Consider the following 41,341-nt stretch of genomic DNA (forward strand, 5'->3'; position numbering starts at 1 on the left):
GCGCGCTCGGAACCTTCGGTATCCAGAACCGACTCCAGCGCTTCAGTCCACTCCTGGGTTTCCAGGGGATCGATATCGTCAGGGAAGGTTGCAGCCATATCTCATCCTCACATCGGGGTGACCGGGGCCGGGATCAGGTCCAGACCCACTTTATTGTGTTACCGGATCGAAAACGAAAAAACGAACCGGACTCGTTAGGGACAGATTATAAACGATCACTTTCGCAATAAAAATGTTCATTTATGAAAAGCCCCTCTGGTGTTGCGGAGTGTATAGTTTCAGGAGGCAACAGCGGAATAGGCAATTAGGGTTATCACTGAATATTTGCTCCATTTATCAGGATATTGCGCTGCATCATGTTGTTTTTTTGCGATATCACCTCTTGCAACCTCGACTCCAGTTTATTTCCCCGAATCCTTCTTTTCCTCTTTCAGTAATTTTTCAACTTCGCGCATGCGCGCCTCTATCGAAGAACGCAGGTAGAAGTCGTCTCCCTTGGCCTGGGAGGCAAACTGATACTGCTCCAGCGCCGCCTCATAACGCCGCTCGAAGTAAAAGGCATTCCCCAGTGCCGCGTGGTAGTGCTGCGGGTCTTTGTCCGCATACAGCCGGGCTTCGCTGCGGTACAGGGTCGCATCGCGCGGATAGCGGCCTTGTAGCTGCCGTAGCAACGCGAGTGCCGCCGTTCGGTTTCCGCTGTCTATAAGGACATTCAGCTCGGCCATTTGCAAGGGCTGGCTGTCCTTGAAGGTTTGCTGGCCACGACGCAGGCTAGCCAATGCCGCATTCCAGTCACCAGCCTCGCGGGCAATGGCTGCCTGCTGGCCGAACAGCATGGGATCAGCAGGCAAACGGGCCTCCGCCTTGCCAAGTGCGGCCCGCGCAGCTACCAGTTGATGGTTGGCCAACTGCGCGCGCGACATGCCATACCACATTGCCCCTTCATTCAGATACTGGCCTTTGTCCAGCATGGTCTGGTAATAGCGCACCGCGTCGTCCGGGGCCAGTGTCATGACACGCAATTTTTCCCTCACTAACAGATAGGCGGTGCTGTCTGCCTTCATCTTGACCGGATATTCCAGCGCGCGATTCTGCGCTTCGCTGATGCGTTGTGAGGTGACCGGATGCGTTCGCAAGAAGGCATAGGCATTGTTGTCGCTATAGCGGTTGGCCGACTCCAGACGCTGGAAGAATGCCGGCATGGTGCGCACATCGAAACCGGCCTGCGCCAGATATTGCATGCCGACACGGTCGGCTTCGCGTTCGAAATCACGCGAGAACGACAACTGATTGGAGATTTGCAAGCCCAGCCCGGCCGATAGCGTGCCAATCGACGCCTGGCTACCCCCGGCACGCGATGCCAGAACAGCGGCCAGAACGGTACCCAACAGCAATAGCGGGCTGGTGGCTGAGCTTGCTGCCTGCATGCGCGCAATATGGCGCTGGGTGACATGGGCGGTTTCATGCCCTACTACCGAGGCCAGTTCGCCTTCGCTCTGCGTGGCCACCACCAGGCCACTATTTACCCCCACATAGCCACCCGGCATGGCAAATGCATTGATTTGCTTGTCGTTGACCACAAAATAGGTGAGCTGCAGGCCGGGAATGCGCACACTGGCCGACAAGCGGTGACCCAGCGTATTGATGTAGTCATTGACTTCGGCATCATCCAGCACATCTCCGGCATCGCGCATGGCGCGCATGAAATCCCGGCCCAACCTGGCCTCGTCAGCCATGGAAAGGGTGCTATCGGAAACATCGCCCAGATCGGGCAGTGCAGGCAGGTCGGCATAGGCCAGCAATGGCTGGGCCAGCGCCATGGCCAGCAGGCTGGCAAGCAAGGTTTTTTTCATCTTGGATGTGAACAGGCAACAACGATTTGGTTGCAAGCTGGCCCGGCAAACCGGTCAGCCCCCGGTGTGCCACAGCATAGTCCTGCCGGGGCAGGCGGGCCAGCACCCGACAGCACTTTCATGCCATGAGAATTGTTCAGATTTGATAATCAGCCGGCCCGGCCAAGCTTTGCCATGCCGCCTGGGTGGACAGATGTACTCTGCCAGCAAAGCGCGCCGCCAAGCCGGCCCGCTGCAGGATATCCGTCACGGGTCCTTTGATTTCAGCCAGATGCAACTCAACCCCCGCTTGCTGCAAGGCCAGATCCAGCCCTTCCAGCATGGTCAATGCCGTGGTATCCACCCGGTTGACCGCACTCATCACCAGCACCACCTGTCGCACCCCGCCCTGCTGCCCCACCCTGGATAACAAAGCCTGACGCACCTGCCGGGCATTGCCGAAGTACAGGCTTTCATCCACACGCAGCAACAGCACGCCAGGCAGGCACTCCACCGTGTGGCGCAGACAGTTGCGGAAATGGTGGGTGCCCGGCACTCGTCCCAGCACGGCGATGTGCGGCCGACTGCTGCGCCACAGCAAGGTGGCCAGCGAAACCAGCACACCGGCCATGATGCCACTGTCCACCCCCAGCAGCAGTACCAGGCCAAAGGTCAGCAGCCAGGCCACTGCATCGGCACGTTCAGCCAGCCAGGCCCGACGCAGACTGGCCACCTTCAACATGGACAAGAGAGAGGCAATGATGGTAGCCGCCAACACAGGCAGCGGCAGCCGTGCCAATGCGCCAGTCGCCAGAAACATCAACAGCAGCATGCCTGCGGCTGTCACCAGTGATGCCAGCTGGGAGTTGGCACCGGCATCGGCATTCACCACCGAGCGGCTCAAGCCCCCGGTCACCGGAAAGCCACCGGCCAGGCCGGCGGCAATATTGCACAGACCGAGTGCCACCAGCTCCCGGTCCGGATCAACACTCTCCTGCCGCCGCGCCGCCAGCAGCTGCGCCACGGAGAGGCTCTGCACATAGTTGATGAGGGCAATGAAGAAGGCCGGCATGGCCAGATCTGCCAGCCGGGACAGCGGAATGAGCGGCAATGCCGCCACGGGAAGCCCTGCCGGAACCGGCCCGACCACCGGTACCTGCCAACCTGGTGGCAGCAGCATGCCCGCGAGCATGGCCAATACCGGTGCGATACGCAGCAACACACTGGCCACGGCTGTGGACATGCCAAGTGATTGCAATACAGCCGGCCCCCTGCGCCGCAGCCCCAACAGCAAAGCCAGTGCGCTAGCCCCTACCCATAAAGAAGATGCCTGCCATGCCGCAGCCTGTTGCCACGCGGCCAGCAGCCACTGTGGCAAGGAGTTGCCCGGCAAATGCAGACCCGCCAACGGCCCCAGTTGGGACAATACGATCAGCAGCGCACTGGCGGTGGTAAAAGCTGCCAGAACCGGCTCGGACAGCAGATCGGCAATAAAGCCCAGCCTGGCCATGCCCATGGCCAGCAGCATCAGGCCTGATAAAATGGCCAGCCACAAAGCCAGCGCCAGATAATCACTACTGCCGGACTCGGCAAAACGCGACAGGGTGGCTGCCGTCAACAAGGAAGTCAGCGCCATCGGCCCCACAGACTGGGCATAGCCGCGCCCACTGAAGGCATACACCAGCAAGGGTGCAACGCTGGCATACAAGCCCGCCTGTACCGGGAGGCCGGCCAACAGGGCGTACGCCAGGCTTTGTGGTATCAGCAGCAGAGTGACCACAACACCAGCGGTCAAGTCGCCGGCCAGCCAGTGGCGGCGATATGCGCCAACCCAGCCGGGAAACAGGCTGATCAGGGCAGCCATCGCGACAGCAGACGCGCCAACCACATGCCGGTCAGCATGGCGAGGACAAACCATGCCCCCGCCGGCAGAGCCATGCCAGTCAGCACCAGGGCCGGACCAGGACAAATGCCGGCCAGCCCCCAGCCGATGCCAAACAGCACACTTCCCAGCACCAGCCGCCCGGTCAGCCGGCTTTTGTCCGGCAACTGCATCGGCTCGCCCAGCAGGCTGTGACTTTGCCGCTCAGCACGGCGGAAGGCAAAAAAGGCAATGCAGATGGCACCAGCCATGACCAGTGCGAGGCTTGGATCCCAGCGGCCAGCAACATCCAGAAAACCCAGCACCTTGGCCGGATTGCTCATGCCGGACAGCAGCAGACCCAGTCCGAACAACAGACCAGCAATCAGCGCGGATAGAATCTTGCTCATGGTTCAGGCCCATCCCAGGCAATGACGCACGATATACACCGTAACGCCAGCACTCAGCATGAAGCTGAGGGTGGCCAGCAAGGAACGCGGCGACAGCCGGGACAAACCGCACACCCCATGACCGCTGGTACAGCCAGATGCCAGTCGTGTTCCCACCCCCACCAGCACGCCGGCCAGCAGCAGTCTTGGCAGCGAGGCATCCAGTTGCAAGGCAGGCAGGCCGCCGATGAAAACCAGCCAAACGAGAGGTGCCAGCAGCAGCCCCAGAACAAATGCCAGCCGCAGCGGCCAGTCGCCCGCCCTGTCCAGCAAACCGCCCAGCATGCCGCTGATACCGGCAATGCGGCCATTCATCAGCACCAGCCAGCTTGCCGCCAGGCCAATCAGCATGCCACCAGCCAGCGAAGCCGCCGGGGTAAAGCTTGCCCAGTCAATCTGCATTTCCATTCCTTTATTCTTGCGCCGGCGCTGCACCATCGGCACAAAACACGCCGTGCAGGGCCATCAGCATGGTCATGGCTTCGGCGCTGGCGATGGTGTAGTAAATCCACTTGCCTTCACGCCGGGTACTGACCAGCCCTTCATTACGTAACACACCCAGCTGTTGCGACAGCGTGGGCTGGCGGATACCGGTAAGCCCTTCCAGCTCAGACACGGTTTTCTCACCATCGACCAGCTGACAAAGCAGCAGCAGGCGATCTTCATTGGCCAGGCTTTTCAACAAACTTGCCGCCCGGCTGGCATTGGCACGCAGTAACATCAAATCCATGGTTTCCATCCCAGTGGCCATCAACCGCGGTAACTGCTTACGACAAATACCGGATTCGGCTCAAATTATAATATACATTATAGTATAATGATAACTGACAGGCGATGCCTGCAATACAAAACGTCACGCCCGTCATTACCGTGGAGCCCGTCATGCAACAGCCCAAGCTTGCCACTTTCTTCGATCCGGCCACCGCCACGGTCACACATGTGGTGTACGACCAGCCGGGCGGCCATGCCGCCATCATCGACCCGGTGCTGGATTACGATGCCAAATCAGGCCGCACATCCAGCCGCAGCGCCAGGCAATTGCTGGACTTTCTGCATGGGCAACAATTGACGCTGCAGTGGATTCTGGAAACCCATGCCCATGCCGACCATCTCTCTGCTGCCGCCTGGCTGCAACAGCAGGCCGGCGGACAGATCGGCATTGGCAGCGGCATTGTCCAGGTACAGAAAATTTTCCAGTCCGTCTTCAATCTGGGCGACGATTTTGCCACCGATGGCAGCCAGTTCGACCATCTGTTTGCCGATAACGAGGTTTTTTACATCGGTAAACTGCAGGCAAAAGCGCTGTTTGTGCCGGGCCATACCCCAGCTGACATGGCTTATCAGATCGGTGATGCTGTATTCGTAGGCGACACCCTGTTCATGCCAGATGTCGGCAGCGCCCGTTGCGACTTCCCCGGTGGAGATGCCGCCATGCTCTACCATTCCGTACGCAAGCTGCTGTCGCTGCCAGACAGCACACGCCTGTTCATGTGCCATGATTATCCCGCCAAGGAACGGCCAATTGCCTGGGAAAGCAGCGTGGCGGAACAAAAGCAGCACAATATCCATCTGCATGCGGGCATCCGGGAAGCCGATTTCGTCGCCCTGCGCCAGGCGCGGGATGCCACGCTGGAAATGCCCCTGCTGATTCTGCCGGCCATTCAGGTAAACATCCGCGCCGGTCGCTTCCCCGAGGCAGAAAGCAACGGAGTACGTTACCTGAAAATACCGCTGGATATGTTGTAGACTCAAACGTGTGTTTCAAACCGGGCTTTACAGTCATGCCATCATCCGCCCTCCCCGCCGCTCCTGACTGTCTGCTCGATGCCAACGGCCAGCCCAGGTTCGGGCGCTATCAGGGCCGGATTGCCCAGCTGGGCTGGCATGAGCTGCCGCTTTCGCGCTGGCAGCGTTTGCTGCGCCCCCTGCGCCACAAACGCTGGCAATACCTGGCCCTGACCCACCCTAACTATGTCATCGGCCTGGCCGTGGTAGACGTAGGCTGGACCGGTGCCGCCTTTGCCTATCTGTTTGATCGCCGCGCCGGTCGCCTGCTGGCTGATGTCGGTACCGACAGCTTTCCGCGCCATCGCGCCCACGTGGCCGACCAGGCTTTTGCCGATGCCGACTTTGCCAGCCGCGCCCTGACCATCAGCTTCAGCCGCCGGGATGCTTATCTGGCTGTAGACGTAAAATCTCCCACGCTGCAACTGGCCGCACATATTGCCATCAGCGCCATGCCACCAGTACTGGCCGCCATCGCGCCCGGCGACTGGCTGGCTCATTCCACACACAAGTCCGGCGCGCTGGAGGCCAGCGGCTTTGCCGACTGCCAGGGCCAGCGTTTTTCGCTGGATGGTGCCATTGCCAGCCTGGACTACTCCAATGGACTGCTGGCCCGGGAAACCGGCTGGCGCTGGGCCAGCGCGCACCGTGCCGGGCTGGGCTTCAATCTGCAGCAGGGCTATATGGGCAAGGCCGAGAACGCCATCTGGATAAACGACCAACTACTCCCGCTGGAAGGAGTAGGATTTGACTACGACCCGCAACACCCCTTGCGGCCATGGCAGTTGCGCAGCGATGACGGTCTGCTCGCGTTGCAATTCACCCCGGAAGGCCTGCGGTCGAAAAATCAGAACCTTCTGATCGCCAGTAGCCGTTATATTCAAGTGATCGGCCGCTTCGATGGCCATATCAACCACCCGACCAGCCAGGCCGTACATGTAGTGCAAAACCTGGCAGGCGTAACCGAAGACCATTTCGCACGTTGGTAATGCCATGACCATCATTATCCGCCCCGCCAATTATCAGGATGTGCCGGCCCTGACCGCACTGACCGAGGAAATGGGCTACCCATCGGATATCCAGGCACTGGGTGACCGGCTGACCATGCTACTGGGCAGCCCCGATCTGCATCAGCTATGGGTGGCCGAAATCCAGGGTGAAGTGGCAGGCTGGCTGCATGCCTTCTGGCGACCGCTGCTGGAATCACCGGCAGCGGTTGAAATAGGCGGTCTGGCCGTAGGCCTGCGCTGGCGACGGCGCGGTGCCGGCCGCGCGCTGATACACGTGGCCGAACGCTGGGCCCGTACCAAAGGAGCCACCACCGTTACCCTGCGCGCGGCCATTCACCGCGAGGAAGCACCGGACTTCTACCAGCGTCAGGGCTACAGCCTGAGCCAGAGCCAGAAAACCTTCCGCAAACAACTGGGTGATACGCCCTGATCCAGCCGTCCCGGTACAATGTCCCGCCTTCCTCCCGAACAACAAAGCTGGCCTGCCTGCCAGAAACTGGTCTACCATAGCCGCGCTGCCGAGCCGGCTGCCATGGCGAAATACCCCTGTTCGCGACTGACTACGTGTTAGCATGGCGCCCCGATTAGAGCATTCAATCTAACCTCAGCCAGGAGATTACGCGCATGGGTGTGCTGAATACCATTCTCGAGCACAATCGGAGCTTCGTCGAAAATCACGAATACGAACAATTCAAGACCGACAAGTTTCCCGACAAGGGCCTGGCCGTGCTCGCCTGCATGGATGCCCGTCTGGTTGAGCTGCTGCCCAAGGCCATGGGCCTGAAAAACGGCGACGCCAAGCTGATCAAGAACGCCGGTGCGCTGATTACCCACCCCTGGGGTTCGGTAATGCGTTCCCTCATCGTGGCGGTGTATGAATTGCGTGCCGAGGAAATCTGCGTGGTGGCCCACCGCGACTGCGGCATGCGCGCCATTGATCCCAACAAGATCCTGGCGCATGCCACCGAACGCGGCATCAGCGAAGAAACCATCGATACCCTGCGCAATGCCGGCATTGACCTGGACAACTGGCTGAAGGGTTTTGACAACGTATCGGACAGCGTGCGCCACAGCGTGCAGACCATCCGCAACCATCCGCTGATGCCCAAGGACATTCCGGTGCACGGTATGGTGATTCACCCGTCTACCGGTCGCCTGGAACTGATCATCGACGGCTACACCGGCAAGGCCCCCGTACACGCATGAGCCCCCTGCCAGCGCTGGGCCTGTTTGGCGGTACTTTCGACCCCATCCACACCGCCCACCTGCGCATGGCACAGGCCTTTCGTACCGAATTGCAGCTGGACGAGGTAAGACTGATTCCCGCCGGTCAACCTTATCACCGCGAGCACGGCCCACATGCCAGCCCGGCACAGCGGCTGGACATGGTGCGGCTGGCCATTGCCGGCCTGCCCGGCCTTGCCGTGGACGCGCGCGAAGTACAACGCAACAAACCGGCCTACACCATCGACACCCTGGAAGAAATCCGCGCTGAAGTCGGGCCTGAGACTCCCCTGTGGTGGCTGATCGGTGGCGACTCGCTGGCCAGCCTGCACACCTGGCAGCGCTGGACCGAGCTGTTCGCACTGGCCAATATCGCCGTTGCCCTGCGTCCGGGCTTTGACCAAAGCCGTCTCCCTGCTGCCGTTCGCACCCAGTGGCAGACGCGCCAAGTCACTGATTTTTCAAATGGCTCGCCTTCCGGTACAATGCGCCCCCTGGCCCTGCCTCCACTGGATGTCTCGGCCACCGGGATACGCCAGCGCCTGCACAGCGGCGCTGACGTCGGGCAACTGCTCAGCGCACCGGTACTGGGCTATATCCGCCAGCATCAGCTATATCTCTAAAGCTGCAAGCCAGCCACTACAGTTGATGCCGCCATCGTGGATGACTGTTGTCTGCATGCTGCAAACCGTACTACCGGAAGGGTTTGCCTGCTACGACTAGCAAGCCCTTGCCCGTTTTTGCCGCAGGTTGCAGCAAACGCTCTTTATCGGATACCTCTGGCCGCCCGGATGCCGCCATGTATCACTACTGACATCAAAAGGACATCATGGAAGTTCAAGACATTGCCAAACTGGCCGTCACCGCCCTGGAAGACATCAAGGGCAAAGACATCATCGAAATGGATACCTCCACGCTGACTTCGCTGTTCCAGCGCATGATCGTGGCTACCGGCGACTCCAACCGTCAGGTAAAAGCTCTGGCCAACAATGTGGCCGTCACCCTGAAAGAAGCCGGTGTGGACCTGGTGGGTACCGAAGGCCAGGAAAGCGGCGAATGGGTGCTGGTGGATGCCGGTGACGTGGTGATTCACGTCATGCTGCCGGCCGTGCGCGACTACTACGACCTGGAACAGCTGTGGGGCGGCCAGAAGCCCAGCTTCACTCCGGCCGGTGGTCGTCCGTGGCAAGCCAATTCCTGACCACAGGCCTGCTCCGCTCGTGACGGCACGCTTGCCGTCACGGCGCTTTCCTGCCACTGCAGCCCTTTGCCCCGCCCTGCCAGACCCCTGCCATGAAAATCACCATTCTCGCCGTCGGTACCAAAATGCCGCGCTGGGTTGACGACGCCTATAACGATTACGCCAAGCGTTTTGGCCGCGACATCAGCCTGGAGCTCAAAGAGATCAAGCCGGAAAAACGTGGCGGTGGCGTGACGGCAGAAAAAGGCATTGCCGCCGAGCACGACAGGCTGATGGCCGCCATTCCCGCCCGCTGCAAGCTAGTGGTGATGGATGAACGCGGCAAGAACTGGACTTCAGTGCGTCTGGCCGAGGAGCTGAAAAGCTGGATGGCCGGTGGCGATGACGTGTGCTTCATCATTGGCGGTGCCGATGGTCTGTCCGCCGAACTGAAACAGCGCGCCGACGTGCTGCTGCAATTATCGGCCATGACCCTGCCGCACGGCATGGTGCGGGTGATGCTGGGCGAGCAGATTTACCGCGCCTATTCCATCCTCAATAATCACCCCTACCACCGCGAATAAGTCTGTTATCCGCTGCGCTCAATTAGGCGGCAGCACCACGAACTCACCATCCAGCCGACCGGCGGCCACCCCGCCGCACTCCAGCTCCACCGCCAGTTGCAGCCGCGCCATGCGCCCCTTGGCCAGCGCGGCTGCCATGCGCTGCCAGGCAGCTTCAGGCACCGGCAAAGTACTGGCCGTAAAAGCAGCGTGCATGGCTTTCTGGTAATCCATCTGGCTGCGCCGCACCATTACCTGCCCACGCACCCCCAAGGCCTGTAACTTGCGATACACCAGCAACCAGCCCGCCAGCGTGGCGACCGCTGCGGCACTGCCGCCAAATACGGTGGCGCAATGGTTGATGTTCGGCTCCAGCGGTGCCCACAGCGTGATGGCATCGTCCCCGGCATGGCGCACCTTCACCGCCATCGCCTGTGCCAGCGGGATGGCCTGATACAGATACTGCTCGATTTCCTGATGGTTCTGCACCGCAATTCCTTTCCAGCAAAGAGGCTCCAGCATGCCACAGCCGGCCCGCTCCAGCAGCAATGACTGCGGCAAGATGTCGCAGGGTGGTGACGAATACTTCACTTACAATCCAGCGCTGATAACCGTTCCCATTCAGGAAGACATCATGCCCAAGCTCGCCCTTCTCGCCCTGCTGCTGGCCGCCAGCGCACAGGCCCACGTCACGCTGGAAACCCCGACCGCCGCCAGCGGCAGCTATTACAAGGCCGTGCTCAAGGTAGGCCATGGCTGCGATGGCAGCCCCACCACCGGCATCAGCGTGGAACTGCCGGAAGGCGCACAGCTGGCCCGCCCCATGCCCAAGGCCGGCTGGCAAGTTAAGTTGGAAAAGAGCGCAGTAAAACCGTTCGACTACTACGGTACGCTGATGAAGGAAGACGTTAGCCGCATCAGCTGGAGTGGCGGTAATCTGCCGGCTGATTTTTACGACGAATTCACTTTCCAGGTGCGCATTGCCGCCCAGCCCGGCAAGCTGTTCTTCAAGGTAAAGCAGCAATGCGCCCAGGGCAGCACCAACTGGGTGGAGATTCCGGCCGCAGGTCAGGATGCCCACAGCCTGAAGTCGCCCGCCGCCGTGTTGCAGGTTACCCCGCCGGGTGAAGCCCACCAGCATTGAACCCGGCGCATCCGCGCAGAGCAGATAACAAAACCCCCTTGCACCATGGCTGATGCAAGGGGGTTGTTGCCTGGGCAAGGCAGGGCTTAACTGCGGATCAGGTAGTCAAAGGCGGACAGGCTGGCCTTGGCACCTTCGCCCATGGCGATGATGATCTGCTTGTACGGTGCCGTGGTGGCATCGCCGGCAGCAAACACACCCTCAGCTGAAGTCTGGCCCTTGGCATCCACTTCGATCTCGCCGCGCGGCGACAGGGCAACGCTGCCTTTCAGCCAGTCGGTATTGGGCAGCAGGCCGATCTGCACAAAAATGCCTTCCAGCGCCACATGGTGGGTCTCCCCGGTAATGCGCTCCTGATAGCGCAGGCCGTTTACTTTCTGACCGTCGCCGGTCACTTCGGTGGTCTGGGCATTGGTGATGACGCGCACATTGGGCAGGCTGTGCAGTTTCTTCTGCAACACCGCATCGGCGCGCAGGCTGTCGCCGAACTCCAGCAGGGTGACATGGGTGACGATGCCGGCCAGGTCGATGGCGGCTTCCACGCCGGAATTGCCACCACCAATCACCGCCACGCGCTTGCCCTTGAACAGCGGGCCATCGCAGTGCGGGCAGTAAGCCACGCCCTTGGCACGGTATTCGGCTTCGCCCGGCACATTCATTTCGCGCCAGCGCGCACCGGTGGCCACAATCACCGCCTTGCTCTTGAGCACGGCACCGCTTTCCAGCGTCAGCTCGGCCAGCTGGCCGTTTTGCGCCGGCTTGAGCGCAGTAGCGCGTTGCAGGTTCATCACGTCCACATCGTAGGATTTGACGTGTTGTTCCAGCGCCATCGCCAGCTTCGGCCCTTCGGTTTCCTGCACCGAGATGAAGTTTTCAATCGCCAGCGTATCCAGCACCTGGCCGCCGAAACGCTCGGCCACCACACCGGTACGGATGCCCTTGCGCGCCGCATAGATGGCGGCAGCAGCGCCGGCCGGGCCACCGCCGACGATCAGCACGTCGAATGCTTCCTTGGCGGCAATCTTTTCGGCTTCACGCGCCACGGCACCGGTATCCAGCTTGGCGATGATTTCTTCCAGGCCCATGCGGCCACTGCCAAACTGTTCGCCGTTCAGATAGATGGCCGGTACGCCCATGATCTGACGCTCGGTGACTTCCTGCTGGAACACACCACCGTCAATCATCACGCTACGCACATTGGGGTTGAGCACCGCCATCAGGTTGACGGCTTGTACAACATCCGGGCAGTTGTGGCAGCTGAGCGAGACAAACACTTCAAACTGGTAGCTGCCTTGCAGGCCGCGAATCTGGGCAATCGTGTCCTCGTCCACCTTGGGCGGATGGCCACCGGTTTGCAGCAGGGCCAACACCAGCGAGGTGAATTCGTGGCCCATCGGGATACCGGCAAACTCGATACGGCCAGCTTCACCGGGGCGGGCGATGGCAAAGGACGGGCGACGCGCAGCCTGGCCATTGCTGTTCAGCGTTACCTTGGGCGACAGGCTGGCGATGTCTTGCAGCAGGCCAAACATCTCCTGCGCTTTGGCGCTGTCATCCAGGCTGGCAATCAGTTCGATCGGCTGCTGCAGTTTTTCCAGGTAGGCGGTCAGTTGGGTCTTGATGGTGGTGTCGAGCATGGGAATATCCTCAGGCAATTGCACTGGCAAGCTCATGCGCTGCCAACAGCTTGCCGCTGCAATCGGGTGGTAGGGAGACGGGCCGCTGGCTGCGGCCCGGAGGCCGTACCGCAGTACGCGGCACGGCAGGCTGCATTGGCTTAGATCTTGCCAACCAGATCCAGCGAAGGAGCCAGGGTGGCTTCGCCTTCTTTCCACTTGGCCGGGCATACTTCACCCGGGTGGCTGGCTACGTACTGGGCAGCCTTGACCTTGCGCAGCAGTTCGCTGGCGTCACGGCCAATGCCACCGGCGTTGATTTCGATGATCTGGATCTTGCCTTGCGGGTCGATCACGAAAGTACCGCGTTCGGCCAGGCCTGCTTCTTCAATCATCACGCCGAAGTTGCGGCTGATGATGCCGGTCGGGTCGCCGATCATCGGGTAGTTGATCTTGCCGATGGTTTCCGAGCTGTCGTGCCAGGCTTTGTGGGTGAAGTGGGTGTCGGTGGATACCGAGTAGATTTCCACGCCCAGCTTGGAGAATTCGGCGTAGTTGTCAGCCAGGTCGCCCAGTTCGGTCGGGCAGACGAAGGTGAAGTCAGCCGGGTAGAAGAACACGACGGACCACTTGCCCTTCAGGTCGGCATCGCTGACATCAACGAATTTGCCATTGTGAAAAGCGGTAGCCTTGAACGGTTTTACTTCGGTATTGATCAGCGATACGGACATGTGTTGCTCCTTGCAGGTGAGTGTGGATTTGCTGCGGCTTGCTGCGTTAGCGATCTGATAGGAGCTATCTTATGCGGGGCGAATCAATTGATCTACTTGATTGTTTAAATGCTAAAAATAGAATTTTCCTATCGATATAGCCTAGGCAAAATCTTACTATTAGCAAGAAACAAGTAATTTACATACTGAATCATCTTAATTGTTGTCGTCATACCACGGCCCACACAGCAAAAAGCCGCCTAGACCGGCGGCTTTTGGGGGATGGAGCGGAAATTTATCAGCTTTTGTTGAAGAAGCCCTGCAACATGTCCAGCCCCTGCGACAGCAGCGCATTACCCTGTGGCAACTGGCCATCCGGGGTTAGTTTGTCTACTGCTTGCGGCAGGTAATCTGCCAGACCCTGGCTCAGTTGCTGCGGGTCCAGACCAAACTTCTCTGCCAATGCGCCAAGCTGCTCTCCGCCAAGCAACTGCTGGATCTGCTCGGCAGATACCGGCAGATTGCTACCGGTTCCCACCCAGGACGACACCAGCTCGCTCATGCCGCCACTGTTAAACTTTTCCAGCAGGCCGGACAGCCCGCCATGCTGCTCCAGCAGCGAGCCAACGGCACCGCTCACTCCTGCGCTTTCACCACCCAGCAAACCACCCAACTGATCAAACAGGCTCATGTTTCGTCCTTTCACATCAAATCGGTTTAAAATGTCGTCAAGGAAACTTTCTTGCAAAATAGCATAGAAAAATCAGTACAATAGCGCGTTCTTTACTCATCCTTACCGGTACACCCCCGCCAAATGCGATTATTTCTTGCCACCCTGGCCTTGCTGGCCAGCCTGGTCGCCAATAGCGTACACGCCGATCTTTATGGTTTTGTGGACGAACAAGGCCAGGTCCATCTGGCCAACCGTCAGGTGGATGAACGCTATCAGCTCTATCAAAAGAGCATGTTGTCGAGCGCGGGCAATAATACAGCACTGGACGATGCCATCACCCCCGGACTGGGAGCCACCTTGAGCAGCGACAGCCGCCAGACCGCACCGCGGGTGGACAAGCTAAAGCCAGTGAGTGTTCCCGTGGTCAACAGCCGCCTTGCCGCCCAGTACAAGCCGCTGATCGATCAGACTGCACGCGAATTCAAGCTGGATGCCGATCTGTTGCATTCCATCGTGACGGTAGAATCCGGTTACAATCCGCAGGCCATTTCCCCCAAGGGTGCCATTGGCTTGATGCAGGTGATTCCGGCAACGGGAGAGCGCTTTGGCATTACCGCCCTGGCCGACCCCAGGCAGAACCTGCGCGCGGGAGCCCGCTATCTGCGTTTTCTGCTGAGCCAGTTCAACAACGATCTGCCACTGGTGATTGCGGCCTACAATGCCGGCGAGGGTGCGGTGCAGAAATACCGCAACACCATCCCCCCCTATGACGAAACACGTGACTACGTAGCCAAGGTGTTGGCCTCGTATGAAAAGCGCACCGGGCTTGCCTACTCCGGCGGCCAGCGCAGCACGCGGCGCGTCAGGGCCCTGATCCTGCCAGCGGGCAGCAATGTGTCACAAGCTGCTGCCCTGTAGTATTCCACCAGTCGCAAACTAAAGGCCTTTTCTTGCAGGCCTTTGTTTTATGGCAAGGTGACTTGCTGTGCTTGGGCCGCTGCCGGCAAACCGGCCCGCACCGGCTGGGCGTTTCATTCCGCCACATACTGTTTAACCCCTTGTTCGCCCATGCCCCGTACCAGGCCTTTTCTCAAAGACCTTCTTGTCGCCAGTCACCCCAGGTCTTACAGCTGCAGGCCCAGAATATCTCCCAACGGTTCGGCCAGATCCCGGTAGCGGGCACGGTGATCAAACACGCCCAGGAATCCCGGATAGGCATCAGGTGCATGCAGAATCTGATTGGCCTTGCGGGATGAAAGCTTGTGAACACGCAGGATACGCCCATCCCAGTGCACCAGGCGGGCATCTTCTGCCGTCAGCAGCACATCCAGCGTTTGATGAATGATTTCAACCAGGACAACCTTGCTGCGCGTTCGGTGCTCTACCACCCCCGCTACTGTGCTGATACCCTCGTTTTGCACCATATATTGTTCTTTTCTTTATTGTTTAAAATGTATTAACTTGTTCTTATCATATGGCAGCACCCCATCAATCTCAATACTTTATTAAAAGAAATTTAAACAAAAACAGAATAATCCGACACATGTTTAAAAAAAAACGGCCAGCTCAAGCTGACCGTTTCAAATACCTGTATTTTTTCTACATCACGCGGCTAGCAACAAGGCCAGACCACGCAAGGCATGCCAGGGATCACCCAGGGCCACTCCCTTGATCTGCTGATCAATCCGCGCACACTCGGACAGCGCCGTCATTAGTTTACGCGGCCCGATCCGGCGCAGAGCCGGTTCAGCCAGCCGCTGCTTGTCACCCCATAGCCGTAGTTCACGCGCCAGATCACGCAACTGACGTCCGTCTTTCAGTCCCTGGCGTAAACGCAACAACATGCGGACATCTTCAGTAAACGACCACAGCACCAGTACCGGTGACTCACCTTCTGCCAGCAGTCCATCCAGCATGCGCTGCACCCGTGCGCTATCGCCGGACAGCCAGGATTCGGACAGATGGAATACATCGAAGCGGGCGACATTGGCCACGGCCTCGCGCAGTTGCTCCAGCGTCAACTCTCCTGCCGGATACAACAAGGCCAGCTTGTCCACTTCCTGCCGGGCCGCCAGCAAATTGCCTTCCACCCGGTCGGCAAAAAAGCTCAGTGCCTCCGGCGACAACTGCTGCTGTTGCTGCTTCATGCGCCGGGCAATCCAGCCGGCCAGTTCGTGACGGCCAACCGGCTTTGCCTCCACCACCACGGCTGCCTTTTCCAGTGCAGCAAACCACTTGGATTGTAGCTGGGCTTTCTCCAGCCGCGGCAGGGTGATCAGGGTGATGGTGTCGTCCGGAGGAGAAGCTGCCAGCTGTTGCAGTGCTTCGCCACCCTCGGTACCGGGCTTGCCTCCTGGAATGCGGATTTCCAGCAGCTTGAGGCTGGCAAACAGTGACACGCTGCTCATGGCATCGCGCAGCTGGGACCAGTCAAACCCTGCCTCGACCGTCAGGACTTCCCGCTCCTGATAGCCCTGTGCAGCCGCCTGCTTGCGCAGCTTGTCAGCGGCTTCCAGCGCCAGCAGGGTTTCCTCGCCATGAATCAGGTAAAGCGGTGCCAGGCCCTTGGCCAGCACCGCATCCAGCGCATCAGGGTTTAGGCTGGGCATTGGCAGGCTTCAGGCTTTGCGGGCCGGATTTGCCCGACTGTGCCGGACGCTGCAGGTAGGCCAGGCGGCGCACAACCTGCTCGGCGGCATCCTGGCGGATATCTCTCCACAACAGGGCTTCTTCCTGCTCCTTGCCCAGTACATCGCTATCGGAATAATTCATGTAGCGACGTACCTTGATGTCCATGTCCGGTTCCATCGGCACACCATCCAGCACAGTGCGTACTGTTGCGTCATAGGTCAGCATGTACTCGTTGACCTTGCCACCGCTGTTGATGGTGGAAACTTCCTTGGACTGGTGTTCACCCAGCACACTGACGACTGCCTCCGCCTGTTTCGGCGAGGTCAGCAACACCAGCTTTTCATTGCGCGCCAGTGTTTCATGCAGGATAGGACCCAGTTGGCTGCTGCCGTCTTCCACATACACGCTGCCAAAAGGCAATGGTCGGCTGCTGCCACCCATCCCCTTCAGATGAAAACCGCAAGCGCTGAGTAGGAACACTACGCTGACAAGTGCCAGCCCGTGCAGGATTCGGTTCATGCCTGTTCTCCGTAACAGGAGCCGGTCGGATCTTCCCCACGGCAAGCGTGGCGGCACTTCTGACCGGCAGGATTGCTAGCCCGCCCCATAACAGGGCGGGCAGGGATTTACACGACGATGTTCACCAGACGACCCGGCACCACGATGATCTTCTTGGCCGGCTTGCCTTCCATGAACTTCTGTACGTTCTCATGTGCCAGCGCGGTGGCTTCGATCACATCCTTGGCCGCATCGGCAGCCACGGTGATGCTGCCACGCAGCTTGCCGGCCACCTGCACCATCATTTCGATTTCGCTCTTCACCAGCGCCGCCTCGTCCACCTTGGGCCAGGCTTGAGCCAATACTTCGCTGCCAGGACGCAGCACTGCCCAGATGGCATCGGTGATATGCGGCACGATGGGTGACAGCAGCAGGGTGACGCTTTCCAGCACCTCCTGTGCCACGGCACGGCCGGCGGCATCGCTGCGCTCGGTCTTGTCGTAGGTGTTCAGCAGTTCCATCACCGCGGCGATGGCGGTGTTGAACTGCTGGCGGCGGCCGTAATCGTCGGCCACTTTCTGGATGGTGCTGTGCAGCTTGAAGCGCAGTTCCTTCTGGCTGGCATTCAGCTCGCCACCGGCATAGGCGGCCACCACACCGGCGTCGGCATGTTCCTTGGCCAGTTTCCACAGGCGCTTGAGGAAGCGGAAGGCACCTTCCACACCGGCGTCCGACCATTCCAGGCTTTGTTCCGGCGGGGCGGCGAACATCATGAACAGACGCGCGGTGTCGGCACCGTATTTCTCGATGAATTCTTGCGGGTCCACGCCGTTGTTCTTGGACTTGGACATTTTCTCGATACCGCCCACCACCACCGGCAGGCCATCCACGCGATGGGTGGCACCGGTAATCTTGCCCTTGCCGTCACGCTCCAGCACCACGTCTTGCGGGGCGATCCAGTCCTTGCTGCCGTTAGGCAGCTCGCGGTAGAAGGTTTCGCAGATCACCATGCCCTGAGTCAGCAGGCTCTTGAACGGCTCGTCGCTGGAGACCAGGCCTTCGTCGCGCATCAGCTTGTGGAAGAAGCGTGCGTACAACAGGTGCAGGATGGCGTGTTCGATACCACCGACGTATTGGTCCACTTGCAGCCAGTAGTCGGCTGCCGCCTTGTCCAGCATGGCGGTGTCGCACTTGGGGCTGGCGTAGCGGGCGTAGTACCAGCTGGATTCCACAAAGGTATCCATGGTGTCGGTTTCGCGCTTGGCGGCACCGCCACACTTGGGGCAGCTGGTTTCGTAGAATTCCGGCATTCTGGCCAGCGGCGAACCGGCGCCATCCGGAATCACGTTTTCCGGCAGCACCACCGGCAGGTCTTTTTCCGGCACCGGCACATCGCCGCAAGTCGGACAATGGATGATGGGAATCGGGCAACCCCAGTAGCGCTGGCGGGAGATACCCCAGTCGCGCAGGCGGTACTGGGTTTTCTTCTGGCCGGCAGCCTTGGCTTCCAGATCGCCGACGATGGCATCAAAGGCTTCGCTGAACGACTTGCCGTCGTACTTGCCGCTGTTGACGGTGCGTACGCTGTCGTCCTTGGCGGCATACCAGTCTTGCCAGTTGCTCGCGTCGAAATCATTGTCGCCGGCCACCTTGGCATACACTTGCAGCAGCGGCAGGCGGTATTTGTTGGCAAATTCGAAGTCGCGCTCGTCATGTGCCGGCACGGCCATCACTGCGCCTTCGCCATAACCCCACAGCACATAGTTGGCCACCCATACCGGCAGCTTGGCACCAGTCAGCGGATGGATGACGAACAGGCCGGTGTCCATGCCCTTCTTTTCCATCTTGGCCACGTCGGCCTCGGCCACGGAACCTGCCTTGCATTCGGCAATAAAGGCTTGCAGCGCCGGATTATTGGCCGCGGCCTGGGTGGCCAGCGGGTGTTCCGCCGCCACGGCAACGTAAGTTGCGCCCATCAGGGTGTCCGGACGGGTGGTGTACACCTTCAGCTCGCCGCCATGGCCGATGCTGTCCTGGTCGTAGGCAAACACCACGTCGGAGCCGTGGCTCTTGCCGATCCAGTTTTTCTGCATGGTCTTGACCTGTTCCGGCCAGCCATCCAGGGTATCCAGGCTGGTGAGCAGTTCTTCGGCGTACTTGGTGATGGCGAAGTAGTACATCGGGATTTCGCGCTTTTCCACCACGGCACCGGAGCGCCAGCCACGGCCGTCCACCACTTGCTCGTTGGCCAGTACGGTCTGGTCCACCGGGTCCCAGTTGACCACGCCGTTTTTCTTGTAGATCACGCCTTTTTCAAACAGGCGGGTAAACAGCCACTGCTCCCAGCGGTAGTAGTCGGGCTTGCAGGTGGCCAGCTCGCGCTCCCAGTCCAGAGCAAAGCCCAGGCTGTCCAGCTGCGTCTTCATGTATTCGATGTTGGCGTAGGTCCAGGCCGCCGGAGCGCCGCCGTTTTTCATCGCAGCGTTTTCAGCCGGCAGACCGAAGGCGTCCCAGCCCATCGGTTGCAGCACATTGAAACCCTGCAGGCGCTTGAAGCGGGCCAGCACGTCGGTAATGGTGTAGTTGCGCACATGGCCCATGTGCAGCTTGCCGGACGGATAAGGGAACATCGACAAGGCGTAGTACTTGGGGCGGCTGGCGTCTTCGACGGCCTTGAAGGCAGCGGTGCGCTGCCATTTCTGTTGCGCTGCGGCTTCGACTTCGCGCGGGCTGTAAGTTTCTTGCATGGTGATCTTTGTCTGGAAAGGCTGAAAACAAAAGGGCGGACTGCCCAAGTCCCCGCCTGGCAGGGCAGCTTGGGCAGTCCGTCGCAAATTCAATCGGGCCATTATAGCGGCCTGAGGGGCCCGCCGATAAGAGCCGCGCAAAAACAAACGCTTGCCCTCAGAAGGCAGAAACAGCTTTCCACACAATGAAGAGCGACTACCCTGGCAGGTAGATGGTAGCGGCAGGGCTGGTTTAGAACACAGTCGCAGACAATGTTTTCATCAATTTACCGCGGCAGCACAGGCATGAGCTCACGCCAGGCGGTACTTGAAGGACTCCAGCTGCTGCATCAGCAACTGCAGGATGCCACCTTCCCACAAGGAGTGGCCGGCCATTTCCACCAGCTGGAAATCTGCCTCCGGCCAGTGCCGGGCCAGTTCGCACGCGGAGACCGGTGGGCAGACCAGATCGTACCGTCCTTGCACGATGACGGCAGGCAGGTGGCGAATGCGGTCTATCTGCTGCAATAACTGCCCCTCCGGCAGAAAAATGCGGTGCACGAAATAATGCGCCTCCAGCCGTGCCAGCGACAGGGAAACATACTCGCTGCTGGCCCGGGTGATGGCCTCGGGATTCTGCCTGATAGCCACGCATGCCGCCTCGTAGCGGCCCCAACTGCGACACACCGGCAGATGCACCGCCGGGTCCGGGTCACACAGCCGTCGGTAATACGCCTGCAGCAGGTCCAGCCGCTCGGCCTGTGGAATGGGAGACACAAAGCGCTGCCACTCTTCCGGATAAAACTGCCCCATGCCATGCAGAAACCAGTCGATTTCACTCTGCCGCCCCAGAAATATCCCGCGCAAAATCAGCCCCTGCACGCGGTGCGGATGAGCCTGGGCGTAGGCCAGCGCCAGCGTACTGCCCCAGGAGCCACCAAACACCAGCCAGCGTTCTATGCCCAGATGCAGACGCAGGCGTTCGATATCATCGATCAGATGCAAGGTGGTATTGTCGCGCAGCTCGCCACGCGGCACCGAACGGCCACTACCGCGCTGGTCAAACAGCACCGCCCGGTAGAAGCCGGGATCAAACAGCTGCCGGCTGGCCGGCGCGCAGCCATCGCCGGGACCGCCATGCAGGTAGAGCACGGGCTGGCCTTCGGGCAGGCCACATTGCTCCCAATACATCTGATGCAGGCCATCCAGCGGCAACATGCCACTGGCAAACGGCATTAACGGGGGATAGAGCATCCTGTTCCTTGCGGCGATGACGGGTCGATGCGGCCAAATGAAGCCAGCCGTTCAACACAGCTGGCTGGTGATGTAATCCCATTCAGCCTGAATGACCGGGGTGATGGACAGGCGGTTCCCGCGCCGTAACACCAGCATATGTTCCAGCACCGGATGCTGGCGCAACAGGGCCGGAGTCAGCAAGGGGGTCTTGCGCACGAAACGGACATCCACACACTGCCAGCGCGGTGCATCCCCGGTGGCTTTCGCGTCGAAATAGGGGCTGTGCGGATCAAACTGGCTGGAGTCGGCATGGGCCGTCCCCGCCACCACGGCCAGCCCGGCAATGCCAGGCTGGGCGCAACCGGAGTGCCAGAACAGCACCCCATCACCCGGCTGCATCTCGTCCCGCATGAAGTTGCGCGCCTGGTAATTACGCACCCCGGTCCATTCGAAGGCACGTTCGGGGGCAGCCATCAGGTCGTCAATCGACGTTTCGTCCGGTTCGGACTTCATCAGCCAATAGCGCATAGGAAATGTCTGTTAATGAATGGATGGTTGGCTTAACAATTTACGGCATCTTACAACGGCATGGCTGGATTATCCTGAAGGCAAGATAAACATCCGGGCCAGACAGCCCTTGCAGTCAGGAGAACAAACATGAAAAGCCTGTTGATTGGCGTATTGCTGGCCAGTGCCCTGAGCGCCTGTGTGATTGTGCCACCACGTGGCGGCTACCGTGGGCCAGAGGTTTTCGTACCCATGGTGGTCGTTCCCGGAGAAGGCCACGGCCACCACTGGGATCACTAAACAAGCTTCGGCACCAGACACCGTTCCGCGCAAAGCCTCCGTCAGGAGGCTTTGTCGCCTGGGCTACGGGTAAAGCGGTGCAGGCCGCTTTCGGTCAACAGATAGTCCAGCTGCACATCCCAGGCCTCGCGCGGCACGGTGGCCACCCGCTGGCAATCATAGGCCACCCCTACCAGCAAGGGCTTGCCATAACGGCGCGGGCGCTGGCGAAAACCCAGGCTGCTGTCGTAAAAACCACCGCCCTGCCCCATGCGATAGCCCTGCTCATCCACCGCCAGCAATGGCACTAGCAATACATCCAGCTTTTCCGCCCGCAAGCAGGGTCCATCAAATTCCACGATGCCGTAACGCGCATGCCGGTACCAGCGCCCACTGCCACTCAGGCGGGAAAACCACATGCGCCGGCCACGTGCCGGAATCTGCGGCAGCCACACGCTGGCACCACGCTGCAGGGCAGTGCTGAGCAGGATTTCCACATCCAGCTCCGAACCGGCTGCCAGATAGCCGCCAATACGCCGCCCGCGTTGCAACAAGCGGCTGGCATGGCGGGCAACGGCGCGCATGGCCTGGGCGCGGTAGGTCGGCGTCAGTGCCATGCGCTGACGCCGAATGGCTTTGCGTAGGGCGATCTTGTCGGTGAAGGCAGTGTCTGGAGTTGGCATGGCAGAAGCCTGACAAGATAAACACAAATGAAAACGACCCGGAGCAGAGTGCGCCGGGTCGTGGAAGGGAGACCCCCGCGAGTGTCGTTTGGGCATAATTCGCTTGTACCCTGTTTCCAGGGAGGGCCACCTGCCAGCCACTTCGGGCGCATCCACAAGGAACGCGACACACCCGTGACTCACGCTGGCGACCAAAAGCGAACGCATTGGTACAAAGGAATTGTTTGCCTTCACGAACACCGCAGGGGATAAACTGATCTGGGTGTTGGCCAGTTCCTGTTGGGTGATCAGAAATCAGAACAGGGCTTGCTGGCTTTCGCGTAGTGCCGTATCGGCTGCTTCGCTCATGTTGCGTATTTTACGCTGGAACGAGGCCATTTCCAAGCCCTCTCCCACTTTGGTGCGTAATAAATCATGGGCAATGTTCAGCGCGGCCATGATGGCGATCTTATCGGCATCCATCACCTTGCCATGCTGCTGGATCAGATCGACCTTGCCTTGCAGCAGCCGGACAGCTTCGAGCAATGTTTCACGCTCGTCCGTGGGTGTACCGATAGTGAAATGGCGACCGAGAAGTTCAATGTCGACCTGTACGATATCGCTCATTCTGCCTCTCCTTCGGCCCGCTCCGGCTCGTCTGCCTTGGGCAGACGCTCCACCAGCGCGGCCACTCGGCTGCGTGTTTCGTTCACGCGGAAATTCAGCTCGGCATTTTCCTTGAGCGCTTCGGCGAGCGCCTGGGCAAAACGGCCGTTCTGGGTTTCCAGCTCCTTGATGCGGGCGATCAGGGCCTGCACGCGGGATTCGAGGTATTCCAGTTCCTTGTCCATGGCGGCGAGGATAACGGCCAGCCAGTCCAGCGTCAAACCAGACTATGTCTTGCTGTGTCCGGCATGGCACACCATCCACGCCGACAGCGGGAAAACCGCCGCTATCACGCGCTCTTGAGTACCAGCGGCAAGCCGCAGGCGATCAGCGTCACACGCTGGCAATGGGCGGCAATATCCTGGTTTAACCGGCCCAGCAAGTCACCATACTGGCGCGCTACACGGCTCATCGGCATCACGCCCCAGCCGATTTCATTGCTCACCAGCAACAACTGGCCCTGTACTGCATCAATAGCCTCCAGCAGCCATTGCCGCTCCTGCACGAAATCCATTTCATCGAACTGGTCGTCGCTGCGGAAAAAACGCATCAGCCACATGCCCAGGCAGTCCACCAGCAGCAAGCCGTCTTCCTGATCCTGCCCCAGGATCAGCTCGGCCAGGCTACGCTCGGCCTCCAGCACCTGCCAGTGCGCTGGCCTTTGCAGGCGGTGCTGACGTACACGCTCGGCAAATTCAGCATCCCGGATTTCAGCGGTAGCGACATAGCGGACCGGGCCATCATGCTTGATGGCCAGTTGCTCGGCATAGCGGCTTTTGCCAGAGCGGGCTGCGCCGGTAATCAGGTGGGTCATGAAAGGTGCGCTCCTGAACGCCGGAACGTGGCCGGTCCCGGCAAAACATGATGTAGATGCTGGCTTGTTACTTCAGCGACAAGCCAAGGCGGCGATTATACGGCACATGGCTGCGAAACCCCGGGCATTTGCCGAGAACTGTCTTGATATGCAACAAGCAATGCCGACACCAGCCAGGCATTCAGCTTGCCGCGCCGCGCCCCATGTCTTAGAGTCCCGCTCTAGTCCATGCCAACCAGAGAAATTGCATCATGACCAAGGCCATCGCCCTTCCTGACCACGCTTTCCATGAAGCCGCCCTGCAACGCCAGAATTCGCTGACCAAACCGGCCGGCAGCCTGGGCGTACTGGAAACGGTGGCCTGCCGCTTTGCCGCCTGGCAAGCTCAGACCATTCCCTCCTCCCTGCAACCGGCCATCACCGTATTTGCCGGCGACCACGGCGTAACGGCTGAAGGTGTCTCCGCCTATCCATCCATCGTCACCGGCGAAATGGTAAAGAACTTTGCTGCCGGCGGTGCCGCCATCTGCGTACTGGCGCGCGCCATTTCTGCCCGACTGGAAGTGGTGGATGCAGGCGTGCTCAACCCGCTGCCGGATCTGCCCATCGTGCAGGCCAAGGTTGCTGCCGGCACCGCCAATCTGGCGGTAGAGGCCGCCATGACACGTCAACAGTGCGAAGCGGCCCTGGAAGTGGGCCGCGCCGCTGCCCGCCGTGCCGTGCAACAGGGTGCCAACCTGCTGATTGCCGGCGACATGGGCATTGGCAACACCACCCCGTCTGCGGCACTGATCTGTCGCCTGGCGGGCTACAGCGTGGACAGCATTGTCGGTCGCGGCACCGGCATTGATGATGCCGGCCTTATCAACAAGCGCCGTGCCGTGCAACAGGGGCTGGACCGTCTGCAGGACAAGCAACTGGATGGCACCGCGGTACTGGCCGAACTGGGCGGACTGGAAATTGCTGCCATGGCCGGTTTCTATCTGGAAGGCGCAGCACTGGGTGTACCATCGCTGGTGGATGGCTTCATTGCCAGCGCCGCCGCGCTGTCCGCCCGCGCCATCGACCCGGCGGTTGCGGCCTGGCTGCTGGCCAGCCACTGCTCGGAAGAAACCGGGCACAAACTGGCGCTGGAAGCCCTGCAACTGAGCCCGCTGGTAGCGCTGGGCATGCGCCTGGGCGAAGGCTCCGGTGCCGCCGCCTGCGTACCGCTGCTGCAACTGGCCATCAAGCTGCACGCCGAAATGGCTACCTTTGCCCAGGCTGGCGTCACCGAAAAGGACTGAGGACGCATGAACCCCTATACGCTCACCCTGCTACGCCACGGCGAGATCGACCATGATGGCAGGCTGATCGGCCACACCGACCTGCCACTGAATGATCTGGGCTGCGAACAGATGAGCCGCAGTTGGCACAAGCTGAACCAGTTGGCACCTGTCACCAGCATGGCCACCTCGCCGCTGCAGCGCTGCCGCGAGTTTGCTGTGCATCAGGCCCTGCATGGTTCCTTGCCGCTGAAAGTGGATGAGCGTTTTGCCGAGTTCGATTTTGGCGACTGGGACGGCATGTCGCGCGAGGTGCTATCCGGTCAGCATCCGGACTGGGGCAGCCGCGTAGCCGCTGGCGAACTGATTCCACCAGGCGGTGAAAGCTATGCCGTGTTCCGCACCCGCGTGTTAACGGGGTTCAGCGAGTGGATTCAGATGGCGCGCGGCAGTCACCGGGTACTGGTGTGCCATGGTGGGGTGATTACTGCCTTGCTGGCCGAGCTGCTGGGTACCGAATTTGCCGTGGCCAAGCTGATGACGGTGCAGCGCGGCGGCTTTGCCCAGCTGTCCATCCTGGAGGGTCACCCGGCCTATCTGATGCATCTGGAAAGCCCCGGCGAAGCATGAAACCGACCAGCGCCATCCCCCCGGCCCGCTGGTGGCAGGGTCTGATTCTGGCCATCCAGTTTCTTACCCGCCTGCCTACACCGCAGCTGCGTACCTTCCACCCGGAGTGGCTGGCCGCCAGTGCGCGCTGGTTTGCCCCGGTTGGTTTGTTGCTGGGCAGCCTGCTCTGGCTGGTGGTGTGGCTGGGTAGCCAACACGACCCCTGGCTGGGCGCACTGGGCGGGCTGCTGCTGTGGATTGCCATAACAGGCGGCCTGCATCTGGACGGTCTGGCCGACCTGAGTGATGCCATGGGTGCCGCGCATCGCTCGCGCGATCGCTTTCTTGAGGTACTGAAAGACCCGCATGTAGGCAGCTTTGGTGTGATTGCGCTGGTCTGCGCCATCTGCAGCAAACTGGTATTGCTGATGCTGCTGGCCAGGCAGCCGGCACTGCTGGCCGGCCTGCTGTTGCTACCGGCCTGGGCGCGGCTGTTTGCGCTGTTCTGGTCGGCCACGCTGCCTGCGCTGGCCCCCGGCAGCGGCGAGCGCTTTGCCGGACAAGCACAATGGCTGGTACAGGGCATCAGCCTGCTGGTTTTGCTTGGCCTATCCTGGTGGCTGGCCCCTGCGCTATTGCTGGCCCCGCTGACTGGTCTGCTGTGGCGCACCTGGCTCAAGCACAAGCTGGGCGGCATGACCGGCGACTGCCTGGGTGCGGGTATCGAAATCTGCGAACTCCTGCTGCTGGGCCTGCTCTTGCTCCCCATTCACCGCTGAGCGCGCGGTAAAAGACCTGTCATCCTGCTGTCACGGCCTGGTGATGTCGTTGCCGGATACTGCCGACATCGGTACAGGGAGATTCGCGCATGCAGCTGGATATCTCGCACGACCCGGCACGGCTGGACCGCGCCATGATTCTGGATTTCCTCACCACCCGGGCGCATTGGGCCGCCGGTATGGATGCAGCCCTGCTGGAACGGGCAATCCGGCATTCGCTGATCATCGCCGCCTATCACCAGCACCGGCAGATCGGTTTTGCCCGGGTGATTACCGACTACGCCAGCTTTGCCTATCTGTCCGATGTGTTCGTGCTGCCCGACTGGCGTGGCCACGGCGTGGGACAGGCGATGATACGCGCCGCCATCGCCCATCCCCAGTTACAGCAGCTGCGCCGTTTTTTGCTGGTTTCACGCGATGCCCGCGGCTTTTACCGCCAACTGGGCTTCACTCCCTTGCAGCACGGTGAGCGCTATATGGAACTGCAGCGCGATGCTGCCGCTTCTGCTGGGTGGCACTGGCCATTTAGCCGTCGTAGCCGTCCCGCCACCGCACAGACGGTTGCCTGATCAGGGCAGCAGGTCGGCCCGCGCACCGGGATGCTGCTTGAGCACACTCCAGGGCAGCACGCTCCACTCCGGGTATTCGCAGGCCCGCGCCACACGGGCAAAGGACGGCCCCAGCGTCAGCCCCTGCGGCGTGGCATACCAGCTGACAAACTGCCATACCTGCGGATCGCGGTAATCACACTCATCTTCCGTGCCCGGCTTGGTCTGTGCGGGGTATAGGCGGGTCATGGTATGCACCAGCCACGGTGCCAGTATCTGCTCCTCGTATTGGTAGTCTGCCCGCTCGCCACCGGCCTTGCGCGCCAGCTGCGGCTTGCCCTTGCCGACCCACAGCAAGTCTTCCAGTTGCAGTTGCTTGCCGCTGGCCACGTCCAGCGTCAGCGGATTGTCGCCAAAATCCGGGTGGGCCCCACCGCAGTAATAGCTGGTGAAAATGCTCACACTAAACAGCTTGTTGCCCAGCAGATGCGGCGTGACCGTCTGCTCGAAGTCGGCCCCGGCAGTGCGCGTACCACCCAGCTGACAGTCAAAATAACTGGCCACTTCCTGCCACTGGCGCTCCGCCAGCACCTGATTGAGCCGCTGCAGGCTGGCGGCCGGATAGCCATCTTGCACGCGGAACAGGCGGATCTTGCTGACTGGCTCATCCCACCACTGCAGGGTGTGGCCCTGCACCCGCTCGCGCTTGCCGGGCTTGAGCTGCAGATCCATCAGCCGCACGTAGTCGTAAGCAGAGCGCTGGCGCACCGGATTGAGCGCCGTATCACTGCTGGCTGGCCACTGCGCCTGCACATAGGGTGTCAGACTGACCGGCACCGGCTTGCTGGCTTTGGGACCATGCCACTCGCCAGCCCAGCCACTGCCTTGTGACCGCAGGGTGATGTCATTGCGCTGCTCGTCATACTGCAGGTTTTCGCCCAGTTGCAGGCTGCCATCGGCCTGTTGCTTGCCGGAAAGGGCAAGATCACGGTGATGCTTGCGATAGAAATAACGCCCTTCCACCTGGCCATCCTGTGCAATATCCAGCTCCATCACCACCGCCGCAGCCCCCACTCGCCCCTGGAATAGCTGTGGTGCCGCCAGCACACCCTGCGCAAGGGCCAGCAATAGCCAGCCACTAAAGCGGTGCATCATGTCATCTCCTCCCTTCCAACAAAACAGCACCACACCACAATGGTACGGCGCAGCAAGTAGAGCACAAAAAACAGCAGATTGCTTGCCACCTGCCCGCCGCCATGTATATGGGAAAAATCCTGCGGACTCTGGCGGCTGACTTACCGTTCAAGCCCCCTACCGAGGCCGCAAAACATCCACAATCACCACAGCCTAGCAATAGCAGTGCCGCAGGCGGGACGACAGCGTTGCCAAACCAGCCTGCTTACGCTACAGATTAAAGTAAGCCACACTGCGACCACGCCCCCCGAATAGGGGATGGCACACAAGGGAATCAGGACATGAGTCTGCCGGGTAATTATCTGGATGGCCGCAGCCATGCCGGCAAGGCCGTGATGCTGCAGCGCGATGCCCATCATTTGGTATTTACCGATGGCGTACATACCCGCCGCTACCTGGCACACGCAGTAACCTTTCAGGCTGGTGCATCCGGCCTGCCAGACCAGCTGCAGCTTCCGGATGGCGGCGTGATCGAAGTGGCCAGTGCCTATGGCTGCCAGCAACTCACCCAGCGCCTGCCACTAGCGGCCAGGCTGCTGGAGTGGCTGCAACAAGGCTGGCCCTGGCTGCGGCTGCTGTTGATTGTGTTGGTCGCAAGCATGCTGTGGATGGGCTACCGTGATGGTCTGCCCTGGCTGGCTGGCGAAGCCGCCCGCCGTACACCGGCAGCTGTCGAGCAAACCATGGCCACGGCAACCCTGACCTTGCTGGAGAAAACCAGCACGTTGCGCCCGTCTCAGCTGTCCCCGGCCCGCCAGGAAGCCTTGCAGCAACTGCTGCTGCAGGCCGCCCCCGGCACCAGCCGCTACCATTACCAGCTGCGGCTGCTGGATGCGCGCGAACTCGGCCCGGATCTCATTCCGCTACCGGCTGGCTTGGTGGTGATGACCGACCAACTGGTGCGGCAGGCCAAAAGCGATGATGAACTGTTTGCCATGCTGGCCCATGCGGTTGGTCATGTTGAAGCAAGACACGGTCTGCGCGGACTGATCCGGACCGGTGGGCTATCGCTGGCCGTCAGCCTGTTTACCGGTGACACCAGCACCCTGCAGGCCGTGGCTCCCATCATGCTGGCCGACATGAAATACAGTGCCGACTTCGAACACGAGGCCGACATCTACATGCACCGTACTCTCGCCGCACGTGGCCTGTCCCCCTGTGTGTCCGCTGCCTTGCTGGCCAGGCTGGATGGCCCGGAGCACGCTGCGGTCAGCCTGCTTTCCGCCCATCCTGGCGACCCCGATGCCGCCAGGCAATGCCCGCAAGCTGCTGCCGGCTAGTGCAGCTCCTGCCGGTGCTGCCACCAGCGCCAGCGCAGGCGCATGTCGTACCACACCGGGCGCAAGCCCAGACCAAACAGCAACAAGGCCAGCGGCAGGGTGAAAGCATAGCCCAGATGCTTGAATCCCAATGCCCCCACCACACCACCCAGGAAGAAGGCAGACAGGATCATGCAGTACACCCATAGCCGGCTGCGATTGGATTTGATGTCCTTGATCTTGGAGCTGTGCAGATGGTTGTAGTAACTCATCTTGGTCAGCTCGATGCCGATGTCGGTGGCAATCCCGGTCATGTGGGTGGAGCGCAGCAGGCCACCAGACAGCTTGGTGACGATGGTGTTGTGCATGCCCATGATGAAGCACAGCAGCATCACGGTGGGCGGGGTGAACAGGCCCTTGTGGCTGGCTAGCCCGGCACCCAGCAGACCGAACAGCAGCAACAGGACAGCTTCTTCCATCATGGATACGCCATAGCCACCACGCAGGCGCTGTCGCCTGGCCCACAGGATCAGCCAGGTGGAGTGCATGGCACCACCGATGAAACACAGCAACATCACCAGCATGGACAGCGACAGGCGGATTTCCCCCAACGCCAGATCATCAGCCATACCGGACACGATGCCGGATACATGCGAGGTATAACGGTGTACTGCCAGAAAACCGCCAGCATTCAGTGCGCCAGCGATGAAAGCCATGGAGCCGCCCAACTGGCGCAACACGCGGTCATTGAAGGAGCCGCGGTCCAGCAGGCGGGTGATATTGCTTGAGCGTCGGGACATAGCGAACCATGAAAAAACGGCAAGGCGGGACACCCCGCCATTGCCGTTCATCATCCATCCAGCACCGGCTTGCTGACAAGCCTGATTTCCGCCGCTCTTGCGACAGCGCAAGGCCTCAGTGGCAGGCCTGCAGCGCAATGCCCGGGGTCAGGCGCTTTTGCAGCGCTTGCAGACGCCCGGCCTGCTGCGCGTCCAGCGCCTTGAAGCTGAGCACCGTTGCGGCAGATTTCTGCCCCTTCTGCTCGATGGCAACCTTGTCAAAACCCGCAGCTTTCACCCGTGCCAGCATGGCCTTGGCCGCAGTTTCCTGGCCGAACAGGCCAAGCGACACACTACCCTTGAACTCCGCGCTATGCACGATGTAGTTGTCAAAACCCTTGTCTTTCAGCTCGGCGGACAGGGTCTGGGTTTCAGACTGGGTGGCCAGCGGCGGGTGATACACCCAGAACTTGCCATTGCCCTTGACCTCACCCTTGCTGCTTTCCACCATCTGCTCGGCCTTCAGCTTCAGGCTGGGTAAGCCACCCTTCACCCGGGCCAGCAGCTTGGCATCCAGTGTTCCCCAGTCATAGCAGGCCAGCGCCTTGGCCGGCTCGGCTTTGGCGGCTTCCGGTTTGGGCTTGTCAGCGGCTTTCTCTGCAGGTTTGGTTTCTACCGTTTTTTTGATCTCGGACTTGGCCACAGGTACCGAAGCGTCCACCTTGGCAGGTTTGACTGCCGCCGGCTGAGATGCCGTCTTGCCCAGGTCTTCCGGCTTCAACGCCTCGGTTTGGGGCATGGAGGCCACCACCTTCAGCGGCGCACTGGCATCGGCCTGCGGGGCGGAGGCGGGCTGCCAGTCAGGCGGCAGCAGCTTGACCTGCTCAGGGCTGATCTCCTGGGCGTGCACATCGGCAGGCGGGCGTTGCTTGAACGCGCCATAACCGGCCACCGCCAGATTGAGCACCACAATCAGTACCAGAAACCACTTCATGATTCGCACGCCACTCTCAAGAGTCCCATCAGCACGAGATTATCCACGATCGTCGCCGGTACGGCGAGTTGCGTGGCAATGGAGGCCGCATCGCCACCGGTCAGCAGCACGTGGGGCCGGGCGCGACCGGTATGGCAGGCCAATTGCCGGCACATGCGCTCAATCGCACCGCACTGCGCGGCCAGCACGCCGCTGGCCAGTGCATCCTCGGTCCCCTGCGGAAAGGTTTGTACGGTACCGGCCAGGCGGTCCAGCAGGGCGGTACCTTGCGCCAGGCTGCGCAGCATCAGCGCCTGACCGGGCAGGATCAGCCCACCCAGATAATCGCCCTCGGCGGTCAGTGCTTCCACGGTAAGCGCAGTACCGGCGCACGCCACTACCACGTCATCAGCGCAGAGCTGGCGTGCTGCCAGCACGGCCAGCCAGCGGTCTGCCCCCTGCTCGGCAGGATTACGGTAGTGGTTGCGCACATCGGCAAAGCTGGTGGCAGAACGTACCCACTGCACCACTCCGGGGGCGGCCTGACTGATGGCTTCAACCACTACCGGTCCTGCTACCGAAGCCGCGTGAACACTGCAAATGGGCCAGCCGGCCCATTGACTGGCCAGCGTGACAATCTGCTCATGTGTCACAGCGCCCTGAGCCACCCAGCCCTGCCCGTCATGCACGCCCCATTTGAGCCGGCTGTTGCCGGCATCCAGCAGCAGCCTCATGAGCGGCTCCGCAGACTGACTTCACCGGCATGGAAGATGCGCAGGCTGCCATCTGCGGTTTCCACCTGCAAGGCTCCGCTTTCCGCCACACCGCGCGCAATACCATCTACCGGCTCGCCGTGGGAAAAACTCAGTCGTACCGGTGCATTTTCATGGCTGGAGCAACGCATCCAGTCATCGCGGAATGCCGCAAAACCTTCGCGGTTGAAGGTCTCCAGCACCACCGCCAGTTCGCTGAGCAAGGCCGCCAGCAACTGGTTGCGCCCCAGCCGGATCCCCGCCTCGGCCAGCGAGGCCACCGGCTGATCCACTTCGCCCGGGCTGTCCAGATTCAAGCCAATGCCGATGACCACAGCGGCCGGGCCGAGTGCATCGCCGGATAGCTCGATCAGGATGCCTGCCAGCTTGCGGCCATTGAGCAGCACATCATTCGGCCACTTGAGTTGTACCGGCACCGCCAGCTGGTGCAGGGCGCGGGCCAGCGCCAGCCCCACCGCCAGCGACAGACCGGCCAGCTCGGCAAGGCCGCGATCAAAACGCCACAACAGGGAGAAAGTAAGCCCGGCACCCAGACGGGTCTGCCAACGCCGACCCAGCCGGCCACGGCCAGCACTCTGCATTTCCGCAGCCAGCACCAATCCATGCAGGCCACCACTGGCCGCTCTGGCCATCAGTTGGCTGTTGGTGGAGTCAGTGCGTTCAGTCACCGCAAGCGTAAAGGTCTCGGCGGCTGGCGAAGACAGTGCATCGCGCACGCTGGCCACATCCAGCCATTCGAAGGGTTCAGCCAACTTGTAACCTTGGCCGCGCACGCTGAATACGGTAAGGCCGAACTCCTGTTCAATGGCATGCACCGCCTGCCAGATCAGGGTTCGTGAACAGCCCAGTTCGCGCGCGATGTCGGCACCGGAATGAAAGCGGCCATCGCTCAACTGGCGCAGCACGGCAAATGCGTGCTCGCTCACGCTTTGTCCTCGGCGGCACGGATCTTGTTAATGGTTTGCGTGGTTGAAGTGGCAAACAGGAAGGGGATGGAATGCACTTCGCCACCACGGGCCAGGGTTTCAGCACTGCCGACGATCTTGTCCACCGCCCAGTCACCGCCCTTGACCAGCACATCTGGCCTGACCAGGTCGATCAGGTCAGCCGGGGTATCGCTGTCAAACCAGGTCACCAGGCTGACGCTCTCCAGTGCAGCCAGCACTGCAGCACGGTTCAGCTCGTTATTGATGGGGCGATCATCACCCTTGCCCAAGCGCTTGACCGAAGCATCGGTATTCAGGCCCAGCACCAGGCTGGCCCCCAGCGCACGTGCTTGTGCCAGGTAGGTGACATGGCCGCGATGTAGGATGTCGAAACAACCGTTGGTAAACACGATGGGACGCGGCAAGGCGGCCAGCTTTGCGGCCAGCTGCTCCGGCGGGCAGATCTTGTCTTCAAATGCGGGTGTGGGGTAGGACATGGCGGTGCCTGTAGAAAGCATGACTGGCCAGCATTATACGGTAGTCCACCGTTCTGGCTGCAGCCGTCCGCACGCGACAGGGGAAATCGGCCCGTGCCACGTCACCGGCACGGGTCCAGCGGCTATTTCCAGCAGTCCGCCGTGGCATAACTGCCACTGGAGCCCTTGTTGCCAAGGGCGTCCAACGTCAGGGTACCGCACTGGGAATCTGGCGATTGGGCATTGGCCGGCACCGCATTTACCTGGAAACCGGCGGGTGCGGTCCCGCTGGCCACGGTAACGTTGTACAGAATGGAGGTGCCAGTAGCCCCCAGCGGGCTGACCTGAGTGGCACCGATATTGTACTGGTTGTTCATGGTGTAGTAGCGCTCCTGCTCTTGCGCCACCTGCATCATCACGGTTTCGGCCTCGCTACGGTGGCCGCGCATGATGTAATTACGATAAGACGGCAGGGCTATCGCCGCCAGAATGCCGATGATTGCCACCGTGATCATCATCTCGATCAATGTAAAACCCGTATGCTTGTCAGCCATGCTTTAGCTCACCACGATTGAATGATTTCACGCCAGGACAGGCGGCCATAGGCACTTGTATTATCTGGAATGGCCGTGCAGGAAATCACTCCAGACGAGCCAATAGAACACATATAAGTAACATTACTAATCTTAATGATCAAAGGCCTCCCCATGGAAATGCCATTATTCCACATCGCATTGGCAATCAAGTCTGCACTATTCATTGTGCCATTTCCGGACGTATCAAATATAGCACTCGCAGTCCCGGCACCTGTCGCATAGTTCAAGCCAAAATTAACTGTGGCACCACCACTACCACAAATGCTTGTACTGGATGGAAATGCCACCGTAAAGTACACAAGTGTATTTTGATAGATATATGGTGTCGCAACCTCTCTGCCACTAGTAAATCCACTGGTGGATAATGATAAAAACCATCCATTACAACCATATGGCAGGTAATTAACCGCACCAGAACAACTACTAGCAGTATTCGTCGAATCATTGATTATAGAATAATAAGACGAGGTAATTCCATTGCTTGTAGTTGTTGTAACCAGTGAGCCAACCTTCTGGGCTAGCAAGCTTGCTGTTAATGTATTTTTTGCCGACAACAATCCATCATCCCGAATCCCATACAATGTCTGAGTATTAGTTTGATTCAGATCATTACCCGACAAATACTGACCAGTTCCGAACAAAACCATATATCCACGCAAAGGATCCCGGGTTACATAGGTTCCTGTCGTGATTGGCTGAATCGTACTTGCAGTGCACTGTGTCAGGGGCGTCGTCGGACTACTGACTGTATATGAGCTACACGCAGTAAATAGCGGCGCAGTTGGCGCTACCCAACTCGACGGGGTAGTCGATGACAAGTCGAACTTCCACAGATTGCCATTCAGGTCACCGGCATAGGCTACTTTCACTGCACCATTGCTAATAATAATGCCTGGTGCCGACAAACCATTGGGTGAGGTATTCAGCAAGGTCGGGGCAGGCAGATCAATACGGAAATAATTAGTGCCCTGCGTCCAGGCTACACCCGAACGCTTGTCCAGATAGAGCACGAACAAGGAGGCCGTGGTTCCACTACTCTGGTTGTAGCCATTACCGAAAATCACTACCGGCCGGCCATTGCTCAGCTTGGTGATTACCGGACTACCTATGGTGTAGCCCAGCTTGGCATCATCCTTGGACGAGAACTCCCACAACACATTGCTGCTACCCATGCTGTCCACATGAGTGACGTCCAACGCATACACACTGGTGCCACCGGCACCAGTTGTCCCCACCACGACCGAGCGGGCTTCCGGGCTGCTCAATGCCGCGCCGTTGCTGCCATAAAGGAAGCACACATCCTTGTAGACGGGCGAGCCGTCATTGAAGAACTGGTGGGTATAGGTGGTGGAACTCAGATTAGGCAGATTGGCGTAAATGCTGGCCGGTAAAAAGGCCGCCAGTTCGTTACCTACCGTACTGCTTCCGTAGCTGGCATTGAAAATATGCAGAAAGCCATCGTTGGCCGCAACAGCCATGGCCGCCGGACGAGCAAAGATTGTTGCTCGATCGGTAGCCGGGCTGGACAAATTCGCGTCAAAACTACAGCCACTCGGGTCAGAAGTCGGCGTGGGGATGTAGACCGGCGTCGAATGCACTACATCACCCATCCGATAATTGCGTGTCCGGAACTGCGGCGAGGTGGAGCTCCCCTCCTGTGTCTTGTCACCGCGCAGGTAATTCACCCGGTAGGTGCCATAGCCACCGGCATTCAGCCCGGTGTACTGGAAGCTGGTCGTACCGGTGGGCACATCGGTCTTGCTGCTCAAGGCCGAGTACCAGGTGGTATTAAATGCCGCACCTGCCATGGCGGTGTAGTCATAGGTCAACACATTGCGTGCGGTCACGCTGCTGTTGAGCTGGGTTTCCAGCTTCAGCTTGGCCTGCCAAGCAGGGGTATAAACCGGAGAGACAGCACCAGACGCGCTAGTAACGATAGAAACCGTATTGGCAATCAGATCACCACTCCAGTCTGTCGAATTGAACGCCGGTTGAAAAACATAGGTCCCCGGCGTGTATACACGACTTCCACTTGAAGCACCCAGCCCCGCTTGCGAAGCATTCGCAGATCCCGATATTGAACTCAAGGCATTATTCAGCGCAGACACCATCGCCGCTGGATTATTTGCCGGAGCGTAATTAGTGGGCGTACCCGTATAGCCCGTAGCTGGGCTGGGGAATGTAGAAATAGAGGTTGAACCTGTAGTACCAGTCGTAGTACTTGCAGCCGATGCCCACTCCTTGGACAAATCTGGCCAAGCATTTGAATTGCTATCGGTAAAACCACCATATTTTGCCGCCATAAAGAAGGCATTGCATACATTGCTGCTCCAGTACGAAGAACAAGGAGAATCGCCTACCCCCTTGTAATTACCCCCTTCCACGACATCAATCATGAAGGAGCTTACCGTTGCAGTTTTGGTATCACCCGATTTGGTACGAATATTGTTGGTATTTGCCCACCAGGCAAGGCCGGCAATATAGGGGGGTGAATTGGTTGAGCCGGTATTGACCGTCTGATACTGAGTCCCGGTCATGCCTTCATCGCTGCCCAAATTTTTGGTCCAGGTAGCAATATTGAACGCAGTATCATCAGTAGGCACAACGGCGCCAGACCAAGCGGAGCCAGGCAAATCAATATCGTTGTGGGTATTGGTATCCCCGATATAGATAACAAAGTTCTTCTGGCAGGAATTCAGGATGGGATCATCCCAGTCGGTAATAGCGGGAAAACCGCCCTGCCAGCTGGTATTGGAACTCAGAGAGCTGGTAAAGGTGGAGTAATTGCCATAATTGCGAAAATAGCGCAGCGCGGCATAGTAAAGATGGGCGGCAGGGTCATACTGCTTGTATCCGATATTACTGGCAATGGTATCGCCAAACTTGTTCAGGTAATTGACTACACCACTATTGGAGACTGCCGCAGTACTACCATAGGTAGTGCTGGTATCAGTCGAAGAGATTGTATGTGCAACGGCGTCATTCGCATCGGGGTTGACCACGAAGGTACCATCACTTCCCCACTCTGCACCCAAGGTATAAGTGCTACCAGAATTGCCTGTGACTGACTGAGAAATACCCGGATATTTCAAACGTGCCCGCAAAGCACCACCATCTTGCGTGTACTGGGTATTCACCAGATAGCTGGCCGCACCAAAGCGCATCTTGCTGCCATTGGTCTGGATCAACCCTTCCGGCTTGTAATTGCTACCGTACTGTTTGCAGGTATACGGTGTGGTAGTCCCATCTTCTACCATTCCGCTGACACAGACTTTTGCAATGGCATTATCAATTTCATACGGCGAACTGGGCTGCGAATTGCTGCTATTGCGGTAAATAGATACGCTCCACGGGTGGGAGCCACTACCGTAATTGGGGCCGTTGCTGAACCACAAATTGGTATAGCTCGTACCATACGGGGTGATCTTGGCCAGATAATTGACACTACTCACCGTCAGTCCTGATACCGGCTTACCCGTCAGGTTATAGCCCTGATTCTGGCCCGGTACCACAGCAGCGCGGCGCAAATAGGTAAGCGAAGCGCCATCTCCTGCCGAATAGTCACTGACCAGCGTGGCCGCGGTGGTATTTCCGGAGGAAGTAGACCAGCCCCCGGTCCCCAAGGCCCGATTCCCCCCGGTCAACGTCGCGCGGAAAATATCAATCGCCGACATGGTCGCCCAGTTAAGCAGATTGCCACTCCAGGCCGTGCCATCACAGGTGTAAATCTTGTAGACGGTTGAATTGTAAGTCACTGAAGTCAGCGTCGCACTGCTGTAAGGGGTGAAATAGCCTGTTGATCCCGATCCGGTATATTTATAACACTTGGCATAATCAAAATACCCCAGAAACGGGGTATTGCCATTCGTGGCACCGGATACATCAAGATCAGCCACACTGCTAATGGCAGTCTTTGTGGAAAAAGCGGAACCTGCTGTCGGAAACTCTACTGACAGGGCGAACATCACATTCGGTCCATAGGACGATCCGATGCCGGCCAATGGCAGGGAGCCGATGGAGACAGAGGATGCGGCCAAAGCCACAGGCACCCACAACAGCAGGATGATCAAACCGGAAATGGATAATCTGTTTTTCATTGCGCTCTCCACTTACTGCGCCGGACGATAAATGGACTCAGTTACCGTCACGATATTGCTGTTGAAACCGAAGCCCCAGCCGGTAATCCGGTAGATATAGCTTTCCGTACTCGCGTCACTGCCCGCAGCCTGATCCGGAATAGCTTCGATGGCATAACGCGGGGCCTGCAGGCTGTAACTGCCCAGACTGCCGCCATTCCACGCCGTCGCCGGTACGGTTGCCACGGTAGTAGGTGACGTGGCAATCGCCGCCGATGCCAGCAGCACGCTCATGGGGCCGCTGGCGTAGTTGGAGCACAGGCCGGTCGATGCGCTATTGGGGCAACTGTTAAAGCCGAGATTACTGGTGATCACGCCACTGGCAATCTGCCCTTCGGCATAACGCAAGGCCGCCTCGGCAGCCTCGCGGGCAACCAACCCGTCCCGCCCTGCACGCGCCAGACGTTCTTCCTGCTTCGACGAATAGAATGCCGTCAGGCCAATCAGCATCATGGCCACCAGCAGTACCAGCGCAATCACTAGCGCCGCGCCCCGTTGTCTTGGATAGGTGAGCAGATGGCGCATCATGGCATCCTGTTGCGCAAAACAAAGGTGGAGTCATACAGCCGGCGTGCCCAGCACGGATTGCTGACACTGCATGCCACCGTGCCAGACGCCAGCGGCCTCACCCAGGAGTTATCGGTCGAGCCCACGGTTGCCCCGTAATTGGCACCGAACATATTGAAGGTAGTGCCACTGAACGCTTCGGCCCGCATCTGGTTGTACACCGGGTCCTGTCGTGCCAGCAGCACCACGCGCACTGAATACACCTTGTTCATGCTGATGGAGGAACTTGGCGGGGTGTAATAATCCGCCATGCCGTCGCTGGCGCTGTCCACACCCAGCAGCACACCGATACGCTCGATGTTTTCTGCCACCACACCGGAAGAAACCAGGTTGCTGGTCAGCGAACTGGACAGCGCATTACCGTTGATATCACTCCAGGTGACATCGCACCACAGCTGTGGGCGGATTACCTGCGGATTGCTGCCGGTGCCCACTCCCTGCACCTTGATCTTGAAGGTATTGGTCACAATCACATTGCTGGCCGCCGGCGACGGATTGCCCAGGCAGTCTGGCATACCGGTATAGGAGGTGGACTGCGGCCCGGTGATATAGCTGATGGTCAGGGTATCGCTATTCTGTCCCATGGCACTCAGACTGGCGCTGCTGCCATTGCTCAGGGTAAAGCTGGTGGAACCACTGGCAATGGCCACCCCAGCGGATGCCGCCACGCTGATCTGCGAGTAGGCATCCGAGCCGGTACTACCGGATGCAGCCGAATTGTTGATGTGATTGCAGGGAATCACCCAGTTGCCACTGGCATTGGTCGAACTGTAGGAGGCTTCATCGCAATAGCCGGACTGCTTCAGCAAGCGGCCAATCACCGCCAGGCCGATACGGCCGTTATCCGTCATCAGCGCATTGCCCGACTGCGCTGTCAGTGTCTGCTGATTGGCAATGAAGATATTGCTGACGGCCAGCAAAATGAAGAAGGAGATGGTGACCGATACCATCAGCTCCAGCATGGTAAAGCCGGCCTGGAAGCGGTCAGCATGTCTTGCTGCAGGTGCGGGATACTTGATCATGGTTTCACCAATACCGCCATCGAGGCCGTTGTCACCTGGGAAGCCGTGCTGGTTGCCCGCTCCTGCCAACTGACCAGAACCTGATAACCGAACACTACCGAGCCACTGGACACCTTGCTCACCGTCACTGCCGGGTTGCTCAGGCCACTGCTGGCAGCAATAGTCTGGATTTCGCTCAGATCAAATGCCGCCCGATTGACCGAGGTCGTCGACGGGCAATTGGTGGTGGCAGAGTAACAATTGCCGCTATAGCCACCCGATGCCGTAGAGTAATCCGCATTGGGATTGGCACGGATCCGGTCTGCCAGCTGCTCCGCCACCAATGTCGCCTGCTGGCGCCCGCTACTCATGCTGGAGTAACGCAGATTATTCAGTTGCAAGGCAGCCACGCCAAGCAAGCCAATCGCCACGATCACCAACACCACCAACACCTCGATCATGGTCACCCCGGCTTCACGCCGGACACACCCCGCAGCATGTCGTGTCATGGGCAAGTCCCCAAATTCAGTTGCTGCGGGCGACCATTGGATAGAATGTTCACCTGCTGTGCCATGGTGGAACTCTTGCCAGTCACATCACAAATAGCGATTTTGGTTGCCGTGGTGGCCGCCGAACCGCCTGAACCTGTGACTTGTAACTGCATCTGCCCGCCGGGCAAGTACTGCAGCCCAGTCGTTCCACTGGGCGTAACCGTGACATACAGGGATGACGGAATAGAACCATGCATGACCAGCACACCGGATGCAGTCGGGCTGCCGGTACGCTGAAAATCGATAAATGACACCCAGCCAGAACTCCAGCTGCTCCCGTCACAGCTGGGGACGCTGCCACTGGTGGCACCGGTAGACGCACACACCACCACGGGTACACCCATACGCATGGCGTTGCTGCGGGCATTCAGCAAAGTCATGTTGATATCGGTGGCAGCTTGCTTGATCCGGTTTTCTGTCATGAACTGCGACATCGAAGGCACGGCGATTGTCAGCAAAATGGCAAACACCGCCATCACCACGACAACCTCAATCAAGGTAAAGCCGCGCAAGTAACGCATTACGGCCATGGCAAATCTCAGAAATTTTTACTTTTCAATCGTAATTGATCACAAAAAAAGCAAAGATTTTTCTGATAAGCGATAAGTTTTGGCTGATTAGTGGTTGTTGATTTACAGGCAAACAGACAAGCAGTGGCGGGGAATGGCATGGGGTAGCCTACCGCTCGACCAACCAAAACGCACAAAGCCCAGCTCGGTTGAGCTGGGCTTCTGTATGGGGAGTCTGGCGGTGTCCTACTTTCACATGGCGAATGCCACACTATCATCGGCGCTAAGGCGTTTCACGGTCCTGTTCGGGATGGGAAGGCGTGGGACCACCTCG

General features: G+C 59.5%; 47 protein-coding genes, 1 rRNA gene and 1 other RNA gene. 15 read left to right on the top strand and 34 right to left on the bottom strand.

Going from position 1 to position 41,341, the window contains the following annotated elements:
• The 6 genes from QVF59_RS20910 to QVF59_RS08670 form a co-directional block, all read right to left on the bottom strand.
• On the bottom strand, positions 1-98 hold a 98-nt coding region (locus QVF59_RS20910), incomplete at its 3' end, for a pyruvate dehydrogenase E1 component-related protein (RefSeq protein WP_502866802.1).
• Between the two features lie 303 nt (positions 99-401).
• Entirely contained in the window at positions 402-1,853 is a 1,452-nt protein-coding gene (locus QVF59_RS08650; RefSeq protein WP_287878922.1) for a M48 family metalloprotease, read from the bottom strand.
• Positions 1,854-1,989: 136 nt separating this feature from the next.
• Positions 1,990-3,696, bottom strand: coding sequence for a SulP family inorganic anion transporter (locus QVF59_RS08655; RefSeq protein WP_287878924.1), 1,707 nt, complete (start codon positions 3,694-3,696; stop codon positions 1,990-1,992).
• Complete coding sequence (locus QVF59_RS08660) at positions 3,684-4,103, bottom strand: DUF6691 family protein (protein WP_159874593.1); 420 nt, start codon at positions 4,101-4,103, stop codon at positions 3,684-3,686. The genes QVF59_RS08655 and QVF59_RS08660 overlap by 13 nt, the downstream gene beginning before the upstream one ends.
• A 3-nt stretch (positions 4,104-4,106) precedes the next feature.
• Positions 4,107-4,550: a YeeE/YedE family protein gene (locus tag QVF59_RS08665; protein ID WP_240902559.1), complete on the bottom strand. Its 444-nt coding sequence runs from the start codon at positions 4,548-4,550 to the stop codon at positions 4,107-4,109.
• Between the two features lie 4 nt (positions 4,551-4,554).
• Positions 4,555-4,872 (bottom strand): ArsR/SmtB family transcription factor, encoded by a 318-nt coding sequence (locus QVF59_RS08670; RefSeq protein WP_205677473.1) that lies wholly within the window; start codon positions 4,870-4,872, stop codon positions 4,555-4,557.
• 152 nt (positions 4,873-5,024) lie between these two features.
• Between QVF59_RS08670 and QVF59_RS08675 the strand changes: the two genes are divergently transcribed.
• From QVF59_RS08675 to rlmH, 7 genes are all read left to right on the top strand, one after another.
• The gene (locus QVF59_RS08675) at positions 5,025-5,888 is read left to right on the top strand and encodes an MBL fold metallo-hydrolase (RefSeq protein ID WP_287878928.1); all 864 of its coding nucleotides are present in this window, start codon (positions 5,025-5,027) and stop codon (positions 5,886-5,888) included.
• 35 nt (positions 5,889-5,923) lie between these two features.
• Positions 5,924-6,916 carry a DUF2804 domain-containing protein gene (locus QVF59_RS08680; protein WP_287878929.1) on the top strand — a complete coding sequence of 331 codons (993 nt, stop codon included), beginning with the start codon at positions 5,924-5,926 and terminating at the stop codon, positions 6,914-6,916.
• Between the two features lie 4 nt (positions 6,917-6,920).
• Positions 6,921-7,367 carry a GNAT family N-acetyltransferase gene (locus QVF59_RS08685; protein ID WP_159874589.1) on the top strand — a complete coding sequence of 149 codons (447 nt, stop codon included), beginning with the start codon at positions 6,921-6,923 and terminating at the stop codon, positions 7,365-7,367.
• A 194-nt stretch (positions 7,368-7,561) separates the two neighbouring features.
• Positions 7,562-8,143: a beta-class carbonic anhydrase gene (locus QVF59_RS08690; RefSeq protein ID WP_045845820.1), complete on the top strand. Its 582-nt coding sequence runs from the start codon at positions 7,562-7,564 to the stop codon at positions 8,141-8,143.
• Positions 8,140-8,784: a nicotinate-nucleotide adenylyltransferase gene (nadD, locus tag QVF59_RS08695; protein WP_159874588.1), complete on the top strand. Its 645-nt coding sequence runs from the start codon at positions 8,140-8,142 to the stop codon at positions 8,782-8,784. Before QVF59_RS08690 ends, nadD begins: the two co-directional genes overlap by 4 nt.
• A gap of 206 nt (positions 8,785-8,990) precedes the next feature.
• Positions 8,991-9,362, top strand: coding sequence for a ribosome silencing factor (gene rsfS / locus QVF59_RS08700; protein WP_159874587.1), 372 nt, complete (start codon positions 8,991-8,993; stop codon positions 9,360-9,362).
• A gap of 92 nt (positions 9,363-9,454) precedes the next feature.
• Positions 9,455-9,925: a 23S rRNA (pseudouridine(1915)-N(3))-methyltransferase RlmH gene (rlmH, locus tag QVF59_RS08705; protein ID WP_159874586.1), complete on the top strand. Its 471-nt coding sequence runs from the start codon at positions 9,455-9,457 to the stop codon at positions 9,923-9,925.
• 18 nt (positions 9,926-9,943) lie between these two features.
• On the opposite strand, the gene QVF59_RS08710 is transcribed toward rlmH, so the two are convergent.
• Positions 9,944-10,393 carry a YiiD C-terminal domain-containing protein gene (locus tag QVF59_RS08710; RefSeq protein WP_287878933.1) on the bottom strand — a complete coding sequence of 150 codons (450 nt, stop codon included), beginning with the start codon at positions 10,391-10,393 and terminating at the stop codon, positions 9,944-9,946.
• 31 nt (positions 10,394-10,424) lie between these two features.
• Here QVF59_RS08710 and QVF59_RS08715 point away from each other — a divergent pair, with 31 nt between their 5' ends.
• Positions 10,425-11,048, top strand: coding sequence for a YcnI family copper-binding membrane protein (locus QVF59_RS08715; RefSeq protein ID WP_287878935.1), 624 nt, complete (start codon positions 10,425-10,427; stop codon positions 11,046-11,048).
• A gap of 86 nt (positions 11,049-11,134) precedes the next feature.
• On the opposite strand, the gene ahpF is transcribed toward QVF59_RS08715, so the two are convergent.
• The 3 genes from ahpF to QVF59_RS08730 all read right to left on the bottom strand — a co-directional run bounded on the left by ahpF (position 11,135) and on the right by QVF59_RS08730 (position 14,065).
• Positions 11,135-12,685: an alkyl hydroperoxide reductase subunit F gene (gene ahpF / locus QVF59_RS08720; protein ID WP_287878937.1), complete on the bottom strand. Its 1,551-nt coding sequence runs from the start codon at positions 12,683-12,685 to the stop codon at positions 11,135-11,137.
• A gap of 140 nt (positions 12,686-12,825) precedes the next feature.
• Positions 12,826-13,395 carry an alkyl hydroperoxide reductase subunit C gene (gene ahpC / locus QVF59_RS08725; protein WP_159874583.1) on the bottom strand — a complete coding sequence of 190 codons (570 nt, stop codon included), beginning with the start codon at positions 13,393-13,395 and terminating at the stop codon, positions 12,826-12,828.
• A 277-nt stretch (positions 13,396-13,672) separates the two neighbouring features.
• The gene (locus tag QVF59_RS08730; RefSeq protein ID WP_287878938.1) at positions 13,673-14,065 is read right to left on the bottom strand and encodes a YidB family protein; all 393 of its coding nucleotides are present in this window, start codon (positions 14,063-14,065) and stop codon (positions 13,673-13,675) included.
• Positions 14,066-14,188: 123 nt separating this feature from the next.
• Here QVF59_RS08730 and QVF59_RS08735 point away from each other — a divergent pair, with 123 nt between their 5' ends.
• On the top strand, positions 14,189-14,965 hold the full coding sequence (locus QVF59_RS08735) for a lytic transglycosylase domain-containing protein (protein WP_159874581.1): 777 nt from the start codon (positions 14,189-14,191) through the stop codon (positions 14,963-14,965).
• A 206-nt stretch (positions 14,966-15,171) separates the two neighbouring features.
• On the opposite strand, the gene QVF59_RS08740 is transcribed toward QVF59_RS08735, so the two are convergent.
• From QVF59_RS08740 to QVF59_RS08765, 6 genes are all read right to left on the bottom strand, one after another.
• A complete protein-coding gene (locus QVF59_RS08740; protein WP_159874580.1) occupies positions 15,172-15,471 on the bottom strand; it encodes a hypothetical protein in 300 nt (99 codons plus the stop codon).
• A 180-nt stretch (positions 15,472-15,651) separates the two neighbouring features.
• Positions 15,652-16,656: a DNA polymerase III subunit delta gene (holA, locus tag QVF59_RS08745; RefSeq protein WP_159874579.1), complete on the bottom strand. Its 1,005-nt coding sequence runs from the start codon at positions 16,654-16,656 to the stop codon at positions 15,652-15,654.
• The gene (locus QVF59_RS08750; RefSeq protein WP_159874578.1) at positions 16,637-17,197 is read right to left on the bottom strand and encodes an LPS-assembly lipoprotein LptE; all 561 of its coding nucleotides are present in this window, start codon (positions 17,195-17,197) and stop codon (positions 16,637-16,639) included. The genes holA and QVF59_RS08750 overlap by 20 nt, the downstream gene beginning before the upstream one ends.
• A 107-nt stretch (positions 17,198-17,304) precedes the next feature.
• A complete protein-coding gene (gene leuS / locus QVF59_RS08755; RefSeq protein ID WP_287878943.1) occupies positions 17,305-19,923 on the bottom strand; it encodes a leucine--tRNA ligase in 2,619 nt (872 codons plus the stop codon).
• A gap of 291 nt (positions 19,924-20,214) precedes the next feature.
• A complete protein-coding gene (gene pip / locus QVF59_RS08760) occupies positions 20,215-21,156 on the bottom strand; it encodes a prolyl aminopeptidase (protein WP_287878945.1) in 942 nt (313 codons plus the stop codon).
• A gap of 51 nt (positions 21,157-21,207) precedes the next feature.
• Complete coding sequence (locus QVF59_RS08765) at positions 21,208-21,666, bottom strand: EVE domain-containing protein (RefSeq protein ID WP_287878947.1); 459 nt, start codon at positions 21,664-21,666, stop codon at positions 21,208-21,210.
• A 129-nt stretch (positions 21,667-21,795) separates the two neighbouring features.
• Here QVF59_RS08765 and QVF59_RS08770 point away from each other — a divergent pair, with 129 nt between their 5' ends.
• Positions 21,796-21,945 (top strand): hypothetical protein, encoded by a 150-nt coding sequence (locus QVF59_RS08770; RefSeq protein ID WP_159874574.1) that lies wholly within the window; start codon positions 21,796-21,798, stop codon positions 21,943-21,945.
• A gap of 41 nt (positions 21,946-21,986) precedes the next feature.
• Here the strand turns inward: QVF59_RS08770 and QVF59_RS08775 are convergent, their stop codons facing one another.
• From QVF59_RS08775 to cobU, 5 genes are all read right to left on the bottom strand, one after another.
• Positions 21,987-22,607 (bottom strand): 5-formyltetrahydrofolate cyclo-ligase, encoded by a 621-nt coding sequence (locus tag QVF59_RS08775; protein ID WP_287878950.1) that lies wholly within the window; start codon positions 22,605-22,607, stop codon positions 21,987-21,989.
• A gap of 68 nt (positions 22,608-22,675) precedes the next feature.
• Positions 22,676-22,858, bottom strand: a non-coding RNA gene (gene ssrS, locus QVF59_RS08780) — 6S RNA.
• Positions 22,859-22,901: 43 nt separating this feature from the next.
• Positions 22,902-23,213, bottom strand: a complete 312-nt coding sequence (locus QVF59_RS08785) for a cell division protein ZapA (protein ID WP_159874572.1) — start codon at positions 23,211-23,213, stop codon at positions 22,902-22,904.
• Positions 23,210-23,473 carry a hypothetical protein gene (locus QVF59_RS08790; protein ID WP_240902556.1) on the bottom strand — a complete coding sequence of 88 codons (264 nt, stop codon included), beginning with the start codon at positions 23,471-23,473 and terminating at the stop codon, positions 23,210-23,212. The genes QVF59_RS08785 and QVF59_RS08790 overlap by 4 nt, the downstream gene beginning before the upstream one ends.
• 68 nt (positions 23,474-23,541) lie before the next feature.
• Positions 23,542-24,066 carry a bifunctional adenosylcobinamide kinase/adenosylcobinamide-phosphate guanylyltransferase gene (cobU, locus tag QVF59_RS08795; protein ID WP_287878953.1) on the bottom strand — a complete coding sequence of 175 codons (525 nt, stop codon included), beginning with the start codon at positions 24,064-24,066 and terminating at the stop codon, positions 23,542-23,544.
• Positions 24,067-24,317: 251 nt separating this feature from the next.
• On the opposite strand from cobU, the gene cobT reads away from it, so the two are divergent.
• From cobT to QVF59_RS08815, 4 genes are all read left to right on the top strand, one after another.
• Positions 24,318-25,352, top strand: coding sequence for a nicotinate-nucleotide--dimethylbenzimidazole phosphoribosyltransferase (gene cobT, locus QVF59_RS08800; RefSeq protein WP_287878954.1), 1,035 nt, complete (start codon positions 24,318-24,320; stop codon positions 25,350-25,352).
• 6 nt (positions 25,353-25,358) lie between these two features.
• Positions 25,359-25,961, top strand: a complete 603-nt coding sequence (locus QVF59_RS08805; RefSeq protein WP_159874569.1) for a histidine phosphatase family protein — start codon at positions 25,359-25,361, stop codon at positions 25,959-25,961.
• On the top strand, positions 25,958-26,719 hold the full coding sequence (gene cobS / locus QVF59_RS08810) for an adenosylcobinamide-GDP ribazoletransferase (protein WP_287878956.1): 762 nt from the start codon (positions 25,958-25,960) through the stop codon (positions 26,717-26,719). Before QVF59_RS08805 ends, cobS begins: the two co-directional genes overlap by 4 nt.
• Before the next feature lie 89 nt (positions 26,720-26,808).
• Entirely contained in the window at positions 26,809-27,288 is a 480-nt protein-coding gene (locus QVF59_RS08815) for a GNAT family N-acetyltransferase (protein WP_287878958.1), read from the top strand.
• Here the strand turns inward: QVF59_RS08815 and QVF59_RS08820 are convergent, their stop codons facing one another.
• A complete protein-coding gene (locus QVF59_RS08820; RefSeq protein WP_287878961.1) occupies positions 27,289-28,422 on the bottom strand; it encodes a hypothetical protein in 1,134 nt (377 codons plus the stop codon). It lies immediately after the preceding gene.
• A gap of 320 nt (positions 28,423-28,742) precedes the next feature.
• On the opposite strand from QVF59_RS08820, the gene QVF59_RS08825 reads away from it, so the two are divergent.
• Positions 28,743-29,741, top strand: coding sequence for a M48 family metallopeptidase (locus QVF59_RS08825; protein ID WP_287878963.1), 999 nt, complete (start codon positions 28,743-28,745; stop codon positions 29,739-29,741).
• On the opposite strand, the gene QVF59_RS08830 is transcribed toward QVF59_RS08825, so the two are convergent.
• From QVF59_RS08830 to rrf, 12 genes are all read right to left on the bottom strand, one after another.
• Positions 29,738-30,520, bottom strand: coding sequence for a YoaK family protein (locus QVF59_RS08830; RefSeq protein ID WP_159874564.1), 783 nt, complete (start codon positions 30,518-30,520; stop codon positions 29,738-29,740). The two genes, QVF59_RS08825 and QVF59_RS08830, sit on opposite strands and share 4 nt — an antisense overlap.
• Before the next feature lie 115 nt (positions 30,521-30,635).
• Complete coding sequence (locus QVF59_RS08835; protein ID WP_287878964.1) at positions 30,636-31,493, bottom strand: SPOR domain-containing protein; 858 nt, start codon at positions 31,491-31,493, stop codon at positions 30,636-30,638.
• Positions 31,490-32,206, bottom strand: coding sequence for a type III pantothenate kinase (locus tag QVF59_RS08840; protein ID WP_287878967.1), 717 nt, complete (start codon positions 32,204-32,206; stop codon positions 31,490-31,492). The genes QVF59_RS08835 and QVF59_RS08840 overlap by 4 nt, the downstream gene beginning before the upstream one ends.
• Positions 32,203-33,171, bottom strand: a complete 969-nt coding sequence (locus QVF59_RS08845; RefSeq protein WP_167522549.1) for a biotin--[acetyl-CoA-carboxylase] ligase — start codon at positions 33,169-33,171, stop codon at positions 32,203-32,205. The genes QVF59_RS08840 and QVF59_RS08845 overlap by 4 nt, the downstream gene beginning before the upstream one ends.
• On the bottom strand, positions 33,168-33,668 hold the full coding sequence (gene rfaE2, locus QVF59_RS08850) for a D-glycero-beta-D-manno-heptose 1-phosphate adenylyltransferase (RefSeq protein WP_159880680.1): 501 nt from the start codon (positions 33,666-33,668) through the stop codon (positions 33,168-33,170). Before rfaE2 ends, QVF59_RS08845 begins: the two co-directional genes overlap by 4 nt.
• A gap of 122 nt (positions 33,669-33,790) precedes the next feature.
• Positions 33,791-34,201, bottom strand: a complete 411-nt coding sequence (locus tag QVF59_RS08855; RefSeq protein WP_287878971.1) for a type IV pilin protein — start codon at positions 34,199-34,201, stop codon at positions 33,791-33,793.
• An 8-nt stretch (positions 34,202-34,209) separates the two neighbouring features.
• Positions 34,210-38,340, bottom strand: a complete 4,131-nt coding sequence (locus QVF59_RS08860) for a pilus assembly protein (RefSeq protein ID WP_287878973.1) — start codon at positions 38,338-38,340, stop codon at positions 34,210-34,212.
• A 12-nt stretch (positions 38,341-38,352) separates the two neighbouring features.
• Positions 38,353-38,904, bottom strand: a complete 552-nt coding sequence (locus QVF59_RS08865; RefSeq protein ID WP_287878975.1) for a pilus assembly PilX family protein — start codon at positions 38,902-38,904, stop codon at positions 38,353-38,355.
• Positions 38,904-39,968 carry a PilW family protein gene (locus QVF59_RS08870; protein ID WP_159880928.1) on the bottom strand — a complete coding sequence of 355 codons (1,065 nt, stop codon included), beginning with the start codon at positions 39,966-39,968 and terminating at the stop codon, positions 38,904-38,906. Before QVF59_RS08870 ends, QVF59_RS08865 begins: the two co-directional genes overlap by 1 nt.
• Positions 39,965-40,456 carry a type IV pilus modification protein PilV gene (gene pilV / locus QVF59_RS08875; protein ID WP_159880676.1) on the bottom strand — a complete coding sequence of 164 codons (492 nt, stop codon included), beginning with the start codon at positions 40,454-40,456 and terminating at the stop codon, positions 39,965-39,967. The genes QVF59_RS08870 and pilV overlap by 4 nt, the downstream gene beginning before the upstream one ends.
• Positions 40,453-41,010: a pilus assembly FimT family protein gene (locus tag QVF59_RS08880; RefSeq protein WP_287878978.1), complete on the bottom strand. Its 558-nt coding sequence runs from the start codon at positions 41,008-41,010 to the stop codon at positions 40,453-40,455. Before QVF59_RS08880 ends, pilV begins: the two co-directional genes overlap by 4 nt.
• 230 nt (positions 41,011-41,240) lie before the next feature.
• Positions 41,241-41,341: ribosomal RNA gene (rrf, locus tag QVF59_RS20915) — 5S ribosomal RNA — on the bottom strand; the annotation flags it as partial.

The sequence above is a fragment of the Aquitalea sp. genome (assembly GCF_030150775.1).
GTDB lineage: Bacteria > Pseudomonadota > Gammaproteobacteria > Burkholderiales > Chromobacteriaceae > Aquitalea > Aquitalea denitrificans.

Excerpts from the sequence above, each read along its gene's own strand:
- QVF59_RS08650 (WP_287878922.1), bottom strand. The coding sequence starts at position 1,853 with ATGAAAAAAACCTTGCTTGCCAGCCTGCTGGCCATGGCGCTGGCCCAG.
- QVF59_RS08655 (WP_287878924.1), bottom strand. The coding sequence starts at position 3,696 with ATGGCTGCCCTGATCAGCCTGTTTCCCGGCTGGGTTGGCGCATATCGC.
- QVF59_RS08660 (WP_159874593.1), bottom strand. The coding sequence starts at position 4,103 with ATGAGCAAGATTCTATCCGCGCTGATTGCTGGTCTGTTGTTCGGACTG.
- QVF59_RS08665 (WP_240902559.1), bottom strand. The coding sequence starts at position 4,550 with ATGGAAATGCAGATTGACTGGGCAAGCTTTACCCCGGCGGCTTCGCTG.
- QVF59_RS08670 (WP_205677473.1), bottom strand. The coding sequence starts at position 4,872 with ATGGATTTGATGTTACTGCGTGCCAATGCCAGCCGGGCGGCAAGTTTG.
- QVF59_RS08675 (WP_287878928.1), top strand. The coding sequence starts at position 5,025 with ATGCAACAGCCCAAGCTTGCCACTTTCTTCGATCCGGCCACCGCCACG.
- QVF59_RS08680 (WP_287878929.1), top strand. The coding sequence starts at position 5,924 with ATGCCATCATCCGCCCTCCCCGCCGCTCCTGACTGTCTGCTCGATGCC.
- QVF59_RS08685 (WP_159874589.1), top strand. The coding sequence starts at position 6,921 with ATGACCATCATTATCCGCCCCGCCAATTATCAGGATGTGCCGGCCCTG.
- QVF59_RS08690 (WP_045845820.1), top strand. The coding sequence starts at position 7,562 with ATGGGTGTGCTGAATACCATTCTCGAGCACAATCGGAGCTTCGTCGAA.
- nadD (WP_159874588.1), top strand. The coding sequence starts at position 8,140 with ATGAGCCCCCTGCCAGCGCTGGGCCTGTTTGGCGGTACTTTCGACCCC.
- rsfS (WP_159874587.1), top strand. The coding sequence starts at position 8,991 with ATGGAAGTTCAAGACATTGCCAAACTGGCCGTCACCGCCCTGGAAGAC.
- rlmH (WP_159874586.1), top strand. The coding sequence starts at position 9,455 with ATGAAAATCACCATTCTCGCCGTCGGTACCAAAATGCCGCGCTGGGTT.
- QVF59_RS08715 (WP_287878935.1), top strand. The coding sequence starts at position 10,425 with ATGCCACAGCCGGCCCGCTCCAGCAGCAATGACTGCGGCAAGATGTCG.
- ahpF (WP_287878937.1), bottom strand. The coding sequence starts at position 12,685 with ATGCTCGACACCACCATCAAGACCCAACTGACCGCCTACCTGGAAAAA.
- ahpC (WP_159874583.1), bottom strand. The coding sequence starts at position 13,395 with ATGTCCGTATCGCTGATCAATACCGAAGTAAAACCGTTCAAGGCTACC.
- QVF59_RS08730 (WP_287878938.1), bottom strand. The coding sequence starts at position 14,065 with ATGAGCCTGTTTGATCAGTTGGGTGGTTTGCTGGGTGGTGAAAGCGCA.
- QVF59_RS08735 (WP_159874581.1), top strand. The coding sequence starts at position 14,189 with ATGCGATTATTTCTTGCCACCCTGGCCTTGCTGGCCAGCCTGGTCGCC.
- QVF59_RS08740 (WP_159874580.1), bottom strand. The coding sequence starts at position 15,471 with ATGGTGCAAAACGAGGGTATCAGCACAGTAGCGGGGGTGGTAGAGCAC.
- holA (WP_159874579.1), bottom strand. The coding sequence starts at position 16,656 with ATGCCCAGCCTAAACCCTGATGCGCTGGATGCGGTGCTGGCCAAGGGC.
- QVF59_RS08750 (WP_159874578.1), bottom strand. The coding sequence starts at position 17,197 with ATGAACCGAATCCTGCACGGGCTGGCACTTGTCAGCGTAGTGTTCCTA.
- leuS (WP_287878943.1), bottom strand. The coding sequence starts at position 19,923 with ATGCAAGAAACTTACAGCCCGCGCGAAGTCGAAGCCGCAGCGCAACAG.
- pip (WP_287878945.1), bottom strand. The coding sequence starts at position 21,156 with ATGCTCTATCCCCCGTTAATGCCGTTTGCCAGTGGCATGTTGCCGCTG.
- QVF59_RS08765 (WP_287878947.1), bottom strand. The coding sequence starts at position 21,666 with ATGCGCTATTGGCTGATGAAGTCCGAACCGGACGAAACGTCGATTGAC.
- QVF59_RS08770 (WP_159874574.1), top strand. The coding sequence starts at position 21,796 with ATGAAAAGCCTGTTGATTGGCGTATTGCTGGCCAGTGCCCTGAGCGCC.
- QVF59_RS08775 (WP_287878950.1), bottom strand. The coding sequence starts at position 22,607 with ATGCCAACTCCAGACACTGCCTTCACCGACAAGATCGCCCTACGCAAA.
- QVF59_RS08785 (WP_159874572.1), bottom strand. The coding sequence starts at position 23,213 with ATGAGCGATATCGTACAGGTCGACATTGAACTTCTCGGTCGCCATTTC.
- cobU (WP_287878953.1), bottom strand. The coding sequence starts at position 24,066 with ATGACCCACCTGATTACCGGCGCAGCCCGCTCTGGCAAAAGCCGCTAT.
- cobT (WP_287878954.1), top strand. The coding sequence starts at position 24,318 with ATGACCAAGGCCATCGCCCTTCCTGACCACGCTTTCCATGAAGCCGCC.
- QVF59_RS08805 (WP_159874569.1), top strand. The coding sequence starts at position 25,359 with ATGAACCCCTATACGCTCACCCTGCTACGCCACGGCGAGATCGACCAT.
- cobS (WP_287878956.1), top strand. The coding sequence starts at position 25,958 with ATGAAACCGACCAGCGCCATCCCCCCGGCCCGCTGGTGGCAGGGTCTG.
- QVF59_RS08815 (WP_287878958.1), top strand. The coding sequence starts at position 26,809 with ATGCAGCTGGATATCTCGCACGACCCGGCACGGCTGGACCGCGCCATG.
- QVF59_RS08820 (WP_287878961.1), bottom strand. The coding sequence starts at position 28,422 with ATGATGCACCGCTTTAGTGGCTGGCTATTGCTGGCCCTTGCGCAGGGT.
- QVF59_RS08825 (WP_287878963.1), top strand. The coding sequence starts at position 28,743 with ATGAGTCTGCCGGGTAATTATCTGGATGGCCGCAGCCATGCCGGCAAG.
- QVF59_RS08830 (WP_159874564.1), bottom strand. The coding sequence starts at position 30,520 with ATGTCCCGACGCTCAAGCAATATCACCCGCCTGCTGGACCGCGGCTCC.
- QVF59_RS08835 (WP_287878964.1), bottom strand. The coding sequence starts at position 31,493 with ATGAAGTGGTTTCTGGTACTGATTGTGGTGCTCAATCTGGCGGTGGCC.
- QVF59_RS08840 (WP_287878967.1), bottom strand. The coding sequence starts at position 32,206 with ATGAGGCTGCTGCTGGATGCCGGCAACAGCCGGCTCAAATGGGGCGTG.
- rfaE2 (WP_159880680.1), bottom strand. The coding sequence starts at position 33,668 with ATGTCCTACCCCACACCCGCATTTGAAGACAAGATCTGCCCGCCGGAG.
- QVF59_RS08855 (WP_287878971.1), bottom strand. The coding sequence starts at position 34,201 with ATGGCTGACAAGCATACGGGTTTTACATTGATCGAGATGATGATCACG.
- QVF59_RS08860 (WP_287878973.1), bottom strand. The coding sequence starts at position 38,340 with ATGAAAAACAGATTATCCATTTCCGGTTTGATCATCCTGCTGTTGTGG.
- QVF59_RS08865 (WP_287878975.1), bottom strand. The coding sequence starts at position 38,904 with ATGCGCCATCTGCTCACCTATCCAAGACAACGGGGCGCGGCGCTAGTG.
- QVF59_RS08870 (WP_159880928.1), bottom strand. The coding sequence starts at position 39,968 with ATGATCAAGTATCCCGCACCTGCAGCAAGACATGCTGACCGCTTCCAG.
- pilV (WP_159880676.1), bottom strand. The coding sequence starts at position 40,456 with ATGACACGACATGCTGCGGGGTGTGTCCGGCGTGAAGCCGGGGTGACC.